The following is a 57671-nucleotide window of genomic DNA, read 5'->3' on the forward strand; positions in this document are numbered from 1 at the left end:
GGCGGCTGGTGGCAGCGGATCGCGGCGATCCTGGCGGTCCCGGCGGCGCTGCTTCATACGGGCGTGGTGCTCAACCAGTGGGTCGGCTATTACCCGACCGTCCAAGCGGCGTGGGACGCGCTCAACGCGGATCCGCTGCCGCATCAGGTCGACATCGACGCGCTGGGCGGGCTGAGGAACACCGATATGGGGACCGGTCGGATCGTCGAGGTGAACATTCCGGAGTCCGGCAGCGACTTCCGGCACCGGCGCGAGTACGTCTACCTGCCGCCCGCCTGGTTCGCGGGGGACAAACCGCCCACGCTGCCGACCATCATGATGATCGGCGGCGAGTTCAACACCCCGGCGGACTGGGTGCGCAGCGGGCAGATCATGCCCGTCGTGGACGATTTCGCGGCCAAGAACAACGGGCAGACGCCGGTGCTGGTGTTCGTCGACTCCGGTGGCAGCTTCAACAACGACACCGAGTGCGTGAACGGCCCGCGCGGCGACGCGGCCGACCACCTCACCAAGGACGTGCCCGACTACATGGAGTCCACTTTCGGCGTGGCGGGGGACGCATCCGCATGGGCCGTGGTGGGCTGGTCCATGGGCGGCACCTGCGCGGTGGATCTGGCCGTCATGCACCCCGACCAGTTCGGCACCTTCGTCGATATCGCCGGCGACCTGGGCCCGACCGCGGGCACCAAGGAGCAGACCATCACACGCCTCTACGGTGGAAACGCCGACGCCTGGGCACAATTCGACCCGCTGACGGTCATGCGCATGCACGGGCCCTACACCGATGTGGTCGGCCTCTTCGACGACCTGACCGCGCCCAAGCACAACAGTGGCCAGCAGAAGATGAACTTCCCCGGCATGCCCAAGGTGACCGAGGACCGGATCGGCAAGGGCGGCCGGGACGGCGTCATGGACACCAATGAGGAAGGCGCGGCCGAGACCCTCTGCGACGAGGGCCGCAAGGTCGGCATCGACTGCACGGTGCACACCACCGTCGGCGGCCACACCTGGCAGTTCGCCTCGTCGGCCTTCACCTCGTCATTCCCTTGGCTGACAGCACGATTGGGCATCCCGGTAGCGGGTCTGTCGTCCTAGCCGCGGGCGTCGAGGGCGGAAGCGGGCGCGCCGAGTCGAAGCGGGCGGGCACCGAAGGGGAAGCGGGCGTGCGGTCCAGGCCGCGCGCCCGCTCCGCGACAACGCGGGGGTCTCAGGGGCTCATCCCCTGAGAGCTATGCCTTCCACCAGGGGCGCAGCGGGACGGTCCAGGCCTGGTCGGCGCCGAGCTTCACGCCGACGATCTGGTGCAGCTGCACCACGTTGCGCTCGAACCCGAGCTGGCAGCCCGCCATGTACAGGCCCCACACCTTGGCGATGCCCTCGCCGACCTCGGCGACGGCGTCGTCCCAGTTCTTCACCAGGTTGTCGCACCATTCGGCCAGCGTCAGGGCGTAGTGCTGGCGCAGGTTCTCCTCGTGCAGCACCTCGAGGCCCACGTTCTGGATCTCGGAGATGATGCGGCCGGACCCGGCCAGCTCGCCATCGGGGAAGACGTAGCGGTCGATGAAGTCGCCGGCCTTGGTGATGCGGGTGTTGTCCGGCCGGGTGATGGAGTGGTTCAGGAACAGGCCGCCGACCTTCAGCTTCGACTTGATGTACTCGAAGTAGGCCGGGTAGTTGTGCACACCGATGTGCTCGGTGAGGCCGATGGAGGACACCGCGTCGAATCCGCCCTCACGCACGTCGCGGTAGTCGCTGTGGCGCACCTCGGCGAGGTCGGACAGGCCCTCCTCGGCGATCCTGGCCTGTGCCCATTCGGCCTGTTCGGCCGACAGCGTGGCGCCGATGACCTTGACCCCGCGCTTGGCGGCGTAGAGCGCCATGCCGCCCCAGCCGCAGCCGATGTCGAGCAGCCGGTCGCCGGGCTTCAGGTTCAGCTTTTCGAAGACCAGCCGGTACTTGTTCTCTTGCGCCTGTTCGAGCGTCCAGGTCGGGTCCTCGTAGGTCGCGCAGGTGTAGGTCATGGACGGGCCCAGCACGTACTCGTAGAACGTGTTGGAGACGTCGTAGTGGTGGTGGATGGCCTCGGCGTCGCGAGTCTTGCTGTGCCGCAGCCCTTCCAGGGCGATGCGCCGCCAGCGCGGCATGGCCTCCTGCGGCGGCGGGGGCACCGGCTTGAGCAGTTCCCAGCCCAGCGAGCGGGCGATGACCACCAGCTGCAGCGCGGTGGGGCGGCGGAACTTCATGCCCGCGATGGCCTTCAGCAGTTCGTATGGGTCACCGGGTTCGACGCCGTGGGCGATCAGGTCGCCGGAGATGTAGGCACGGGCCATGCCGAGGTCGCCGGGCGCGGTCGCGATGTAGTTGACGCCGCGCGGATTGACGATCTCCAGGCCGAATTCCGAGTCCTGCGGTCCGGCGCTGCTGCCGTCGTAACAGGTCAGGCGGATCGGCACCGGGCCCTCGACGAGGGTCTCGAAGATCTCGGCAATGCTGAGTTTGCTTCCGAGCTCGGCGAATACGTCGGAACGGTCCTTGTACGTTGTCATTTGCGTTGCACCGCCTTCGAATACAGATCGAGTAGACGAGAATCCGGGTCGTAGCGTTTCTTGAGCGAGGAGTAGGTATCGCCGCCGTAGTAGAGGGCCGCGAACTCATCCTCGTCGTAGAAGGCATCCGAATACAGGGATTTATGACCGTCCAGTTCGGATACCTTGCGCTCGATGGCACGGTTGGCCGCGCCCTCGGGCTGCCCCGGCACGGTCGGCACGGCCGACCAGAAACCGATATTGACATAGTTGCGGCCGGGCTCGAGCGGATAGAGCGGCCAGGGGCGTTCGGCTGCGTCCTGCACTTCCGCGCGGTTGGCGCGCAATCGCAACGGGCACAACCAGATCGGCTCGATGGGGATCTCGCGCAGGAACCACTCCATGAAGTCCGCGGTGCGCTCGATGGGCACCTCGATGTCCTGCACCACCCGCTCACGCGGCGGATTCCCGTGCCGCGCTTCGAGCTTGTCGCCGATCGCGTACCTGTGGTCCAGCGCGATGAGCTTCCAGTAGAAGCTGGAGCGCCGGTACCGCTCGGGCCACAAGCGCCGGATCTTCGGGTTCTGCGCCCCGAAGGCGCGCGAGCACCAGAACCAGTCGGTGTCCCAGCGCCACAGGTAGTCGTGGATGGTCAGCCGATCGCGCTTGGGCTGCTTCGAGTCGTGCTGGATGGACCGGTAGTAGATGTCCATGCCGGTGTAGTCGCTGACCGGGCCGGGCTCGTCGCTCTGGCGGCCCAGCACCAGGTAGCTCTCATCGGCGGTGAAGACCACACCGTCGAGGTAGTCGACCCGTTCGCCGTCCCAGGAGCGGTCTGCGATGATCTGTGCCATCGTCGCCTCCAGCTCCCGCAGATCGTGGAACCGGAGGTGCCGCAACGCCACGTAGGGCAGTACCGGTTCGAGTTCTATCTTCAGTCGGGTCGAGTACCCGAGCGTGCCGTAGGAATTCGGGAATCCGCGGAAAAGATCCGCGTGTTCGCCGTCCCGGGTGGCGGTGACGATCTCACCGGCGCCGGTGAGCACGTCGAGTTCCAGCAATGACTCGTGCGGGAGCCCGTTGCGGAACGAGGTGGACTCGATGCCCAATCCGGTGACCGCGCCGCCCAGGGTGATGGTCTTGAGCTGGGGCACCACGAACGGCGCCAGCCCGTAGGGCAGGGTGGTGGCGACCAGGTCCTCGTAGGTGGTCATCCCCGCCACGTCGGCCGTGCGGGCTTCGGCGTCGACCGCGATGACCTGTGTCAATCCGGATACGTCCAGACCGAGTGCGGTACTGCGGGCCCGGGCACGGAAGAGATTGGACGTCTTCTTGGCCAGCCGCACGTTCGCATCCGGGGGGATGGCGCGGTACGAGGCCAGGAGACGATCGACCCCGGCCCGATGCGCGGCGAAACCTGATTCCTGTGCGGCCGGTGCGCGGCCGGCCTTCCCCAACAGACTCACTGCCACCTCGAAAACCTAGCGTGCACCGACCGGTACGGCCAGCAGGAGAGCACCGGCGGGGCGGGTTTTCACGCACAGTTCGTATGCGTGTCGGCGGGTGCGACCAGCCGTGCAGCGAGGGTATTCCCATCCTCGCCGTGATGATTGTTACTTCAGCTAACAATTGGGTTACGGTGCGCGAGAGCCGTTTACAGCGGATCGTCGAGGTCCACCTGACGGATCTGCGGCAGGTACGGATCCAGCTCCCCCGCCTCGAAACGGCACATGCCGATCACGTGCCAGAACTGGCCCGCCGTCAAGCCCTCGGTCTTGTAGCGGCCGTCCGGGGTGAAGGCGGCCCAACCCTCCGGCAGACCCAGCAGCGTGGCCCGCAACTCCGGGATACCGGCCGGCTCGGTGAGCGACCACTGCATGATCGAACCGTCGTTGCCGCCGCTGGCCAGCAGGCGGCCGGACGGATCGAAAGCCAAGGAGCGCACCCGATTTCGATGGCCGTACAGGGTGTGCAGATGCGTGCCCGAGGTGATGTCCCACAGATTGATCACCAGGTCGTCGCCCGCCGTGGCCAGCGTGCCGGACACCGGATCCACCGCCAGGCACCACAGCCGCCCGCGGTGCAGGTCCAGCCGATGCAGCGGAGGACCGCCCGCCAGATTCCAGATCCGCACGGTGCCATCCCATGAGATGCTGGCCAGCCGATCGCCGTGGAAGACGACACCATAGACGCGATGTCCGTTCGCGCCGCCCCGGACCGGATCCGACAGCGTGCCCAGCAGCCGCCCGGATTCGACGTCCCAGAGCCGGATATGGCCGTCGTCGCAGCCGGTGGCCATGGTCACGCCCGCGGCGTCGAACGCGATCGAGCGCACCCGTCCCCGATGTTCGTCGCATACGGCGTGTTCACCGCCGGTCTCCCGGGTCCACAGGGTGACGGTGTCGTCGTCGTTGGCGGTGGCGATGAAGCGGGCGGACGGGTCGTAGGCGATGGCCCACACCGGGGCGGAATCGACGGTGATGTCGCGTTCCGCGATCGCGGCGTCGATGTCGATCACCCGCAGCCGCCCGGCATTGCCCACCGTCACCAGCTGGGTGGGCCGGACCGGGCTGAAGACGCCGGACTCCAGCGTGAACAGCCCGTCCGTGCTGCCCTGCAGGCGCTGGGTCAGCCGTCCGGTGGCGGCGTCCCAGAGCCGGACGCTGCCGTCGTTGCCGCAGCCCGCGAGCAGGGTGCCGTCGGCGTTGAAGGAGACCGCGCGCACGTGGCGGCCGTGCCCGGTGAGGGTGTGCAGGCGCTCGCCGGTGGCCGGGTCCCAGATGCGCAGCGCGAACTGGTCGTCGACGACGGCCAGCTGGGTGCCGTCGGGCCGGAACGCGAACGGCCAGATGGACCCGGTGTGGCCGGTCAATCGGTGTAGCGGCGCTCCGGTGCGGCCGTCGCGGACGTACACCGCGCCCGCGGTGTCGCCCGAGGCCAGCATGTCCCCGGCGGGATCGAAGCTGAGCCAGTGGATGCGCGCGCGGCCGTGCTCGGAACGGGTGTACAGCGTATCGCCGGTGCCGGTGTCCCACAGGCGGATTCCGCCCGCGGTGTCGCCGCTGGCCAGGATGGGCTCCACCGGATGGAAGGCGAGGGCGTAGACGATGTGCCGGTGCCCGGTGAGGTTGTGGATGAGCTCGCCGGTGGCTGGGTCCCACAGCCCGAGGGCGCCGTCCGCGCCGCCGGCGGCCAGCAGCATGCCCATCGGATCCCAGCCGATGCGGCGGATCGGCCCGTCCGCACCCCGGAAGCCGCCGACCTCGGCGCCGGTCGAGAGCTGCCAGATACGCACCGCGCCATCGTGATACGCGGCCGCGACCCGGTCACGGTGGAAGGCGATGCTGTAGATCCGCTGCGGCGCTCCGCCGGGCGGCGGGAATTCGTGCAGCTGTTCGCCGTCCGGCAGCAGACACACGCGCAGCACTCCGGCCGCGTCGCCGGTGGCGAGCAGCGTTCCGGCGGTGTCGGTTTCCAGCGGCCACGGCCAGTTCTCGTGGCCGGACAGGATCTTTCGCACCGTGCCGGTGGCGGCGTCCCAGATCCGGACGGTGCTGTCGGCCGACCCGGTGACCAGCACCTTCTCGGTGTAGGCGACGGCGAAGGCGCGGGCGCGATGCCCATGCAGGGTGCGCAACGTCCGCCCGGTGTCCGCGCCGTAGACGACGACGCTGCCGGAATCACAGCCTACGGCGACGGTGCCGCCGTCGGGACTGTAGGCCAGTGGTCGCGGCAGCCGTCCGCTCTGCGTGTCCACACCGTGCTTGACACCGATGGCGGCCGGGGCGAATTCGGTGAGCGGCGGGGTGCCGGGCACCCGGCCGGACCCGGCCAGGTCGGTGCCGACGGGGCTGCCGACCACGTCCAGCAGCGCGGCCCGGGTCCAGCGGCTGCCCTCGCCGCGCACCCCGGTGAGATCGGTGCGGGCCAGCCGTGCCCCGGTCAGGTCGGCCCGGCCCAGATTGGCGCGCACCAGTGAGGCCTGATCCAGTTGCGCCCGGTGCAGGCGGGCCCCACGCAGGTCGGCGTTCTGGAGGTTGGCGCTGGTCAGTTGGACCTCGGTCATATCCGCCCCGCGGAGATCGGTGCCGACCAGGGATGCCTGGTCGAGTTGGGCGCCCACCAGCCGCACACCGCGCAGAACCGCCTGGTCCAGCACCGCGCCGGTGAGCCTGGTCTCGGTCATGATCGCGCCGGTGAAGTCGAGCTGCTGGAGATTGCGGAAGGACAGGTCCTCCCGCGACAGGTCCAGGCCGCGCAGGTCCTTGTCCGGGGAGATGCGCAGTCGGGCGGCGAGGCGCGCGGCATTGGTCCGGGTGATCTCATGCTCGCCCGGATCGTCCTGGGTCCGTTCCACCCAGGCCTGCAGCAGCTCCACATCGGCCAGATCGCAGAGGAATTCGACAGCCAGCGGTTCCAACTGCGCCTGGGCCAGCGGGGCCGGGGCGGTGACGCCGTCGCGCAGCTGTCCGGCGACATGCTTGGCCACCAGCCAATCCCGCACCGAGGAGTGGATGAAGCCGAACCGATTGTCCTCCGCGCGCACGATGAGGCTGCGGGAGCCGAGGGTGTGCACGAACTGCGCCACATTGAGCCGACTCGCGTCGATCTGCTCGACGGCGGTGTGCGCGACCTCGGTCAGCTCGGCCAGGTCCAGGTACGGCCGCCCGGTCTCCCACACCCGCAGCGCGAAATACGTGACCGCGAGCCACAGTTCGTCGATGCGCACGGTGGGGTGCGAGCTGGCGCGCTCGGGGGAGCGGTCGATCTCGTAGCTCAGCCAGCTGGTCAGGATCTCCTCGTAGAGTCGGGTCGGCCCGATGATGCGGCGGGCCCCGGCCGCGGTGCGCAGCCGCTGTTCGTCCAGGTCGGCCATGAAGCTCAGCATGCGCGGGTTGCAGGCCAATTTGAGCAGCCCGGGAATGCCGCGCAGCAGCCGCATTCGGGAGTCGGCCGAGGGACCGGTGGCGCCGTAGCGGTTCACCAGGAAGGCGTGCACCTGCTCGTCGGTGAAGTTCTCCACGCTCAGGATGTAGCGGTCCGGGTGTGGATGCTCCTGGGTTTCCAGGGCGGCCGCGATCTGGTCGTAGGACTTGAAATGCTGTGTGCGCCCGGCCACCACGACCTTGGCCCGGCCCACCGCCGCCTGTAGCAGGGTGGCCATGTGCTCGGCGGCGCTGTCGTAGTTGAGCCGGGTGAGCAGTTCGTCGAAGCCGTCGAACAGCAGTACCACTCGGCCTTGTTCGAGCATGTAGCGCAGCGCGCGCAGATCGATGCGGGATTCGCCGTTGTCGGCCAGGTGCGCGGCCAGCAGGGTGTCGAGTGAGCTGGTGCGGTCCAGCTCGCGCAGTTCGATGAGGATGGGGACGAGCTGGGTGGCGGTGTCGGTGATGCGGCGGGTCAGCTCGCGCAGGGCGAAGGTCTTGCCGAGCCCGAAATCCCCGAGCAGCAGCACGAATCGGCCATCGTCGGCGGTCACCAGGCTCATGAGCTCGGCCACCAGGTCGTTCTGCACCTCGCGGCCACGCGGGGCGAGCATGCGGAAGCGTTGCGGCACATACAGATCGGGCGCATAGGCGGGGTCGTCGCGCAGGCGGGCCGACTGTTTGCGCAGATATTCGCCCAGATTCGCCATGCCCTGGAAGTCGGGGAAACTGCGGATCCGCACGCCCTCGGCGGCGGCGCGGTCGAGTAGTTCCCGCCTCGGCGCGGGGCCCAGATAGATGAGCTGGGAGCCGGGTTTCGGTTCCGGGCCGAGGAATTCGTCCAGTACCTGGCCGGTCACCTCGCCGACGTGCGCGCCGATGATGAGCTGTTCGATCACCGGCTCGGATTTGACGGTGACCAGCAGGTACGGCGGGTCGGAGGCGATGCGGCGGATGCGCGCGCCCGGATAGCGGACCTCGCACACCTCGGCGACCTGCTCCAGGAGCATGTCGTGCGGGCGGGCGGTCTCGTTCGCCCGGTGCTCGGGTCGGCGAGGTTCGGGCGGGGCCGCTGGAAGTTCCGGCCGCACGGCCCGGCTCTCCAGCGCGACAACGCAATTCGTCCAGGTTACCTGCTGCGGGACCGGAGTCTCGTGGGGATCGTCGCAGCGGTAGCGGGTCAGTCCGTCGGCGGTGATGTGGACGAGTTCGGCCTGCCCGGGGGCCGGGGCGGACAGTACGGGCAGGGTGCCGCCGGGGTGTGCGAGCGAGCGGCCCGCCCGGCCGGGTCCGCGCAGCAGCAGGTTCAGGCGCGGTCCGAGGCGGCGGAAGGTGCGCTCGGAATCCCGGAGTACGCCGGCGTCGTACGGTGAGGTGCCGGGGCCGGGGGCGGGGTCGTGGCGGACGACGCCGAGCCGGAACCAACCGTGCGCCTCGTGGGCGCGGAGTTGTTCGGAGAACCAGTCCTTCTGCTCGGTGCCGATGAAACCGTAGTCGTCCTCGGGGCGGTGGGTGGCGGCCATGGTCGAGTTCAAACCGGCGACCACGAGCCGCAATTCGGGCACGGGGAACAGCGTCCAGGGCTGGCCGACATCGAAGACCAGGTGGTCCAGGCCGCGGTAGAGGGTGTTGAACATCTGCTCGAACAGCCGCAGCTTCGCGAAGTAGGGCGGCCGGGGCAGGCGGTCGTTGGCCTCGCAGTCGAGGAAATGGGCCCGGCAGGCGAGCTTGGAGATGTCGTGATTGCCCGGGACTACGACCAACCGGTCGGGTTCTAGTTTGAGCAGGACGCGCAGGCCGGTGAGAAATGATGTGGCCTTGCGAAACTCGGTCGGATGGGCGGATTCGGTGAGATCGCCGCTGACCACGATCAGATCCGGCGGTGGGGCCTGCCGGTCGACGAGCTCGGTGACCGCGCCCCAGATATGCGACTGCAAACCCTCGGGATCGGTGGGGATATCGGCGGGCGGCAGGCCGCGGCCGAACCGCGGACCACCGACATGCAGGATCGACAGCCCGGCGTGCGGCCGGTTCGCCGCCATATCCGCCGGAAAGGCCGGCGGCGACAGCGGGCGCCGGCCGATGGCAGTGGATTCCGTTGCCGGAGACCAGATATCGTCCGCGCGAGAGTCGAGCTGCCACCGCGGCGTCCACCGCTCCGACAGCATCCGCTCGACCCGGTCCAGCACCTCCCGGCGCATCTCGGCCTCGCTGTCGACGCCGAGCAGATCGAGACAGCAGACCCCCGTGGGCAGCCACTCCAGCGAGCATTCGCTGACCCGGATCGCCAGCACCTTCCCCGGATCCACATCCAGCGCGGCCTGCCACTCCCGATTGGCGTGCCGCGAGGATACGTAGTCCCGCGTCAGCACCGCCACCACCAGATCGGACTCCCGCACCCCGCGCTGCACGAAGTCCCCGTAGTTCGTGGCCGGATCGAAGTCCCACGATGACACCATCGTTCGATAGCGTGCCTCGGCATGCTCCAACTGCCAGGCCAGCCAGATGGCCCACCGCTCATCGGCCGGAGAGTAACTCGTGAAGAGCATCCGCGACCGCCCGCCCCACAGCGTCACACCATCCAGTATCCCGCCGCTGAAAGAGTCCCGAGGTCAATCGAATCGACCTCTTTCCGAATTCTCAGCCCGTGCGACCACCCCGCCGGCCCTGCGATCATTGGCCAATGCCTGAACAGCTGGGTCGCAGTCGGAGAGCGCGGTCATGAACGCCATCCAGTTCGCGCTGATCGCGATCGCGTCCGCGCAGGCGACGATGACGCCGGCCACGTCCAGGGTCGGCGTGATCGCGTCGCATGGTGCGAGTAGTCCGGAGCGGCGCTCTGAAATCGTGGATGCGCCCGTCCTTCTCGTCGGTCCGCCTCGAAAGCGCGGGCGCTCACGTGGTTAGGCGCGCCATGCGAGACGAGGTGCCCTCGGTGTGGCGGCCGAGCGCACTGGACGTTGTGCGGATCAGTGTGCTGCTGGTCGGATTGCTGTGTGTGGCGACGGGACTGCTGCCGCAACACGAGGCGGCGCAGAACATGCGGCGGATCGCGCCATTGCTGTTGTTTCTGGGCAGTGTGATCGTGCTGGCGAATCTGGCGCGGCGGGCCAAGGTGTTCGATGTGATCGCACATCGACTGGCGATCGTCGCGGGTGGGAACTATGTCGGGTTGTTCCTGCTGTGCGTGCTGTTCGCGTCCACCACGACGACGGTCCTGAACCTGGACACCACGGCGGTGCTGCTCACGCCGGTCATGATCGCGTTGGCCGTGCCCGCGCGGATTCCGCCGTTGCCGTTGGCCATGACCACATTATGGCTGGCGAATACGGCGAGTCTGCTGCTGCCGGTGTCGAATCTGACGAACCTGCTGGCCGCGGATCGGGTGGCGCTGGACGCGACCGGGTTCGCGGCCAGAATGTGGCTGCCGCAACTGCTTTCGATCGCGGTGACCATGGTGTGCCTGTGGTGGTGGTACTGGCGGCGGTCGCAACGCGGGGCCGATCGGTACGTGGTGCCGGAGCCGATCCGACCCGTGGATATGCGCGAGCGGGTACTGCTGTACGCGTCCGGCGGCGCGTGCCTGCTATTCGTGCTGGCCATTCCGTTCGTGGGGGATCGGATCGCGATCGCGGCCACGGTGGCCGCGGCCATCGCGGTGCTGGCCTTCGCGATCTGCGATCGGTCGGCGCTGAGCCTGTCGCTGTTTCCCTGGCAGTTGCTGGTTTTCGTGTCCGGCCTGTTCCTGGTGGTGCCCACCCTGTCCGCGCACGGGCTTTCGACGGTGATGGATCATCTGATCGGGCAGGGCACGAGTGGACCCGGCGTGTTCCGGGCCGCGGGCGCGGGCGCGGCGTTGTCCAATGTCGTCAACAACCTGCCCGCCTACACCGCTGGCGAGGCGGTGATCTCCCCTGGTGCGCGGAATCAGTTGCTCGCCTTGCTGATCGGCACCAATATCGGCCCGGTGATCACCCCGTGGGCCTCCCTGGCCACGCTGCTGTGCCTGGAGTTCTGCCGCGCCCACGGGGTGCGCGTCCCGATGCGCCGGTTCGTGGTGACCGGCCTGGTGCTGGCGGTGGCCGCGGCCACCGCCGCCACCGTGGGGCTGCTGCTCACCGGTTAGAACGTATTCACCGGACGCAGTGCGTATTCCACGATCTCGATGACATCGTCATCGGTGTACACGGTGGGCAGGGGTAGCTCCAGGTGCTCCAGCAGCCTGCGCACCTGACCGATCGTCGGTTCGCTCGGCGGCCGCAGATCGGTGTCGCGACTGAGCAGCACCGGCTGCGCCTGTTTGAAACTCACCGCCAATTCCCGGGTGAAATCCGAATATTGGGACTTGCCGCGCTCGAACAGCAGCGCCGGGGTCTTCGAGCCGCGCTGGTTCATGATCACCACATTGTCCGACATGTCCCAGCGGTAGGTCGACAACGTCGACGACAGCCCGAGTTCGACGGTCAGGAACTCCGACTGCTGCCGGTACCAGGCGCAGGCCAGCACCGTGGCGTAGGACTGCTTGCGAATGCGGTCAACCGTCCAGGGTCGCCCATTGACATCGCCCTGCGGCTGGAGCGAATTGCGGTATTGCGCGTCCGCCAGACACAGCTGCTCATTGCCCGGGTCCAGGACCTCCACCCGCAGATTCAGCAGGCGGCTCTCATTACGCGCGCGCCCGAGGAAAGAGGGCAATGTCACCGCGCGCAGATAGGTTCCGGTGCCGCCCTTGTAGATCCAGTTGTCGGTGTCCCCGCAGGCCTGCGCGTGCGCCTGATCGATTTCCGCGCCGTGCAGCAACCGCACCGCCGCCAGTTCTCGAACCAACCGAGAGGTCCGATTCCGGTCGCGCAGCAGCGTGAGCGCGAGCAGGCTCAGCACCAGCAGCGTCGCCCCGCTCACCGCGTTCATATTGGCGAACTTGTCGAAGGCCTCGACCACAATGGCGATGGCCGCCACGACCAACGTCACGACACCGTCGATATTGAGCCGGACCCATGTCACGAATCGCGTCATCACCGCGTCCTCCCCCGCAGTAGTGCACCCAGGATAGGTGCCCGACCCGACGCGGCGCAGCGAACCGGCGCACCCGGATGCGGCGTAGCATGACCGAGCGGTAACAGGGCACAGTGCCGGTCGGCCCGCAATCACTAAGGAGCACATGGTGGGACAGGTCAGCGCCTCCAGTTCGATCGTCGTCGCGGCGGATCCGAAGCGGACCCTCGACGCGATCGCCGATTACGAGACAGTGCGGCCGAAGATCCTCTCCTCGCACTACCGCGACTACAAGGTGGTCGAGGGCGGCCAGGGCGCGGGCACGGTCGCGGAGTGGACGCTGCAGGCCACCGAGAAGCGGTCGCGCAATGTGCGCGCCGCCATCTCGGTCTCCGATTCCATGGTGACGGAACGGGATTCGAACTCCTCCATGGTCACCGCCTGGACCGTGACCCCCTCCGGCAGCGGCTCGCTGGTCACCGTGCGCACCACCTGGAAGGGCGCGGGCGGCATCGGCGGCATCTTCGAGGGCATCTTCGCGCCGATCGGCCTGAAGAAGATCCAGGCCGAAGTGCTCGAGAACCTGAAGCGCGAGCTCGCCTAGCGAGACTCAGCCCTCGCCGCCGATATCGAAGAGGTTGCCCTCCGGGTCTGCCAGCGTCGCCCACTTCACGCCGTATTCGTCGAAGTCCGCGAGGTGTTCGGCCCCGAGGGCGACCGCGCGCTCGACCTCGGCGCGCAGCGCGCTGCCCGCGCTCAGATCGACGTGCACGACGTTCTTGCCCGGGTTCTTGTCCGGCACCTGGACGAACATGAACGTCGGGGTGGCGGCGGCGTCGTCGATGGTCGCGAAGTGCTCGTTCGCGCCCTCGTCCACCGGGCGGTCCAGCAACTGCGCGTAGAAGCCCGCCAGCGCGGCGGCGTCGTGGCAGTCGAAGACGATATTGCCGAGGGACAGTGCCATGGGTGCTCTCCTTCTTCAGAGCCGGCCGATGGGCCAGCAGACTTCGGTGCGGTAGTCGGCGGGCTCGGCGTCACCGGGCCCGACCAGGTAGATTTCGCGCACGGGTTCGTCGAGCGCGGTGTCGTGTTCGGCCACATGGCTGCCCAGCGCGCCATAGGTGCGGTCGAATTCGGTGAACGGGCCCGCGTGGACGGCGATGGCGAACCGACGGGCGGGGAGGTCGAGGACTGCCTCGGCGTCGAAGCGGCCCCGATGCCGCTCGTCGATCGGTACGAAGGTGACGACTTCGCCGCGGTCGTATTCGAAGAACTCCGGCGCGTAGGTGGCGCCGTCCGGTCCGGCGGGTGCGAGGTTCGTGGCGGCCAGCCGCGCGTGCATGGTGCCGTAGCTGTGCTCACACCACGCGTCGCACTCCTCGCGCGCGACCTCCGATCTCATGGCCAGCACCGGATAGCGTGCGACGGAACGGTATTCGACGCTGATCTCGGTCGAGGGCAGCAGCAGCGCCCGCAGCGAGGCCACCACGTCGCGAGTGCGCACCAACTCGGCTTCCATGCGTTCGAGATGCGCCCGGATGGCCGCGTCCCGCGTCGCCTGATCCGGGGCCGCCATGACCGCCTTGATCTCCGGCAGCGGCATGTTCAGCTCGCGCAGCCGCTTGATCAGGTGAGCCTGGTCCACCTGCTCGGTCGAGTAGAACCGGTAGCCGGAGCTCGGGTCGATCGCGACCGGCTCCAGCAAATCGATCTCGTGGTAGTACCGCAGCGTCTTGATGGTCAGGTAGGTGAGCCGGGAGAACTCGCCGATCGGAACCGTTGCCGTCATGCCTACAGCGAACACTCTCCAGCCGCAGGAGAGTCAAGGCGCTGCGGGAGGTCGCCGGGAAAAGAGCAGCGCGGCCGGAAATTCGGGAGAGAAAACGGCCACGCACCGGCCATTCCGCTCGAGACAGACCGGTCCCCCCATCCCATGTGGCGAAGGTCGGAGGACGCTGGACGACTAGGCTGGGATCAATCGTCCCCGCAGAGAGGAAACGCCGTGCAGCCCGGTGAAGGATTCGATTTCCAGCAGTTGATGGCCCAGGCCCAGCAGATGCAGCAGGCCGTCATGGCCGCGCAGCAGGAAATCTCGGAATCGGAGGTCGAGGGTGAGGCGGGCGGTGGCCTGGTGCGCGCTCGGATCCGCGCCACCGGCGAGGTGCTGGCCCTGACCATCGACCCGAAGGTGGTCGATCCCGAGGATGTGGAGACGCTGCAGGATCTGATCATCGGCGCGCTCAATGACGCCATGGACACCGCGCAGAACCTGGCCGCCGAGCGGCTGGGCCCGCTGGCCGGCGGATTCGGTGGCGGCGGCGCGCTGCCCGGACTCTGATCGGGGATGGCGTAGGTGTACGAGGGTCCGGTTCAGGATCTCATCGACGAGCTGGGCAAACTGCCCGGAGTCGGCCCGAAGAGCGCGCAGCGCATAGCGTTTCATCTCCTCTCGGTGGAGCCGCCGGAGATCGACCGGCTCCAGGCGGCGCTCCAGAAGGTTCGCGACGGCGTGCGGTTCTGTGCCGTCTGCGGCACCGTCTCCGACGGTGAACTGTGCCGTATCTGCGCCGACCCGCGCCGCGACCGGACCATGATCTGCGTGGTCGAGGAACCCAAGGACGTGCAGGCGATCGAGCGCACCCGCGAATTCCGCGGCCGCTATCACGTACTCGGCGGCGCGCTCGATCCGCTCTCGGGCGTCGGCCCGGACCAGTTGCGGATCCGGGAACTGCTGACCCGCATCGGAAATCAGGACGACGGCGTGGACGTCACCGAGGTGATCATCGCCACCGATCCGAATACCGAGGGCGAGGCCACGGCCACCTATCTGGTCCGCATGCTGCGCGATTTCCCGGGTTTGAGCGTGACGCGCCTGGCCTCGGGTCTACCCATGGGCGGCGATCTGGAATTCGCCGACGAATTGACCCTGGGTCGCGCGCTTTCGGGGCGCCGAGCCCTGTAAGGGGTTTACCGGGGAGTGGGTTATGTCCACGTCGGCGGCGCGGGCAGCGCCGCCGGCTGTGGGCAGGGAATGTGCTGAATGTTCCTGGGGATATCCGCCCCCGCCCCGCTGGCGTGCAATGCCACGGCGATAGCGAAGGTAGCCGCCAGCCCGGCGATCACGGCCAAGCCCTTACGCAAAGTCCCCGCGCTCAGGGATGGGCGTAGCTTCATGTCTCGCTCCTCGCCTCGGTGAGTAATGCGATCAAACTCGGAAACACCGCGTGCAATTAGCGAAATGCTAGCTTTCCTGTGCGGGTGCGGGCTTCATTGTCGGGGGTCTGATCCGGAAATTGAAATCTGTCCGTTATTCGACGGTTAGAACGTGAGGCGTTGCCAATCGACGGCCGCGAATCCCGAACGATCTCCGGTGGCCCAGCCCCAGATGAGATCGGCCACAATTCGCGAGTCGTTTGCGGTGGCGGCGAAATGCTTGTCGGCGGACCCTTCTCGGTATTCGATGTCGTAATGGCCGTCCGGATGCCGATAGGTCTGGATGTAGACCTGATCGCCGGTCTCCGCGATCAGATACGGACCGGGTTGTCCCAGCTCCGGAATCCACAACTCCACCAGTTGCTTTGTCAGATAAGGGAATTCGCCCGCCCCGCCGTGTGTCACGGCGGCCGGCGTCGATCCGGCAGGATCCGCGAGCCAGGCCAGCTGCGGATCCCACACCGCGTAGCCGCGCGGGGTGCCCAGCTCGAACAGCAGCGAGCGCACGTGGCCGATTGCGTCGTAGGGGGTGGATACGAACAGCGCGTCGCCCAGCACGCCGTCGGCGGCGGGCGCCCCCAGGAAGCTGTCCGCCTCCGGCAGTTCGGCATTGCGCTCGTCCAGCTCGGCCGCGATCTCGGTGGCGGCGTCACCGGCCGGTCTGCCGTCCTGCGCGGTCAGGTACGCGTCCACTTCAGCAGGGGATGTGGCGGCACCGGAGGGCAGCAGAACGAGGTCGTAGCTCACCTGGCCAGGCTAGTGGCCGGCCGGCGCGCGTCCGCCGCCCGGTCTCCGCGCAGGCGCAGCCGCCGGACATGTCGGCGCAGTCGGCCACGAACAGATGCCGCGATCGATCGGCATCGAAACACTCGGATTCGGTGCATTCCACCGATCCGGCGACGTGCACGATCAGTGTGCCGTGACAGTGATCGAGGGCCGATTCGCACAGTTGGGACGCACCGCGACCTCCTTCACGCGTCATGACGGTGTTATCACCAGGGTGCGGCATCTGGCGGGAGGTCACCGCGTGTCGCCCGAACTGTCCGAAGACTCCATCGTGTCGGTGCTTCGCGTGGTGAGCTGGACTGATGGGGATCGAGGTTTCCCTCGAGCATCGCACCGTCATCCACACCGACGCGGGAATCCATCATCACGGCCTCGGTCGACGTGGTTCCGCCGGTCCGGGACGGTGAGTGACGCGCTCGGACTGTGGGCCTCGCCTCCCCGACTTCCAGGTGCCTATCGCGCCCCTGTAAACTCGTCGTCATCATGCAGCGGGCACTTCTCCTCAGCCGCCGCGACGGGGTCTGATACGGACCGGCTCCCGCCGCGGGGATCTGCCGCGCCGGTCTACCCCATTACCCGGGATCCAGCCACACCCTCGGAGATAAAACGCCATGTCACCCGCTGACACTTTCGTATCCGGCACGCGCACCATCATCGCGCCGTCCAAGCCCGCGCCTGCCGACCAGCCTGCCTGGAACACGCAGAAGAACTCGTCCATGCCGGTGTTCCGGTACCGGCCCTTCGCCGAGGAGGTCGAGCCGATCACGCTGCCCGACCGCACCTGGCCGGACAAGATCATCGATCGCGCGCCGGGCTGGTGCGCCGTGGACCTGCGCGACGGCAACCAGGCGCTGATCGATCCCATGAGCCCCGCCCGCAAGCGTCGCATGTTCGACCTGCTGGTGCGCATGGGCTACAAGGAGATCGAGGTCGGCTTCCCGTCCGCCTCGCAAACCGACTTCGACTTCGTCCGCGAGATCATCGAGGACGGCGCCATTCCGGACGACGTCACCATCCAGGTGCTGACCCAGTCCCGGCCCGAGCTGATCGAGCGCACCTTCGAGGCCTGCGCCGGCGCGGCCAATGTGATCGTGCACTTCTACAACTCGACCTCGATCCTGCAGCGCCGCGTGGTCTTCCGCGCCGACCGCGAGGCCGTCAAGAAGATCGCCACCGACGCCGCCGAGTTGTGCCTGGAGGTCGAGAAGCGCTACCCCGACACCAACTGGCGCTACGAGTACAGTCCGGAGTCCTACACCGGCACCGAGCTGGACTACGCCCGCGAGGTGTGCGACGCGGTCTCCGAGATCATCGCGCCGACTCCCGAGAAGCCGCTGATCATCAACTTGCCCGCGACCGTGGAGATGTCGACGCCCAACGTCTACGCCGACTCCATCGAGTGGATGCACCGCAACCTGGCCCGCCGCGACTCCATCGTGCTGTCGCTGCACCCGCACAATGACCGCGGCACCGCGGTCGCCGCGGCCGAGCTGGGCTACCAGGCCGGCGCCGACCGCATCGAGGGCTGCCTGTTCGGCAACGGTGAGCGCACCGGCAATGTCTGCCTGGTGACGCTGGGCATGAACATGTTCTCGCGCGGCGTCGACCCGCAGATCGACTTCAGCAACATCGATGAGATCCGCCGCACGGTCGAGTACTGCAACCAGTTGCCCGTCGCCGAGCGCCACCCCTACGGCGGCGATCTGGTGTACACCGCCTTCTCGGGCTCGCACCAGGACGCCATCAACAAGGGCCTGGACGCCATGAAGGTCGCCGCCGACGCGCAGGGCGCCGACGTGGGCGACATCGTGTGGGCGGTCCCGTACCTGCCCATCGACCCGAAGGATGTCGGCCGCACCTACGAGGCCGTCATCCGGGTGAACTCGCAGTCCGGCAAGGGCGGCGTGGCGTACATCATGAAGACCGATCACGGGTTGGTGCTGCCGCGCCGCCTGCAGATCGAGTTCTCGCAGGCCGTGCAGAAGGTCACCGACGGCGAGGGCGGCGAGGTCACCCCGAAGGAGATGTGGGACGTCTTCGCCGAGGAGTACCTGACTCCGATCCTGCCGTTGGAGCGCATGCGCCAGAAGGTCACCGCCTCCGAGACCGACGACGGCGTCGACCACATCGAGGCCGTGGTCAAGGTGGACGGCGTCGAGCACGCCATCTCGGGCGAGGGCAACGGCCCGCTCGCCGCCTTCGTCGACGCCTTGGCCACCATTCGCTACGACGTGCGCGTGCTGGACTACAGCGAGCACGCCATGTCCTCCGGCGACGACGCCCAGGCCGCCGCCTACGTCGAATGCGCGATCGGCGATCAGGTCACCTGGGGTGTGGGCATCGCCACCTCCATCACCACCGCCTCGCTGCGCGCGGTCGTCTCCGCGGTGAACCGCGCGGCCCGCAAGGCCTGAGGATTCTCGCCCGATCCTCGCGAACGTGACGACCGATTCCGCGAGGATCGGGATTGAACCCACCGGGTACGCCCGAATCGGGTCGGCGCTCGACGCAGCTGGCCGATAGCCGGCCATCCGCGGGCAAGCTGTTGCGCTCGCTGTGGCACCAACGCAGCCTGGTGGATCTCGTTCGCCCGGAACAGCAGCGAGATCCCTCAGCTCCGGAACCGGGCGGGATCGCTGACCGGTGACGTGACAACCGCACCGGTAGGCGGGTCCCAGCCCTCTTGTGTTCGAAGGCGTTTCGCCCTGTGCGCGGACGACGGACCAGGCCTTGGTCATTGCCGGTGGTGAGCGGCAGGCGCGTCGATCACATCCGGACGTGTCCGCCGCCTGCCTTGGGTACTATTCTGCCGCAACCGATTCAAGGGAGACTACGTGGATCCGCAGCAGGGGCATCAGGGTGCTACCGCCACCTCGAAGCCGCCGATAGAGGACAACGGTCGAATCCCAATCTACAGTCCAGAGTTCGCGGCCGATCCGCACGGACACTACCGTCAGATGCGTATCGACTACGGATCTGGCGATGCCGCTGCACCTGGACCGGGCCTGGTGCCAGTTGAGATATGGCCTGGAGTGCCCGCAACCCTGGTCATCAACTATGCGACTGCGGTGCGTATCCTCAACGACCCCAGTCATTTTCCGGCTGATCCGAGTGTCTGGCAGAGGACTGTGCCTGCCGATATCCCGATCATGCCGATGGTCGAGTATCGACCCAACGCGATCCGAACCAGCGGGGCCGAGCACGCTCGTTACCGCCGGGCGATCGCCGACGCCCTGGCCGGGATCGATCACAACACGGTGCGATCCATGGTGGAGCGTTCCGCCGTCCCGGTGGTCAACACGTTCTGCGAGGACGGCAGGGCTGACGTGTTGAGCCAGTACGCCTTTCCTCTGGTCTTCTCGGTCTTCTGCCAGACCCTCGGCTGTCCACCGGAAATCGGTGAGCGGGTCGCGGCGGCCATCGCCGGGATGTTCGACGGTGTGGATACGGCAACAGTGAACGCGCAAATGGGCGAAGCGTTGCTCGACCTCACCGCTCTGAAGCGAGCTCAACCGGGCGACGACGTCACCACGAGACTGGTCCAGCATCCCGCCGAACTGACCGACGAGGAGATGGTGCATCAGCTGGTTCTCCTCTTCGCGGCAGGTGTCGAACCACCGCTGAACCTCATCGCCAACACCCTGCTGCTGATGCTGACCGACAGCCGCTTCACCAGCACTGTTCAAGGAATTCCCCTCCCGACGAGCACCGCCATCGACGAGAGGCTGACAACCGACCCGCCAATGGCGAACTACTGCATCACCTATCCGCCCCAGCCCACCCTGATCGAGGGCGTGTGGCTGCCCGCGCATCAGCCGGTCATCATCAGCATGGCCGCATGCAACACCGATCCAGACCTGAGTTCACACACGGCGGGGGACAATCGATGGAACCTGGCGTTCAGCTCCGGCCCTCACGCTTGTCCTGCGCATGCCCGGCCATTCGGGACGCTGCTGGCGCGGGAAGTCATCGATCAGCTTCTCGACTACCTCCCGGAAACCAAGCTGGCGGTCCCCGCCAAGGATCTCGTGTGGCGCCCCGGCCCGTTCCATCGAGCGTTGACCGCCTTGCCCGTGGTGTTCCCACCTTCTCGCCCGTTCCCGATTCTGTAGGCGTAGCACCCCGGCACACCAGACCCACGGTGGTGGCCGGACCGCGTTGCGCGGCAATCCAGTACACGCGGTCCGGCTTCCCGCACTCCGTGGCTCGCTGGTGTCTGCCGTCGAGGATCACTCCCAGGCCGTGACGGACCAGGTCGGGCACGACTACGGCCGTGACCTGTGAATGTTCGCCGCGAGGCTCGAGACAATCTGTGCAACAATGTAATTCGTGATCAATCGGCCGAAGGCAACACTGCGGCAACGAATCACGCAGGTCGACGAGGCGATCTTCGTGGTTCAGCGGCGCTTTCGGACTGCTGCCCGGCCGACACGAACAGACCTCCCGCCCCGCCGTCAAGACCCGATCGGGCGTCCGTGGTCTCGGGAACCTTCTTCGGTGATTCCGCGGCTCCTCGAGAGCCACGGTCGGCACCGCGTCGGCTCCGCTGGCCGGAGCGCGGATCTCGGTGACCGAGGACCGAGCGGAATTCACATGAAGGTGTGTGGTGCGTCGAGCTTTTGACAGGTAATCGCCCGGCTCCCTCCTGCCGGTTCCCTGCGGTGTCCGCGTGAGCGGGCGGCAACGGCAGACACTGGTGCGCGGAAGTCCGGCGATGGCCTCGTATGCCCGCGGCGGATGAGTGGCCGCTGGGATCGTGAATGAGTAGGAGGCGGTTATGGATTCGCACGGGCACAAGGAAGATACATCGCTGGCCGAGGTGCTTCGGCACGGCAACCTGGAATTCGACCAGCATCTGCAGAGGGTTCTGAGCAACCCGGCCTACTTCGTCACCGAGAAGCAGAGCCAAGAGCAGCGTCGGCAGAACGCTTACGACCAGTTGCACAATCTGGTCCAGGAGATCGGTAGTACTCGCGATGTCGCCACCGACCTCCCGCGCCTGTTCGCGGTGTTCGACTGGTCGGCGGTGCTGGCGACGGACCTGATTCCGCTGATTTCCGGCCACTACAACCTGGCTTCGGGCAGCCTGTCCACCCTGACCGATACCGATTCGGCCGCACCGTATCTGGCGGACCTGGATGACGGGTCCAGCGTCGGTGTCATGCTGCTGACCGAGTACGGGTGCGGTTCCAACATCCAATTCATGCAGACCACCGCGACCTGGGACGGCGACGGGTTCGTGATCAACACCCCGAACCCGCGGGCGCGCAAATTCATGCCCAGCGTCGGTATCCCGGTGTCCCGGGTCTGTGTGGTCGGCGCCCGCTTCATCGACGCCGCGGGTGTCGATCAGGGAGTGCACCTTTTCGCGGCACGGCTGCGCGGCGCCGACGGTGCGGCCGCCCCCGGCGTGACGATCACCCAGCTCGACCACCAGCCGCTGGTCATCATGGACAACTCGGTCATCAGCTTCGACAATCTCCGGGTCGAGCGCAGCGCCTGGCTGAGCAACGACCTGGCCACCATCGACGACCAGGGTGTACTGACCTGGCGAGACGAGGACAGCCGAAAGAGGTCATTCGCTTCGGCGATCAGCCAGCTCACCGTGGGAAGGCTGGCGCTCGCGTCCTGCCTGAACGCCACCGCCCGCGCATCGCTGTACATCGCGCTGCGCTATGCCGCCAAGCGGGTGGTGCCGCTGACACCGTTCGACAGTCCGCTCATGGCCGAGCTCCCGCACGTGCGCGACACCCTGCTGACCGATCTGGCCGGCACCGTCGCCCGGACCATTTACGGGAACGCGATCAAGACATCGCTCGCGGTCAGCGATCTCACCAGCCGTGACACCGTTGTGTCGGTGATGCTGGCCAAGCACTACATCCAGCTGCACGCCTTGGATACGGTGACCCACTGCCGAATCAGAATGGGTGCGCAGGGCATGTTCAGCGCCAACCGCGTGGCCGACTATCTCGGGGTCTGCCACGCGGCCATCACCGGCGAAGGGGACTGCCACGTCCTCGGGTCCGTGGCCGGTCGGGTCCTGGCCAAGCACCTGGCCGGGAAGCTGCCCCCCGAAGCCGGTGTGCACGATCCCGCCGACCCCGGTGACCGCCTGAGTCTGTTCGCCGCTCGCACCCTGACGATCGTGGAGGAGACACAGCAGTACTTGGCGACGCCAGGGCTCGAGGGACGGTTGGCGGTCATTCCAGAGGCGCTCGAACTGGCCGAGGCATACTCGGCCGAAGAGACTCTGCAGTTGCTCCACCAGTATTCCGATCATGCCGAGATCACCGCCGTGCGTGACGTTTTCGCGCTGAGCTACCTCGATCAGCACGCCACGTGGTACCTCATGCGCGGCCTGCTCGACATCGCCGCCGTCGAGAAGACGAAGCAGCAGCTCCGCCGCGCTCTCGACAACCTGGCCGACAACCTACCCCGACTGCTGGACGCCTTCGGCTTCACTGATGAGATTCTCGGCGCACCAGTACTTTCCGAGGATCTGCCCGCCGCATGGGACTCCCGTTGCCAGGATTCACGGCGCTGATCCGCCAAGGCCGATGCGGATCGGGTGCCCGGCGTGGGCACCCGATCCGATAGGGCGCGGTCAGATGCTTCGTTGTCGCACCTGGCCGGGGGAGGCGGTTCTGCCTCGTCGCGTCCGGGCGGGTCAACAATGCTAGCGTTGGTTCGCATTAGCGCCGAGCTCTCTGTTCGAGCCGTCGAGCAGATGGGGGACACGTGACCACGAAAGATCAGAATTCGACCTCGAACCCGGCTTTGCCGGAGGACGCCGAAGACGCCCTCGAGGTGGCGGAGGCTACGGACGTGGCAGCGCAGGGCGAGCCCGCCGAAGTGAGGGAATCCGGAACCGACTCCGAGGAGCAGGTGGCCGGGTTCTTCCCGCCGGTGCCGGATTCGATCGACCAGACCGTGCTGCACGCGGCCGGGGGGCCGGGCGAGGGGCCCAACCCCTTCGCGGCGCCGAACGGTGCCTTCCCGGGGCCCTATGGACCGGGTGGGCCGGATGGTCACAATCCGTTCGCGCACGATGGCCACAATCCGTTCGCGCCGGGCGGTCCCTACGGCCCGCCGGGATTCCCGTCCACCGGCGCCTTCCCGCCGCCGCCGGACGCCGGACAGTTCGCGCCGCCGCCGAATCCCGGTGTGCCGGGCGGTTTTCCGCCGCCGGGTCCGCCTCTCGGCGAGGTGCGGGACCAGACTCCCTACGGCGAGATCCGGCAGGAGATCGGCAGCGACGGCATGGTGCGCCGGGTGTTCCCCGAGCAGCAGGGCGCGCCGGGGGCGGGCGAGAACCCCGGAGAGCCCGGGCATTTCGGCGGACCGGGACAGCCGGGGCAGTTCGCGCCGTCCAATGATCAGCCGGGCGGGCCGATCTACAGCTGGTCGCCGCCTCCGGCCGCGCCGCCGCAGCAGCCTCAACAATCCCAGCCGCAGGCGGGCTTCCAGCCGGGCTGGAATCCACAGCCGCAGCAGGGTTTTCCGCAGCAGCAGGGTGGTTTCGGTCAGCAGGGCTTCGGTCAGCAGCCGATGCCTCCGGCGCATGCGGTCAATGACTTGAACCTGTTGAAGCGGGCCAAGCGAGCGCCGCGCAGCGGGTGGCGGCGGGCCGTCCACAAGGCCTCGGGCGGCGCGATCAACCCGGGCGAGTCGGCCGCTGACGTGGTGTACCGGCAGCTCGTGGACCGGGTGAACCAGCCGGTGCGCGGGGACTACCGCATCGCCATCCTGTCGCTCAAGGGCGGCGTCGGAAAGACCACCACCACGGTCGGTCTCGGCTCCACCTTCGCCTCACTGCGCGGTGACCGGGTCATCGCCATCGACGCCAACCCGGACCTCGGGACGCTGGCGCACCGTGTGCCCAGGCAGACCCGCTCCACGGTGCGAAACCTGTTGGAGGACGGTCACATATCGCGCTACTCGGATGTGCGCGCGCACACCTCACAGGCGCCGAGTCGTCTGGAAGTGCTTGCCAGCGAACAGGATCCGGCGGTATCGGAGGCATTCTCCGAGGCGGACTACCGCAAGGCCATCGGCATCCTGCAGCAGTTCTACAACATCATCCTCACCGATTGCGGCACCGGCCTGATGCATTCGGCCATGTCCGGCGTGCTGGATATGGCCAGCTCGCTGGTGCTGGTGACCTCTCCGGCCATCGACGGCGCGCGCAGCGCCTCGGCCACACTGGACTGGCTCGACCACCACGGCTACCACAAGCTGGTGGAGCGGACCGTGGTGGTGGTCAACGCCTCTCGCAAGGGTTCCTCCACGGTGGACCTGGACCAGCTGCGCAAGCTGTTCCTGGACCGCACCCGCGCCGTGCAGGTCGTCCCCTTCGACGACCATCTGGCCGAGGGCGCGGAGATCGACCTGGAACTGGTCGGCAAGCCCACCCGACGGGCCCTGCTGGAACTGGCCGCCATGGTGGCCGACGACTTCGGCTATCAGGCCGCGCAGCAAGGGTTTCCGCCCCAGCAGGGCGGCTTCCAGCAGCCCCCGCACGGTGGTTTCGCGCCGCAGCAGGGCGGTGGTTACCCGCCGCAGCCGGGCGGCGGCTTCCCGGTCTAGCATCCTCGGACGAGGAACTGCCCCGCAGTTCAGGTGAACCGCGGGGCAGTTTTCAGTGTCGGGTCAGCCGTGGACCAGGGGCGCGAGGGTGCGTCCGGCGAGCTCGACGGTGCCCGCCTCGTGGCCGTTGGTGACCAGATTGACGATCACGCCGTCGATGCCGTGGTCGAGCACGCGAGACTGGATCTGCTCGGCGACCTCGTCCGGGGTGCCGACGAACTGCCGGTCGGCAGGGGTGTTGCGCAGGTTCTCGGCGGGCAGCGCGCCCAGATCGGTGATGCCGATGCGGGCCAGTATCTCGGCCTGGGTCTTGCGGGCCCGGTCGCCGTCCTCGTCCACGATGACGAAGGCCAGGAAGCTGGTTTCGAGGGTCTGCGGGTCACGGCCGGCCTCGTCCAGACGCTGATGCAGGGCCTCGAGCTTGCGCGGGATCTCCGAGGCATTGCAGATGATGTTGAGATGGTCGGCGAAGCGGGCGGCCAGCCCGAAGGTCTTCTTCTCGCCGCCGCCACCGAGCAGGATCGGCAGGTCGTCGCGTACGCGCGGCTCGTTCATGGCGTTATCGGTGCGGTACCACTTGCCATCGAAGGTAGAGCGCTGCCCGCGCAGCATCGGGGTGATGATCTCGAGAGCCTCCTCGAGCTTCTCGAAACGCTCGGTGAAGGTGCCGAAGTCGAAGCCGTAGGCCTGGTGCTCGAGCTCGAACCAGCCGGCGCCGATGCCCAGCACGGCCCGGCCGCGGCTCACCACGTCCAGAGTGGTGACGGTCTTGGCGGTGAGCGCGGGATTGCGGTAGGTGTTGCCGGTCACCAAGGCGGACAACTGGATTCGATCGGTCGAGGCGGCCAGGCCGGACAGCGCGCTATAGGCCTCCAACATGGGCTCCTCGGGCGCGCCGAGCAGCGGCAACTGATAGAAGTGGTCCATGACGAAGGCCGCGTCGAAGCCCGCCGCCTCGGCCTCGCGCGCCTGCGCCACCACCGCCGGGAACAGGTCCCGGGGCGCGACCCCGTAGCTGAAGTTCGGCATCTGATACCCGAGTCGAATGCTCATGCGGCATACGCTATGACTTGGAGTGCACTCCAAGTCAACCGCTGATTTCCGTCCCTGTCACGCGGTACGCCGCGGCTCGGAAGGCGGCGATGACCATGGCTACGGCCGGGCGCTTCTCGGCGTGCGGGCGGGTGGCCAGATCGTAGACGCGGGCCGCGCGGACCCCGGCCAGGCGGAGCATGACCAGATCCGGGTGGCGGACCGCGTAGCGGGGCATGAGGGCGACCCCGTAGCCGGTCGCGACCAGGGCCTCGATCACGCTGAACTCGTTGAGCCGCTGGGCGATCCGCGGCTGCACGCCGGTCACCGTGGCGATCGAGCGCAGCACGTCGTCGACCGGGAAGCCGGTGCGCACGCTGATCCAGGTCTCGTCGGAGAGTTCCGCCGGCACCACCGCGCCCTGCTGGGCCAGCCGGTGGTGCGCGGCGACCACCACGTCGATCGGCTCCCGCATCAGCACCCGCGAGGACACCCGCGGCCCGCCGAGTGAGGGGGCGCGCTCGTCCCGGTGGGTCAACACCAGGTCGTAATCGGCCAGCAAACGCGGGACCTCGCTCGGCGGCACGTCCTCGTCGCGAGCGACCATGTCCACACCGCTGTCCGCCAGCTCGGCCAGCACATGCGGCAGGAGCAGCGCCGCCCCCGACGGAAACAACGCCACCCGCACCCGCCCGCGCGGGGAACCGCGATACTCCGCCATCGCCGTGGCCGCGCGTTCCATGGCCTCGAGCACCTCGTCGGCCCGCACCACCAGCGCCCGCCCCGCATCGGTCAGGCGCACCCGCCGACCGTCCGGCTCCAGCAGCGCCACCCCCGCCTCCCGTGCCAGCACCTTCAGCTGCTGCGACACCGCGGACGGTGTCATCGACAGCGCCTCCGCCACAGCGGCAACTGTCCCGCGATCAGCGAATTCCCGCAGGACGCGCAACCTTTCGAGCGATATGAGCGGCCCATCGGACCGGATCGCACCGGTGCCCCGGGTCTGAGCCGGGCCGGTTCCCTCGGGCCGGACCAGCCCGGGCTCCGCGCTCGCGGTCGAGCCGGGCCGGTCGGCTTCGGTCCGTCGGGCTGATCCCGCCCGCCTCGTCCGTGCGGGCGCGGCCCGCCCGGCGCCGGCCGTCCGGGGCGCGGCGACGCTCCCGGGCGCAGTTGGTGTGGGTTCGGCCGGTCGGGTGTCGCCCATGCCCACCGCGGGGATCGCGACGTCGGTCATCGCCGGTGTCGCGGCTTGCGGTGTGAGTTCGGGCGGGGTGTCGCGGGGGATGCGGCGCGGGGAGGGGTCCGGCTGTGCCATAGTTAAGTTGTACTGCATTGTTATTGCAGAATTATTCGATTGTGCTTACTGATTAGCGTCAGCAAGATTTCCGCCATGACCACTCGCGATCGACTGCTCGGACTCACCGTCGTGGTGCTGTGGGGGCTGAACTTCTTGGCGATTCACGTCGGCCTCGAGCACTTCCCGCCGTTCTTCTTCGCGGGCCTGCGGTTCGCCGTGATCGCGATTCCGGTGCTGTTGTTCGTGCCGCGGCCGCGGGTCCCGTGGCGGTGGCTGCTGCTGTACGGGGTCGGCTTCGGGATTCTGCAGTTCGCCTTCCTGTTCACGGCCATGCGGACGGGGATGCCGACCGGGCTGTCCTCGCTGGTATTGCAGTCGTCCGCGCCGTTCACGGTGCTGCTGGGCGCGGTGTTCCTGCGGGAGCGGCTGCGTGGCGTCCAGCTGGCGGGTATCGCGGTGGCCATGGCGGGGATGGCGGTGATCGGCTGGGACCGGTCGCACCACGCCGCACTGCTGCCGCTGCTGCTGACCCTGCTGGGCGGATTGGGCTGGGCCTTCGGCAATATCGGCTCCCGGCTGGCCGCGGCGGCCTCCGCGGCGGTGAACCCGCTGCATCTCACCCTATGGATGGCGGTGGTGCCGCCGATCCCCATGTTCACCCTGTCCGCGCTCACCGAAGGGCCCACCACGGGCTGGAACGCTGTGATCGCGTCCTTCTCGGCGACCGGTCGGCCCGCCATCGCGGCCCTGGTCTACATCGTCGCGCTGGGTACCATCGCGGGCTCGGGCCTGTGGACCTATCTGATGAGCCGCTATCCGGCGGGCACGGTGGCTCCGTTGTCCCTGGCTGTGCCGGTGGTGGGAATCGCCGCCTCGTGGACGTTCCTGCACGAGACTCCGTCCGTGTTGTGCCTGTTCGGGGCCGTGATCGTGATCGTCGGCGCGTTCACCGCCACCTCGGCGGGCCGTCGGGCCCCGGCGGTCGAACTCGACACGCCCGGGCCGCTGCAACCCGCCGAAACGACACGCCGAGCCGAACTGAACCCGAAGCTCGCGGAGGTCTAGCTGAGCAGTCTGATTTGTTGTAGTTTGCCCATTTTCCGGGGCTTCAGAATGACAATTTTGACCCCAACCGACCATCTGTCTGCGACAGCTCCATAGGATGCGGACCAGGCGTGGGAGGTAACGGGTATGGCAGGACAGCATGTGTCCGTCACGCGGCGCACCGTGCTGCGTGGAGCGGTTGCGGCCGGGGCGATGGTGGGAGCGGTAGCGGCGGGGGCCGCCCGTCCGACCGCCGCCCGGGCCGACACCGGACGTCGCGTAGCGGTGCTGGGCGGCGGAGTCGCGGGTCTGACCGCGGCGCACGAACTGGCCGAGCGCGGCTTCGAGGTGACCGTCTACGAGCGGCGGGCCCTGGGCGGCAAGGCGCGCAGCATCGCGGTGCCGGGCAGCGGCAAGGACGGGCGGCCGGAGCTGTGGGGTGAACACGGATTCCGGTTCTTCCCCGGCTTCTACCGCCACATCCCCGACACCATGCGGCGAATCCCGTTCGCGGGCAATGCCAATGGCGTGTGGGACAATCTGATCGCGGCCCCCGAGGCGCGGTTCTCGCGCAAGGACGCCGACGACATCGTCATTCCGATGGGCAGGTTCGGCAAGATCTGGTCCAGCCCGGACGAATTCCGGGAGACCGTCGGGTCGGCCATCACGACCTCCACCAGCATGGGCACCTCGGACGCGCTGTACTTCGCGAACCGGCTGCTGGTCTTCAACACCAGCTGCGACGCCCGGCGTTTCGGGCAGTGGGACAACGTGCCCTGGCGTGATTACGTGGGCGCGGGCAGGCGCTCCAACGAATTCCGCACGCTGCTCTCGCGCACGCTGACCACGCTGCTGGTGGCCGCGAAGGAGGACAAGGCCAGTACCCTCACCATCGGCACCATGGGCGAGCAGTTCCTGGGCAATCCGCTCGAGGTCGGCAATGACGGCGCGCTGGACCGACTATTGAACGGGGCCACCACCGAGGCCTGGATCGATCCGTGGGTGAAGCGGCTCGAGGATCTCGGCGTCACCTTCGTCAACGCCGAGGTCAGAGGGCTGGAGCTGGACGGGGCGCGGATTTCCGGTGCCCGGGTGGTGGATTCGGCGGGAGCGGCCCAGACGGTCATCGCCGACCATTTCGTGAGCGCGCTGCCCGTGGAGGTGGCCCGCACACTGTGGACGCCCGAAATCCTCTCGCTGCGACCGGAACTGGCGGGCATGAGCCAGTTGACGGTGGATTGGATGTCCGGCATCCAGTTCTTCCTGCGCCGCCCCACCGACATCGCGCGCGGCCACACCGCCTACGTCGACTCCCCGTGGTCGCTGACTTCCATTGCGCAGGGCCAGTTCTGGAACCGCACCCCGATCACCGGCCTGGGCGACGGCACCGTGCAGGACTGCCTGTCGGTCGATATCTCCGACTGGAACACACCCGGCATGCTCTACGGCAAGACAGCCAAGGAGTGCACCCACGATGAGATCGCACGCGAGGCGTGGGCGCAGCTGAAAGCGCATCTCAACGATCGTGCCGAACTGCTGCGCGACGACGACCTGCACTCCTGGTTCCTCGACGCCGGTGTCGCCTGGGACGCCGCGCAGCAGCGCAACACCAATGCCGATCCGCTGCTGATCAATACCGCGGGCTCCTGGGCGCTGCGCCCGGAATCGCATTCCGACGCCCTCCAGAACCTGTATCTGGCAGGCGATTACGTGCGCACCAATGTGGACCTGGCCACCATGGAGGGCGCGTCCGAGGCGGCCCGCACCGCGGTGAACAAGCTGCTGGACGTGGCGGGTTCGGATGCCCCGCGCTGCACGTTGTTCACGCTCTACCGCGCCGAGGCGCTCGAGCCGTTCCGGCAGCTGGACATCCAGCGCTACGCGGCCGGGCAGCCGAACATGTTCGACGTCTAGGCGTGCTTGCCTCACATCGGCGTAAAAGGCTGGTGTGAGGCCATTCCCCCGCGTTGAATCGGGGCCATGAGCGAGATAACGGACCCGGTCGAACTACGTGAACTGCTGGGTGAAGTCGCACCGCGGCCGAGGAACAAGGACCGCTATTCCCTGCATCAGTGGGATCGCGAGTGGATCGCCCGCTCGCCGTTCGTGGTCCTCGCCACCAGTGACGCCGACGGCAATTGCGACGCCTCGCCGAAGGGCGATCCGGCGGGCTTCGTGCGGGTGCTGGACGACAAGACGATCGCCATTCCCGAGCGGCCCGGCAATCGGCGCGCGGACGGGTACTTCAATATCCTGAGCAACCCGCACGTCGGTGTGCTCTTCCTGATCCCGGGCCGCGGCGACACCCTCCGAATCAATGGTCGCGCCCGATTGGTCCGTGACGCAGCGTATTTCGACGACATGGTGGTCAAGGGCCATCGCCCGATCCTGGCCATCGAGGTCGCCATCGATCAGATCTTCTTCCACTGCTCGAAGGCGTTCATGCGCAGCGCGCTGTGGAAACCGGAGCAGTGGCCGGAGGACACCATGCCCAGCGTCGCGCGCCTGGTGAAGGATGTGCAGCCGACGACTCCCGAGACGTTCGAACAGCTCGAGGCGTATTACACCGGCGAGGGCTATCGGACGGCGCTCTACAACGGCTGAACGCACCAGGTTCGCCGGCGCAAGCGCGGGGAGGGCGGAGCGCTCGTTCTGGACTGCGGCTCGACAGACCTCCGCATCGGAGCGAGGAGCGGACCGCTCCATAGACCTGCGCCTTCGAGGAGCGGAGGAGGAAGAACGAGATCCTTCAGCCAGCCCGGGGCCCATTGCAGGGCGCGGGTTATCCGGAAGATGCTCCACAACGGCTGAACACACCAGGTTCGCGGCGCGTCTCGTTCTGGACGGAGTGGACCGGGGAGCGTAGCGGAGGGCAAAAAAGACACAACCCCGTCATCCCAATAAACTCGCGTCGTGGCAGACATCTCGATGCGCGGACAGCTGGCGCTGCGGGCGGCGACGGCGGCGTCGTGGGCCTCGCGGCGGGCCGGGCGGGGCAACGGCTCGATGATCGGCGGGCTGATCGCACTGCGGATCGACCCCTCGATCATGACCCAGCTGGGACGCGGCAAGCGCACGGTGCTGATCACCGGCACCAATGGCAAGTCCACCACCACCCGCATGACGACGGCCGCGCTGCAGACCCTCGGCCGGGTCGCCACCCAGGCCGACGGCGCCAATATGGACGCCGGGATCGTGGCCGCGCTCACCGCGCACCGCACCGCGCCGCTGGCGGCCATCGAAGTCGACGAACTGCATCTGCCGCACGTCTCCGACGCGCTGAACCCGTCCGTCGTGGTGCTGTTGAACCTCTCCCGCGACCAGCTGGACCGGGTCGGCGAGATCAATATGATCGAGCGCCGCCTGCGTGAGGGCATGGCCCGGCATCCTGCGGCCGTGCTGATCGCCAACTGCGACGATGTGCTGGTCACCTCCATCGCCTACGACCACCCGAATGTGGTATGGGTGTCGGCTGGCAGTGGCTGGTCGGTGGACGCCACCAGCTGCCCGCGCAGTGGCGAGCCCATCGTGTGGGAGGGCGAGCACTGGTACAGCACGGGCGCCGACTTCCAGCGTCCCGCACCGCAGTGGCGGGTGGACGAGCATGCGCTGTACGGGCCGGACGGTGTGGAAATCCCGCTCTCCCTTGCCCTTCCGGGCCGCGCCAACCGCGGCAACGCCGCCCAGGCGGTGGCCGCCGCGGTCGCGCTCGGCGCGGATCCGGCCGATGCCGCGGCCGCCGCGGGCACCGTGCGCGAGATCGCGGGCCGCTACCGCACCGTCGAGGTGGACGGCCGCAGCACCCGCATGCTGCTGGCCAAGAACCCCGCCGGCTGGCAGGAGGCGCTGTCCATGATCGACCCGGCCGCAACGGGTCTGGTGATCGCGGTGAACGGCCAGGTACCCGACGGCGAGGATCTGTCCTGGCTGTGGGATGTGCGCTTCGAGCACTTCGAGGGCACCCAGGTGGTGGCCGCCGGTGAGCGGGCCACCGACCTGGCGGTGCGACTCACCTACGCCGGCGTCGAGCACACCACCGTCGCGGATCCCCTGCGCGCTATCGCCTCCTGCCCGCCCGGCCGGGTCGAGGTGCTGGCCAATTACACCGCATTCCGCGACCTGAACCGCGATCTGGAGGCGGGGACCCGCGCATGAGTGAATCGACCGTCCGCATCGGCCTGGTCCTGCCCGACGTCATGGGTACCTACGGCGACGGCGGCAATGCCGTGATCCTGCGCCAACGGCTGCGCATGCGCGGTCACGACGCCGAGATCGTCGAAATCCCGCTCACCGAGCCGGTTCCCAACTCGCTGGACGTCTACACCCTCGGCGGCGCCGAGGACTCGGCCCAGCGCCTGGCCACCCGCCATCTGCAGCGCTACCCGGGCCTGCAGGAGGCCGCCGGGCGCGGCGCGCCGGTGCTGGCCATCTGCGCGGCCATCCAGGTCCTGGGCCACTGGTACGAGACCTCCTCGGGCGAACGCGTGGACGGCGTGGGCCTTTTCGACGTCACCACCTCTCCGCAGGACAAGCGCGCCATCGGCGAGGTGGCCACCCAGCCCCTCGTTCCCGGCCTCTCGCAGCCGCTCACCGGCTTCGAAAACCACCGTGGCGGAACCAAACTCGGAGGCGACGCCAAACCCCTGGGTCGGGTCACCAAGGGCGTCGGAAACGGTGTCGGCGACGGCCTCGAGGGTGTCGTCCAGGGCTCGGTCCTCGGCACCTACATGCACGGTCCGGCCCTGGCCCGCAATCCGGAGCTCGCCGACTACCTGCTGTGCCGGGCTCTGGGCGTGGATTCCCTTCCGCCCCTGGATCTCCCGGAGGTCGACCAGCTCCGCCGCGAACGCCTGCGGGCCTGACCGCGGCGTTTACCTCTCCTCACGCGGTGCCCGCAGGGTGTGGGACGCCCGGCGGGCACGCATGTCCGGGTGATCCCGATAGTGACCTCTCACGCACCGGTTGAGGCCTCGCGTAGCTGCCGGTAATCTCGCGCGCGGCCATGCGTGATGAGGGAGGTGGCCGGTTGCGTAGGCGTGCCGTGTTGAAGGCTGCCGCAATGGCGGCTCTGCTGGCCGGCGTCGGGACGGGTGCCGCCAGTCGCGGTGCCGGACCGGCGTCGGCCAATCCATTGTGGAACGCGCTGTTCCAGGCGTGGGTCCCGGAAATCTTTGCGCCGCTGCCGGATCCGCCGGAACACAGCGAGGCCATTGTCATCGGCTCCGGGTTCGGCGCCGCGGTGACCGCGCTGCGGCTGGCCGAGGCGGGCGTGCAGAACTCCGTGCTGGAACGGGGTTCGCGCTGGCCCAACGACCCGTGGCGTGAGATCTTCACCGGCGACGACCTGCCAGACGGCCGCGGCTTCTGGCATCGCACCAGCTTCACCGGGGTGACCAGGGTGCACATGCCGTGCGCGGATTTCGGTGGCGTGCTGGACGTCACGGAGTACCCGGGCATCGACGTGTGGCGCGCGGCCGCGGTGGGCGGCGGGTCCATCGTGTTCACCGGCGCCATGGTCGCGCCGCCGAAGCACCTGTTCGACCAGGTCTTCGGGGGCGTGGTGAACTACGACGAACTGGACTCGGTCTACTATCCGCGGGTCCGGCAGATGCTGCGGCTGTCCACCATGCCGCCGGACGTGTACGGCTCCGCGCCCTTCACCCATTCGCGGGTATGGGATCAGCAGGTGCGGGCCGCGGGTTATGAACCGCAGGCCAATGATTCGATCTTCAACTGGGACATCGTCCGCGCCGAGCTGGCGGGCGCCAGCCGTCCGTCGGCGACCGCATCGCGCAGCAATCTCGGCAACTCCAACGGCGCCAAGTTCGATCTGAACCAGAACTACCTGCGCTACGCCGAGGGCACCGGCAAGTCGGCCATCTACCCGGGCCACCGGGTGGACTCCATCGGCCAGGACGGCACCGGCAAGTACGTGGTCTCGGTGACCAAGCTGGCCCCGACCGGCCAGGTGCTCGGCACCCGCACCCTCACCTGCGACCGGCTGTTCCTGGGCGCGGGCTCCGTCGGCACCTCCGAACTGCTGGTGCGCGCGCAGGCCACCGGCACGCTGCCCAACCTCAACGAGCATGTGGGCGACGGCTGGGGAACCAATGGCGATGCGGTGCTGGCCCGCAGCGTCAGCTCCCTGACCCCGACCGGGGGCGGGGTGCCCAGCGCCAGCCGCATCTTCGACGACTCGGGCCTGCCGCTGCACCTCGAGAACTGGTTCGTCCCGGGCATTCCGGTGGACACCGGCGCCATCGCCTCGCTGGGCATGGTGCTGGATCCCACCCGGGCTCGCTTCGGCTACGACCGCGGCCGCAATGCCGTGGGCCTGAGCTGGCCCCGGTCCGCACAGGATCAGGTGGTGGCCGCGTGCCGCGCGGTGGACCACAGGGTGGCGCAGGCCGGCGGCTCGGTGGTGGACTACACGCCGATCGCCTATGACGCGCAGGGCTTCTTCACCGCGCACCCGCTGGGCGGGGCGGTGCTGGGTCAGGCCACCGACGGCTACGGCCGGGTGATCGGGCACCCGGGCCTGTACGTCATGGATGGTGCGGGCATACCGGGCAGCACCGCGACTGTGAACCCGTCGCTCACCATCACCGCTGTGGCAGAACGCAATATCGAGGCGATCATCCGCGACGGAAGGTAGTGCCCGCACCGCCATCCACAGTTCCCACAGGATCTGTGGATAAAGTTGCGGTGCGGAATTCTTGCGCCGGGAAAGCCGATCCGCACGGAAAGCCGCGGGCGCGGAACACCGCTCGGTCCGTAAAACACCGCCCGGCCCGTCATTCAGCACCGCTTCGCTGCTTCGCCCGTCACGCCACACCGCCTCGCCGCTCATGTGCGCCGACTACGCTGGCGGAACCGTTCGATGAGGAAGGGGACGTCGTGGCCGAGCTCGGCGCACCGGAGGCGGATGAGGAGTTCCCTCACAAGCCGCCCGCCCTGTGGACCGATTTCGTGATGCTGGCGCTCGCGGTGGTGTCCGTAGCCCTGGTCACATGGGTCACGTTCTTTCCGGTCTCGGACGACACCCACCGGCTCATCCGGATCACCGACTACAGCATCTGCGGCGTGTTCCTCGCCGAATTCCTGTGGCGCTGGCGGCGGGAGGGCTGGAGCTGGACCTTCCCCTTCATCTACTGGTACGAGGTCCTCGGCATGATCCCGGTGACCAGCCCGTTCTTCCGCGGTTTCCGCCTGCTGCGCATCGTGGTGATCACCGTCCGGGTGGGCCGGGTAGCCGACCGGGCCTTCGGCGACCGGGTCACCGCGGCCATCGTGAACCGGTCGATCGGCGCGATCGTGGAGGCCATCGAGCGCCCGATCACGGTGGCGGTGCTGGACGAGGTCGCGGAGGTGTTGCGCACCGGCCGGTACACGCGCAATATCGCGACCGCGCTGGAGGAGAACCGCTCTGAGATCGATCAGATGATCCTCGAGGTGATCCGCAACGATCCCCAGCTGGGCAGGGTTCGCTATGTCCCGTTCCACGAGGAGATGATTCGCGGTATCGCCGATGCCAGCTTCCGCGTCGTATTCCAGGTGCTGGCCGACCCGCGCACCGATGAACTGGTGGCCGATGCCCTGCGCGAGAACATCACTCAGATTCGTGAGGCCGTGCGCTCGGGGGAGCGGGTGCCGGAGGCGATCGACCACCGGTTCGCGCCGCGCGCGTCCTAGCGCCTGTCCTGTCAGTCCAGCCCGTGCCGGATCAGATCGCGCGGCTGAGCGTATCGCACCACTTCGAACACGATCAGCGCCAGCAGCACCGCGCACAGCATGCCCAGCGCGGCCAGCGCCGGCGCCATCGACGCCAGCGGCAGCAGCGCCAGCAGCACCGCCGCCGCTAGCAGCCGCGGAGCCAGCACCGTGCCGGTCGCGTAGTGCCGGAACCCGACCAGCGCGATCAGGTACGTCACCACGCCGCCGTACAGCGCGAACAACGGAATGCCGTGCAGCTGATCGCTGAGCGAATGCCCTTGCGCCCCACCGACATAGCTGAGCACCTTCTTCGAACCCAGTGCCATGGCGACGATTCCGGCGATCATCGGGAAGTGCCAGAAGGTGTAGCAGTTGCGGGCGATCTGGATGCGGCGCTCGCCCCCGGCGCGATGCATGGCGTGCTCCACCACCAGCGCGGCCACATCGAAGTAAGCCCACCACAGCAGCCCCGCTACCGCCAGGCCCAGCATCGACCCGACGGTGATGGCCCAGGAGATCGGCAGCCCGGCCACACCGACGCCGATGGATACGATGGATTCGCCCAGCGCGATGATGACGATCAGTCCGTACCGCTCGGCGAAGTGCGAGGCCGAGTAGAGCCGCCACTCGTTGCCCGCGAAGAACGTCCACCCCATATCCCACACCAGCGCCGCCAGCCACAGCACCAGTTGCGCGGTCCCGGTGGTGAGCGCGCCGACCACCAGCAATACGCTGGCCACGCTGAGTGAGCCTGCGGCCCAACGGATCACCTGTCGGCGTAGCTGGGCGTCCTCGGTGCTGGCCATCCAGAACACGGTCAGGTGGATCAGCCGCACGGCCAGATACGCGATGACGAACACCAGCGGCCCGTACCAGCCGCCCGGCAGATCGTGGAAGGACTCGGGAATGGTGAGCGCGATGATGAATGCCGCGCCCATGGCCACGAACATGGCCACCCGGGCGATGCCCTCGTCGGCCTTGACCACATTGCCGAGCCAGGAGTAACCGATCCAGCTCCACCACAGCATGGCCAGAATCAGCAGTGCGCGCAGCAGATTGACCGCGGTGGTCTCGTGCGCGGCGAAGTCGGTGACCATGGTGAAGGCGAAGACGATCACCAGGTCGAAGAACAGTTCCAGCTGCGTCACCGAGGCGTCCTCGGCGACGGGCATCATGCGGGTGCGTACGGGACCGGGCATGAGGGACATCCTGCCCAATGCGGGCCCCGAAAGGCAGCGTCAGCTGCGACTGTTCGCGATGGGCGTTACGCGGTGCCGAACCCGGGCTCGAAATTGCGGCCGTAGTCCAGGCGCTGCGCATAGCCAGGCTGCGCGTACCCGGGCTCGCCGAGACCGGGCTGCTCGTAGGCGGCAGGTTCGGCGTAGGACGCTTCCTCCACGTCGCCGAGACCTTGTAGGCCGGTGACAGATTCGACGAACGCGATGAAGTTGCTGATCATGGCGTCGCCCTCGCGGCGGGCGCTGCGCTTGAGCAGCATGCCGGGTGCGGGAATCGGCAGGTAGACCTCGGAGTGGTACCAGACCTCGGTGGCGCCGTCCTCGGTTTCGGCGAGGTCGAACCAGCCTTTGCCGCCGGCGCCGGCGCTGGACTCGGAGACTCGCCATTCGACGCGGTTCTCGGTGCAGGTGTATTCCACGACCTGCCGGTCGGGGCGGCCCATGAGATTGGCCGACACGTAAACGCGCTTGGGGCGCCCGTGCTTGTCCCGGGTGGCGACCCGGACGTCCTGATGGGAGGGGGACCAGTCGGGCATCTGCTCGATCATGAGCAACGCATCCATCACCTGTCCGGGATCGATGTCGATGACGAACCGGTGATCAGTCTTCGTGCGCATATCTACCCTTCCATTCGGGGACCGATTGTGACCAGGGTCGCTCGGAGAGTCAACTGTGCCGACCGCCGCTTCTTACCGACTGGTCGGTCTGGTAGGCCCCAATTTCCCTGCTCGGCAGGGTGATTCGTCCGTGCCGCGGTGCGGCCGGAAAATCTTGGAAGAGGTCATGCCGACAGGGCTCGAACCGGGGTTCGTCAGCCCGGTTTCACTACCGAGTCCGGACCCGGAAACACCAGGCTCGTCCGGCCGTCGGCGAAGCGCACCACGTAGGGCGGCTCCCCGTCCGTGCCGCGCACCTCGACGATTTCCGCGGTGTGATCCGGGAGTCCGACATTGCGTCCATGGATGACCAGATGGTCACCGACATTTGCATGCATGCCTTGCGATTATTCGCCCGAGGTGATGCTCGTCACAAGGTCGGGGTCGCGTGGTCGACCGTCATGCGCACCGGCGGGCCGCTTCCTCGTCGTCGAAAATGCCGGGCGGCGTGAGCCTCTCGACAATGAGGCGGTTCAGGGCCGGGTAGAGCTGCCGCCTTCGCGGGCCCGGGTCTCGATGGCCGCCTCGATCGCGGCATTTCGTCGTTCCGTATTCACCCGAATCATTGACATCACTCCATGTGTAGTACTACGTTCGTAATCACTACAGACATAGTGCAACGAATGAGGCGGTTAATCGTGCGAAACCTCGTCTACTACATGGCGGTCACCCTCGACGGCTTCATCGCGGGTCCGGAGGGTCAGTACGACTTCTATCCGCTGGCCGACGACATGACGGCCTGGATCGCCGAGCGCTACCCGGAGTCCGTCCCCACGCACATTCGCCCGCACGTCGGCCTGCCGGTCGACACCCCGAACAAGGAGTGGGACACGATCCTCATGGGCCGCGGTTCCTACGAGCCCGGTCTCGCGGCGGGGGCCGACAGCCCGTACGGCCACATGAAGCAGTACGTCTTCTCCCGAACCCTCGCCCAGGCCGACTACCCGCGGGTGGAGATCGTCGCGGGCGATCCCGTCGAGCTGGTGCGGCGATTGAAAAAGGAAGGCGGCAAGGACATCTGGCTCTGCGGCGGCGGGAACCTGGCAGGGCAGCTCATCGACGAGATCGACCGGCTGATCATCAAGAGTTACCCGGTGATCGCCGGCGCCGGCATCCCGATGTTCTCCGGCGTTTTCAGCCCCACCGGGTTCGCGGTCACCGATCGCCGGTCGTTCAGCAATGGCGCCCAGGTCACCTGGCTCGAGCGGGCCTGATCACCCGGCCAGGAACGACAGCCGCACCTGACGGTCCGGATTGTCGACATTGAGGTCGACGAAGGCCACGGATTGCCAGGTGCCCAGTGCCATCCGGCCGTTCAGCACCGGAACCGTCGCGTAGGGCGCGATCAGCGCGGGCATCACATGCGAGCGTCCGTGCCCGCGCGACCCGTGCGCGTGTCGCCACCGATCGTCGGCGGGCAGCAGGTCGCGCAGCGTCGCGAGCAGATCGTCGTCGCTGCGCGCGCCGAGCTCCATGATGGCGATCCCGGCGGTGGCGTGCGGCACGAAGACGTGCAGTAGCCCGTCGCCGCCCGCGGCCACCCGGTCCAGGAAGTCCGCGCACTGCTCGGTGAGGTCGCGCACGACCTCGGTGCGGCCGGTGGTGATATCTATCAGCTCGCTGCGCATGACCTGAATTGTCGTCGGTCGGCCGTCTCGGCGCCGTTCAACGGTGTTGTCACCGTGCGTGATCCGGCGTGTCCGAATAGCTGTCGGTTGGCTGGAATCGGGCGACAGGAGGTGGGACGAAATCTCGTGGACCTGGGCCGGTAGTCTTGTGGGTCGGTAGCAGCAGTTTGTCGATCTTGGAGGATTTCCGCCGTGGCTCTCGTCGTCCAGAAGTACGGAGGATCCTCGGTCGCCACCGCCGAGCGCATCCGGAGGGTCGCCGAGCGGATCGTCGAGACCAAGAAGCTGGGCCATGATGTGGTCGTCGTGTGCTCCGCCATGGGCGACACCACCGACGAACTGCTGGATCTGGCTCAGCAGGTCGCGCCGGCCGCCCCGGCCCGCGAGATGGACATGCTCCTCACCTCCGGTGAGCGCATCTCCAATGCCTTGGTCGCCATGGCCATTCACTCGCTGGGCGCCGAGGCCCGTTCGTTCACCGGCTCGCAGGCCGGTGTCATCACGACCGGCACGCACGGCAACGCCAAGATCATCGACGTGGCCCCGGGCCGGGTGCAGCAGGCGCTGGGTCAGGGCACCATCGTGCTGGTCGCGGGCTTCCAGGGCGTGAGCCAGGACAGCAAGGACGTGACCACGCTGGGCCGCGGTGGTTCCGACACCACCGCCGTCGCGCTGGCCGCCGCGCTCAATGCCGATGTCTGCGAGATCTACACCGATGTGGACGGCGTCTTCTCCGCCGACCCGCGCATCGTCTCCGACGCCCAGAAGCTGGACACCGTCTCCTACGAGGAAATGCTGGAGATGGCCGCCTGCGGCTCGAAAGTTCTCATGCTGCGTTGCGTCGAGTACGCGCGCCGCTACAACGTGCCCGTCCACGTGCGGTCCTCGTACACCGACAAGACGGGCACCATGATTACCGGATCGATGGAGGACATCCCCTTGGAGCAAGCAATCCTCACGGGCGTCGCGCACGACCGCAGCGAGGCCAAGGTGACCGTGGTCGGCATTCCGGACAAGCCGGGCTACGCCGCCAAGGTGTTCCGCGCGGTCGCCGATGCCGAGATCAATATCGACATGGTGCTGCAGAACATCTCCAAGGTGGAGACCGGTAAGACCGACATCACCTTCACCCTGCCCAAGCTCGAGGGCCCGCGCGCCGTCGAGCTGCTCACCAAGCAGCAGGGCGACATCGGCTTCTCCCAGGTTGTGTACGACGACCACATCGGCAAGGTGTCGCTGGTCGGTGCGGGCATGAAGTCGCACCCGGGCGTGACCGCCACCTTCTGCGAGTCGCTGGCCGAAGCCGGTATCAATATCGATCTCATCTCCACCTCCGAGATCCGGATCTCGGTGCTGGTCAAGGACACCGACCTGGACGAGGCCGTGAAGGTGCTGCACGCGGCGTTCGATCTGGGCGGCGACGAGGTCGCGGTCGTGCACGGCGGAACGGGACGGTAGAACCATGGGTGTGCGTGTGGGCGTAGTCGGCGCGACCGGTCAGGTCGGCGCCGTCATGCGAAAGCTGCTGGAGGAACGCAACTTCCCGGCCGACGAGGTGCGGTTCTTCGCATCCTCGCGCTCGGCCGGCAAGACGCTGCCCTTCCGCGGCCGCGACATCGTGGTCGAGGACACCGAGAGCGCCGACCCGAGTGGACTGGATATCGCGCTGTTCTCGGCCGGCGCCACCATGTCCCGGGTGCAGGCTCCGCGTTTCGCGGCTGCCGGTGTCACCGTCATCGACAACTCCTCGGCTTGGCGCAAGGATCCCGAGGTGCCGCTGGTCGTCTCGGAGGTGAACCCGGAGGCCACGCGCAACTTGGCCAAGGGCATCATCGCCAACCCGAACTGCACCACCATGGCCGCCATGCCGGTGCTCAAGGTGCTGCATGACGAGGCCGGGCTGCAGCGGCTGATCGTGTCCAGCTATCAGGCGGTTTCGGGCTCGGGCCTGGCGGGCGTCGAGGAGTTGGCCTCGCAGGTGCGCGCCGTCATCGGTGACGCCGAGAAGCTGGTGCACGACGGTTCCGCGGTGCGGTTCCCCGCCCCGAACAAGTACGTGGCCCCCATCGCCTTCGACGTCATCCCGCTCGCGGGTTCGCTGGTGGACGACGGCAGCGGCGAGACCGACGAGGACCAGAAGCTGCGCAACGAGTCCCGTAAGATCCTGGGCCTCCCGGAGCTGCTGGTGAGCGGCACATGTGTGCGGGTTCCGGTCTTCACCGGCCACTCGCTGTCGATCAATGCCGAGTTCGCCCAGCCGATTTCGGTGGAGCGCGCCGAGGAATTGCTGGCGAAGGCGCCCGGCGTGAAGCTCACCGACGTTCCCACCCCGCTGGCCGCCGCCGGCATCGACGAGTCGCTGGTCGGCCGCATCCGCCAGGATCCGGGTGTGCCGGACGGCCGCGGCCTGGCGCTGTTCATCTCGGGTGACAACCTGCGTAAGGGCGCCGCGCTCAACACCATTCAGATCGCCGAAGTTCTTTTGAACAACTGATCAGAACGATCCGTAACGGGCCGTGCACAACAAAGTGCACGGTCCGTTTTCGGATATTGGTCCGGTGTCAATGCGATCGCTCCCGATGTCGGTCAATCCGCCCAAAGTTCCGCGCACGGCAGTGGCGGTAGTCGGTCCGTCGGCATCCCGTCGATCGTGACTTCAATGCGATGCGGTCGCAAATGCGCTGCGAGACGTTCGGCAATTGCGCGCTCCGCGCGGTAATCCAAGATCATTCCACCGGGAAACCGCAGGCGCACACGGACTTCGCCGGTTTTCGGCGCGGCGGTCATCTGGCTGTTGCCCGGTGTGTGGGTGGTTGATCTTTCATCGAGCGCGAGTTCCGGATACCCTCGCGTTCGAGGCGCGCGGTGATGCTTTGCACCGTGGCTCCATCGTCAATGGAGGCATACTTGGTGGCCGCAACGGCGCACGCCGCGAACCACATTGACGCGCCGCCGATTCCGGCTCCGAGTAGGAAGAAGAGAAGTTCGCCGGGCATGACCACCTCTTGTCGTCCGTTTGGTTCGACGGGTCCTCTTCAAACGTTAAACACAGAAAAATTGTGGTGCAATAAGAAAAATCCATGTTCCATACTGTGCGCCGTAAGCTCGTCCGGTCTGGAATCCTTGTCGGCAGATCCCCCCTCTGGATGGAAAGGGCGGAAGGAGAAGGGCATGGTAGACATCGGCGAAACAAGCGGGCGGTGACGGCCGGGAAAGCCGATCAGGCAGAAGGAGTTTGACCCGGTGGCCGAAAGTACCCTTGGGGCACGGGTAGCGGAGTTGCGCCGGCGGCGGGGACTATCGCAGAAAGAGTTGGGAGCGGCGATTCGGCGCTCGGAAAGCTGGGTGTCGCAGGTCGAGCGAGATGTGCTGCCTGTTGAGCGACTGTCCGTTCTGCAAAGACTGGCGGACGTGCTCGGTGTGGCGGTGCGTGACCTGCGCCCGGAGGCTGCCGAACCGATGGCCGCGGACCGCGGCGACGGGCATCGGCCCGGCTCGGCGGTTTTCGAGCAGCTACGGCTGCTGCTCACCGGACATCCCGCACTGGAGCAGCTCTTCGGAGACGAGGCCGATCGCGAGTCGGCCGCGAAATTGCCGGAGCTGCGAGAGCGCGTGGACCTGGCCTGGCAGTTGGCGCACGAGTCCCGGCTGGTCGAGGTGGGCAGCACGCTGCTGGAACTGATTCCGGATCTCGAGCACGCCGCGCGCGCGAACGCCACGCGGCGGCCGGAGGTGCTGACCCTGCTCTCGCGCGCCTATCAGGTGGCCGCGACCGCGTTCACCCGCCAGGAAGAGGTCGATGCGGCGTGGGTGGCGGCCGATCGCGCGCTGTCCGCGGCCGAGGAGTCCGGTGACGCGCTCAGCGTGGTGGCCGGAACCTACCGCATGGCACAGGCATTCCTGCGCCTGCAGCGGCTGGAACAGGCCGAGCAGGCGGCGCGGGTGTCGGTGGCGGCGCTGGCCGCGCAGGTGGAGGCCGAGCAGCCGCGTCCGGAAGTGCTGTCGCTCTACGGATCTCTGCAGCTCATGCTGGCGGTGATCGCCGCGACGGATGGGAATCGCACGGCGGCCCGCGCCGGGCTGGCGGCGGCGCGCACCGCGGCCGACCAGCTTGGCGAGGGCCGCAACGATTTCGACACCGAGTTCGGACCGACCGGGGTCGCCGTGCACGCGGTGGCGGTGGCCGTCGAACTGGGTGACGCGGGCGAGGCGCTCGATACCGCGCGTACCGTCGATGCCTCGACCCTGTCTCCGGACCGGCAGGCCCGCTTCCTGGTCGACGTGGCCCGCGCGCACGCGCAGCGGCGGCAGGCGACCGAAGCCTTGGAGGCGTTGCTCCATGCCGAGCGACTAACCCCGGAACTGGTGCACACCGATCATCGAGCCCGTGCGGTGGTGCGGGATCTGCTGCAATTCGCCGGTCGCCGACCGGCCGACGAGTTACGGGAGTTGGCGGGCCGCGCCGCGGTCACCCCCTGAGCGCGGGCGGTCGCCGGTCAGCGAATACCCGGTGTGCGCGGGTCGGGTCCGACGCATGCCACCAGCAGGCAGCCCGGCGGGGCGTCGCTGAACGGCGGCGCGAGCGGAAGGTTCAGACAGGACGCCACGGTGCAGCCCGGATACGCGTCCGCACCGAGGCCGAAGACCGCCAGCGCGATATCGTTGTCGACGAAGGATCGGTAGTCGACCGATAGCGGCGCCTCCACATAAGGGCCCGGATCGGGAATCGGGTTGTCGTTCAACGCCGCCAGCAGACGGCGGAAGAACTCGTGCGACGGCTCGCCGACGTACTGGAGTTGGCCGCTGAGACCCTGCGTGGTGTGGACGCCGAAGACGCCGGTCCACACCACCATGAGATCCAGGCTGGGCACCACGAATACGTGCTGCAGGCCGAGCCCGGACATGGAATAGGTGTCGGCGGGCAGGAATTCGGGATTTTCCGCACAACCCGGGCCGGTCCAGAACAGGTATCCATAGCAGGGGTTGGCGTTCGACCCGGTGGCGGCGCGTTTCAGGTAGTCATCCGAAATTATGGTGCGCCCGTTCCATTTTCCGTGTTCGGCGACCAGCATCCCCAGCCGGGCAAGATCGGCGGGTGGGATGAACAGATGCGCATAGCCGTAGGTGTGGCCCGACCGGTCCCGTGCCCAATAGTAGTCGCCGCGCTGAATTCCGAGGGGGCCGAACAGTTCCCGCTGCGCGAATTGCTGCAGCGGCTCGCCGACGGCCAATTCGATCACATAGGACAGCAGGTCCACATTCCGCTGACTGTATTGGAAGGTGGTGCCCGGCGGATCCTCGAAGGGCACGCCAAGCGCCTGCACCGCACTGAACGGATCGATCGGGACGACGCCCGTAATGCCTTCGGTGACAGCGCCGACGCGCAGGCCGGAGGTCTCCTGGAGCAGATTCTCCACCGTGATGGCGCGATGCTCGGCATCGCCGATACCGGGCGGGAGAATGCGGTCGAGGGGTGCGTCGATATCGAGTTTCCCTTGATCCCAGGCAATTCCGGCGAGCAAGGAGACGATGCTCTTGGTGACACTCCAGACATTCCAAGGCACCGCATCGGTTTCGGTATTCGTCGGGCCGGTGCCGATCAGGCAGTTGTGCCGAAACACTTGCACGTTCAAGCGGTTTCGGGAGGCGGCGAAGTCCAGGGCGGCGGCCAGCAGACCGGAGTCGACGCCGGTGTCCTCGGGCGCGGCGCGCTGGAATTCCCGCCCGGCGGGTTCGGCGCAGCGCGGCCGATTCGGCATGGCCCCGGCGATACCGCCGCCGATGATCATGCTGCCTGCCGTCAGGACCGCCGCAATCGCGCCGGCCAACCCCCTGCGCATACGCCGCATGCGCTCAGACTAACCCGGAAAGTTGAAGCCGACGCCCAACAAGCGCCTCTCGGCGAGTGGTCGCTCGTAGCGACGAAGGGTGCGGCCCGGGGCTGTTCCGACGCCGGCAAGGGGATCAACCGGGGGCCTGCCGGATCTATTCCAGACCCGCCTCTGTGATCTGGGCAACGGTCCAGATTAGTGTCCGCGATCACCCGGCACGCGGCGTCGGCTCGGACCGCCTTCCGCAGTGCGGGGCCCTTTCGATGGATAGCTCTGCTATCTAAAATGGTTCTCGAAGCGCAAGCCGGGCGTGGGCACGAGGAGGTTCGATGCGAATCGGGGAGCTGAGCAAGGCCAGTGGCGTGTCCACCCCGACGATCAAGTTCTACCTGCGGGAAGGCCTGCTGCCCAAGGGCGAGGCGACCGGCCGTAACCAGGCGCGGTACGACGACGCGCACCTGCGCCGGCTCCGGCTCGTCCGGGCGCTCCTCGAGGTCGGCGGGCTCTCCATCGCATCGGCGCGCGATGTGATCGCGGCCCTGGATGATTCGGACCTCGGCGCGCACAAGATCCTCGGTGTCGCCCAGCACACCGCCGCCCGCAGCATCGCTTTCTGCGATGAGGAGTCGCGGACCGCCGCCGTCGCGGCGGTGCGGGCCATGCTCGACCGCCTGGGCTGGCGGGTCGGACGGGACGATCCAGCCGTGTTCGCGGCCGCCGAAGTGGTGGGCGCGATCCGGCAACTCGGCCACGGCGAACTCGTGGATCGGCTCGACGACTACGCGCGCACCCTGGAGCCGATCGCCGACCTCGATATGGCCGCGGTGACCTCGCGCGGCGATATCGACGGCATGGCCGAGGCCGTCGTGGTCGGAAACGTGCTCGGCGACGAGCTCATCGCGGCACTGCGGCATCTCGCGCAGGGCGATCGTTCGGCCGAATTGTTCGGTCGCCGCCCAGAATCGAATCGGTGAGCCGCTCGGCCAGCGCGTCGTCCAGCGGTGCGTGGCCGAGGATGAAGCGATACCAGAACACGCCGTAGAACTGGTCGACCATGAGGTCCAGGTCGGCATCGGCGGGCAATTCCCCGCGCTGCTGCCCGCGGGCCAGGACGGCGCGCACGGCCTCCCGGCGCTGGGCGGTGAAGGTCGCCAGCAATTCCGCCAGATGCGGATCGTGGGCCGCCTCGCGTACCAGGGTGCGCAGTGCGGGCGCGGTCGAACTGCTCTGCGCGCCACGGAAAGTCGCTTCGGCGATGGTGCGAAGATCGGCGCGCACCGAGCCGCTGTCGGGCGTCGGCACCTCGAGCGCCGACCGTTCGGTCAGCGCGTCCAGGAGAACCGCGCCCTTGGACGGCCACCACCGGTACACGGTCTGCTTCCCGACCCCGGCCGCCCGCGCGATGGCGTCGATGGTAACCGGCGCGCCCTCGGATTCGCCGAGCAGCCGCAGCGAGGCCTCCAGGATGGCCTGGCGGGTGGCCTCGTTGCGGCGTCGGCCGGTGTGCGGTCGCACCGGATTGGGCTGTGCCGCCGCGGCTTCCATGATCCACCTCCTGTGATGCAACTCACTCGCTTTGTCGAGACTAAACGTCTCGTCGGCAATGTTGTCGAGACTGTCAGTTCCGTAAGAATAGCCGGACAGCGACAGAGAGGGTTCCGACAATGACCACAACACCGCGCGTCGTCATCATGGGTGGCAGCTCCGGCATCGGCGAGGCCACCGCCGCGGCCTTCGCGGCAGACGGCGCCGAGGTAGTCATCACCGGCCGCGGCCGGGACAAGCTGGACGCGGCAATCGCCCGCATCGGCGGCAAGACCGCCGGCTACGCCCTGGACGCCACCAGCCAGACCGACATCGACGCCTTCTTCGCCCAGGCCGGGACCATCGACCACCTGGTCATCTCGGTGAGCGGCTCGGCCGGCAGCGGTCCCTTCGCCGAACTCGACCTGGACCAGCTGGCAGCCGGTTTCGACGGCAAGTTCTGGCCGCAGGTGCGCATCCTGAAAGCCGCGCTCCCGCACCTGGATACGCGGGGCTCTGTCACCCTGGTGACCGCCGGCTCGTCCCGATCGGCCTTTCCCGGCACCGCGGGCCTGGCCGCGATCAACGGCGCGCTCGACGCCATGGTGCCGCCGCTCGCCGTCGAACTCGCCCCGCTGCGCATCAATGCCATCTCACCGGGCGTCATCGACACCCCGTGGTGGGACCGGGTGCCCGAGGCCCAGCGCACCGCCCTGTTCGACGGCCTGGTGGCGACCACTCCGGTCGGCCGCGTCGGCCGCCCCGAGGACATCGCCCGCGCCATTCACATGCTGGCCACCAACGGGTTCATCACCGGCGTCGTGCTCGACGCCAATGGCGGCACCAGTCTCGCGACGGGTCGCTGACCGGTCAGTAGTTTGGTCGTCATGCTCGAAAGCTCCGCCGCCACACCGGAAACCACCACACCACGCCGGGCCACCTGGTTCGAATGCTTCGGGGATCTGGTGTTCGCGGCGGCGGTCGGGCAGATCACGCATCGGGTGGGCGCGCACCCCGATGCCGGATCGGTGGCCGCGGCGGCCGGACTGTTCGTGCCGCTGTGGTGGGCGTGGGTCCTGTACGCGGTGCACGCCAATCGGGCCGATCGGGATACACCCGCCCACCGCTTGCTCACCAGTTTCGGGCTGACGGGCATCGTCGGCATGGCGGTGTTCGCCGGCGCGGTCGGCCAGAGCCGGGGCGTGGACGCCGGATTCGTCCTCGCGTACCTGGTGGCGCGAGCCGGTGTCGCCCTGCTGTATGCCTGGGACTCCCAGCGCAATCCGGCACTGAAGGACGTATTCCGTTCTTTCACACTGGGTTCGGCCGTGAGTGCGGTGTGCTGGCTCGGCGGCCTCGCCTTCGACGCGCGCCCGCTGCGCTACGGCGCCTGGGCGCTCGCCATGCTCATGGAGCTGGCCCTGCCGCTGGTGGTGACCCGGCGGCTGGCCCGCGTCGAGCAGGAGACCGACCATCTGCGAGAACGCTTCGGGCTCTTTACCATTGTGATCCTGGGCGAGTCCGTGCTGGGTTTCACCAATGGTTTGGCGGTCGTGCACACCGCCGGCTGGGCGGCGGTGACCGCGGCCGCCGCCTTCGCGCTCACCGTGGGCCTGTGGTGGTCCTACTTCAATGGCAGCGGGATGCGCCCTGGGACGCACGCCGAATTGGCGCGCACCGGAAAACTCCTGCACCTCTACACCTTCGGGCACCTGCCGCTGCTGCTCGGTCTCGCCTTGACCGGGGCATCCATGGGCATCGCGGTGACCGGCGGCGGCTCGCATCCGAACGCCACCGCCGCGGACTGCATCGTCGGTGGCGTGATCGTCTACCTGGTCTCGGTAGCGCTGACCCGTGCTGCCTTCACCGGAATTCGCGAGCCCGTCGTGGTGATCCGGCTGCTCACCGCCGTGCTGGCGGCCGCGTTGCTGCCGTTCGCCACGCACATTCCGGTGGCCGGACTGCTGACCGTGCTGGCAGCGCTGGTCATCGGCTCGGTGATCGTGGAGACTCCGGCGCAGCGCCGTCGATTGGCGGGATCGGACTGAATCAGCGCGCGCCGCAGTCTATTTCCCCGCTCTGCGACTGCGCCGCAACTCGAGCCCATCCAGGATGAGCCCTAACTCCGCGTCGAAGAAATCATCTCGGGACTGTGCGGCGTCGGCGTCACGGTAGAAGTCATAGCGTTTGGCGACGTGCGGGTAGTTCTGCGCCGCCTGTTCGGCCATGGACATCATCGTGGTGAACCACTCCTGCTCGCTCATCCCGCTGCGGGCGACGGAGGTGAGCATGGCGGTCTCGGTGCTGGTGGAGCCGAGTACGTAGGCCCAGATGGCATTGGAGGCCCGGTCGGCGTCGAGGTCGTCGAATCCGGCGGCCTCGAGAATGGCGAGCATGGTGTCGGACATGCGCATGAGGTTCGGGCCGAGGTAGGCGAGTCCAGCTCCGGTCATGGCGGTGCTGATCCAGGGGTGGCGGAGCACCGTCGCGCGCAGGTCCTTGCCGAGGGCCAGCAGGTCGGTGCGCCAGTTCGCCGCCACGATGGTGGCGGGCAGGCCGACATCGCCGAACGCCGCGTCGATCACCAACTCGAGGATCTCGTCCTTGTTGGTGACGTGGGTGTACAGCGAGGTGGCTCCGACATTGAGGCGGCCGCCGAGCCGTCGCATGCTGAGGGCGTCATATCCCTCGGTGTCGAGGAGGGCGAGCGCCTCGGCCACGATCTGCTCCCGGCTCAGTGCGGGCTGATCCCGCCGCTGCCGTTCCGGGCGGGTCCATACCGACGAGAACTGGTGCGCTTTCGCCGCCATGGCTTTTCCTCCTTCGTCCGCGGACAAGCATAACCCCCAGCCAGAACGCCGTTCGTCTCGCCGTACACCGTTCCCTATTGCGAACAGTGTACGGAGGCCGTACGGTGTTCGATATCGCCGCACAGTGTGCGGAAGACCTTCTCGAGGGAACCGAAATGACTGCATCCGATTTGACCGAGGCGCTGACATCGCCTGCGGCGCAGCGCAATCCGAAGCGCTGGCTGATCCTGGTCGTGCTCTGCCTCGCCACGCTCGTGCTGGTGATCGACAATATGGTCCTCACCGTGGCGCTGCCGGAGATCGCGATCGACCTGCACGCCGGGTCCCAGGCCCTGCAGTGGGTGATCGACTCCTACATCCTGGTTTTCGCGGGCCTGCTGCTCACCACCGGCAGCCTGTCGGACCGCTTCGGCCGCAGGCTGGTGATGGTGCTCGGGCTCACGCTCTTCGGCGCGGCTTCACTCATCGCCGCCTACGCGACCACCGCGGGGATGCTCATCTCCGGCCGCGTGATCATGGCGGTGGGCGGCGCGCTCATCATGCCGAGCACGCTGTCCATCCTGATCACCGTGTTCGACGAGGACGAACGTCCCAAGGCGATCGCCGCATGGACCGGGGTATCCGTGCTGGGCATGGTCGGCGGCCCGGTGCTGGGCGGCGCGCTGCTGAATCACTTCTGGCGGGGTTCGGTCTTCCTGCTGAACGTGCCGATCGCGGCGCTGGCCATTGTGGCCGCCTTCGCCCTGATGCCGGAGTCCAAGGGGCCCGCCCGTCCGATCGATCTCCCGGGCATGGTGCTCTCGATCGTCGGCATGGTGTCGTTGGTGTGGTCCATCATCGAGTTCCCGGCCAAGGGCCTGGGCGGCACCTGGGTGACGCTGGTGCTGGCGGTTGTCGTGCTGGCGGCCTTCGTGATTCGGGAGCTGAAGGCCGAGCATCCGATGGTTCCGCTGCAGCTGTTCCGCAACCGGGTCTTCACCGGATCCAGCTTCTCGCTGGTGCTGGCCACCTTCGCCAATGCCGGCCTGACCCTGGTGCTGACCCAGTACCTGCAATTCGTGCTCGGCTACTCGCCCATCAAGACCGCCCTCGCCTTCACGCCGTTCGCGCTGACCGCGCTGGCGTTCAACGGCCTGGGTGCCGGGCTGGTGCGGAAGCTGGGCGTGCGTCCCGTCACCCTGGTCGGCATGCTGGTGCTGGTCGGCGGCTTCGGGGCCCTGGCCGCGCTCACCTCCGACTCCGGTTTCTGGCTGCCCGCCCTGGCCATGTCGCTGGTCGGCGCCGGTGCGGGCCTGGCGATGCCGGCCGCGGTCGGTGCGCTGATGGGTGCGATCCCGCCGGAGCAGGCGGGTGTGGGTTCGGCGCTCAACGACACCATCCAGCAGACCGGTGGTGCGCTCGGTGTCGCGGTGCTCGGCGCGGTGCTGGCCGGCACCTACACCAATGGCATGCCCGCCGACGCCCCGGCGGCGGCCCGGGAGGGCATCGCCGGCGCCTTCGCCACCGGTGACGGCAGTCTGGTGGCCGCGGCCCGCGACGCCTTCACCGACGCCATGTCGAACACCTTCCTGGCCGGTGGCGCGGCGGTGCTGGCCGCCACGGTGGTGGCCTTCTTCTTGATGAAGGGCGCGAAGTCGGCTGCGCCGGAGGGCGTTCCGTCCGAGTCGGAGGCCGAGGAACTGATCGAAACCCGCTAGTCGGCGACACCTGCAACAGACTCCGCCCCCGGCAGCACGCCGGGGGCGGAGTCGTTCACGATACGACGGCTGCTCGGCCTTGGTGCCGACAGTGTCAGTCGAGCGATTGCTCGATGCGGGGGGTGCGGAATCCGGTGATGTTCATTTCCGGCGGAGCTGTACCAGATGGGTCATGCGCAGTAAGGGGATCGACAGCAGCGCGGCCGAGAAGGTCTCCTGGTACTCGAGATTGCGGACCTCCCTTGCGGGTCTGCGCGGGTCCGCGGCGCCCGTTCGGTCCAGCGCAGATCGCCCTGCTGCACGTGGTCGAAGGTGGTGGCGAGCTGGTGGGTGAGCGGTTCGTCCTGGGGCGTCGACATCGACGGTTGCCCCCGTGGGGTGTGGCCCGGCCCACACCATATTAGAATACGCGCTGTAGCGTATTTAAAATGTCGCCGCGATGTAACCTGTTTCAGAATTTGCCCCCGACCCGAGCGAGAGGAAGTCCCGTGACCGCAGCAGGGACCGCCCGCACCGGCCCCGGCCGGCCACGCGACCCGCAGCTGGACGCCCTGGTGCTGACCGCGACCCAGGAACTCCTGGTCCGCGACGGCTACCAGGCCACCACCATCGCGGCCGTGGCCCGGCGCGCCGGCGTCGTCACCACCTCGATCTACCGCCGCTGGCCCGGCAAGCGCGCCCTGGTGGAGGATGCGATCTTCGCGCTGGATACTGAGAATCATCCGGTCCCCAGCGGCGATCTGCGCACCGACTTGCTGGCCTGGACGCGCCTGTTCCTCCATGCCGCCGCGCACCCCGCGGCCCGCTCGGCCATCCCCGGTCTGCTCTCGGAGTATCACGACGATCGGGAGAGCTACCGCCGCCTGCTCGACGGCGGCGAACGGCCCACCATTCAAGCGTTGCGCGAGCTGCTCACGGTCGCCGCCGAATCGGGGCAGGCGGCCGGTGATTGCGATGTCGAGGCGATATTCGAATTCCTGCGCGGCGCGACACTGATGCGCGCCCTCACGCACGGCACCGAGGATGCCGACCACTTCAGCCGCCGCATAGCGGACGCGCTGTACGCGGTCGCGCAGACTCCCACGTCAGACTAGGCCCCACCAGTAGATCAGGCAGGCCAACACGAAGACGATCAAGGTTTCCATCGTCAATCCCAATCTTCTTGGCGCACTTACCTACATGATGCCGTGTGCCGGGTACCGGCGGCCACAATCGGAGATAACAAGATCATTGACGGGCGTTTCCGAGCCTCGGCCCGGTGGTTCACAGCGCAAGCGTGGGAGGGGAACGCTCGTTCTGGACTGCGGTCCGACTCCCCACGCGCGGTGCGGGGAGTGAACGGCTCCATGACTTGCGCCTCGGAGGAAGCGCAGGAGGCAAGAACGGCAGTCTCAGCTCCGTGCGCCCGCGCGGAGCGAAGTGGAGGGTGAAAAGCCGAGAACCCGCCGTGTCCGACACCCCTCGTGGTCGGACTCGGCGGGTCCACTGCTGGCCCACCACCCCCTTCGCGGTAGGCCATGTCCCAATAGCGGTATCGGTTGGTTGGTTTACTGTGGGCCGACCCGCCACCCCTCGTAGACGGGTCGGCCCACAGCGTTCCCACCCCGGATGGTGGCTTGCTGGGCCCGCCGGTGTGTTCCGGCGTTGACACATACGATGCCGAGCCGCGCTTGGCACGGCCTTAACAAGATCTTGTAATAGTGAAAATTCCTGCTAATGAGGGGTTTTCGCGGTCTTGCTCGACAACGACGACCGCCAGTTTCCGGCCCACCGGGTCCGCGGTGCCGGTTCGTGCGAATCGAGAACGTTGCGACCGACCTTCAGGGCGGCCCGAGTCAGGAGTGCAGTGCGGCTACCAGCTCGGCGATGGCGGCATCGCTGACCTGGTAGCCCGGGAAATAGCAGCAGACCCGAGCGGCGCTGTCGCCGAAGCGCCGTCGGATCAGCGCGGCGCATTCGGCGGGTGTGCCGCTGACGGTCAGGGCATCCACCATCGGGTCGTCGATCAGCCCGGCCATCTCCCGCCATCGCCCCTGCTTGGACAGCAGGTTGAGTTCGGGTTGCAGATCCGCCCAGCCCTCGACCTCGAGTACCGGGCGGTAGGCGGGCGTGGATCCATAGAACGCCAGCAGATTTCGCACGGCCCGCCGCGCCTCGAACAGTTCCCGCTCCGAATCGCCCATGGCCACAATGGCTTCCACGATGACTTCGAACGGCCGGGTCGAGTCTCCACGCCCCTTCGCGACGGCGGCCAGTGTCCGCTCCCGGAAGTGTCGCTCGGTATTGAACGGCATCACCAGCAACCCGTCCGCCACCTCCGCCGCCATCGCGGTCATGCGCGGCCCCAGTGCGCCGACCAGAACCGGCGGCGCCCCATGGGGATTCGGCCCGGGATCGAACTGAGGTGGCATGAGCGTGTGCCGCCAGAACCGCCCGCGATAGTCCAGCCGGTCCCCGTGCTGCCAGGCCCGCAGGATGGCCTGCACCGCCAGCACGGTGTCGCGCATCCGCTCCACCGGCTCCGACCAGGCGCTGCCATAGCGCCGTTCGATGTGGGTCCGGATCTGACTCCCGAGCCCGAGCCGGAATCGCCCGCCCGACAGCGCCTGGAGATCCCACGCCGCGTGTGCCAGATGCATCGGGCTGCGCGGGAACGCCATCGCCACATTGGTCATGATGTCGACTCCGGACCCGGCGGCCAGCGTGAGCGGCATGAACACATCGTGCGCGCCTTCGAACGTGAACACGCCGTCTACCCCGAGCTCGAGCAATTGCTTTGCGCGAGCGGCTGATTCGGCGAGCGGCGCGCTCAGCCACACATCGACGGACAGGGACACCATGACTCCTCCGGATGAGAAGAACAACAGCCCCGGGCCGAGAGGTGGTAGGCCCGGGGCTGTCCGGGTCGGCGGTGGTCGTGATCCGCTGACCCGTGCGTCGGAGCTACCAGGGAAGTAGCAGCACTCCGCCGCGGTTCTGGGGTCTCAGGGGCGAGCCCTGAGAGTTTCGAGAGTGGGACTCACCCGATGAATTCGGCGGCCTTCTCGCCGATCATGTAGCTCGGCGCGTTGGTGTTGCCGCCGGTGATGCTCGGCATGATCGAGGCGTCGGCCACGCGCAGCCCCTCGATGCCATGCACCTTCAGCGTCGGGTCGACGACCGCGCGTTCGTCCACACCCATGCGGCAGGTGCCGACCGGGTGGTAGATGGAGTGCACCCGGTTGGGCAGCTCGCGCCGCAGCGCGGTCTCGTCCGCCCACTCCTGGCCAGGGAAGAAGTTCTCGGTGATGTCGCCCGCGATGCTCTTGTTGGACATGACCTCCCGGATCATCTTGATGCCCTCGACCAGGAACTCGGTGTCCCGGGGGTCGGTGAGGTAGGCCGGATCGATGAGCGGCGAGGCGAACGGGTCCGGCGAGGCCAGCTTCAGTTCGCCGCGGCTCTTCGGGTAGATGAGGCTGGGCATGACGGTGAGCGCCGGGCGGCGGTCCACCAGGTGCAGCTTGTCGAGATCCTGGTTGGGGGTCGGGTAGCTCCACGGCAGGGTGTGGATCTGCATGTCCGGGTGGTCGCCCTCGGCGAACTTGGTCTTGACGAAGCCGACGGCCTCGAAGACCGTGCGGCCCATGAAGGAGCTGCCCGGATTGCGCATCTCCTTGAGGATGCCGCGTGCGAAGTAGGTCGGAATGCCGCGGTGGATGGCCTTCTTGGATACGAAGGTCATGGGCACGAACAGGTGATCGTGCAGGTTCTGGCCGACGGGCAGGTCCGCATGCACCTCGATGCCGAGGTCGCGCAGGTGCCCGGCCGGGCCGATGCCCGAGAGCATGAGCAGCTGCGGCGAGCCGATGACGCCGCCGGAGACGATGACCTCCTTGGCGGCCCGCACCACGCGGCGGGAGCCGTTCTTCTCGGCGATCTCGACGCCGGTGGCGCGGCCGTTCTCGATCACTACGCGGGTGGCGTGCACGTGGGTGAGAACGGTCAAGTTCGCGTTCGGCATATTGGTGATGAACCCGCGCGACGAGCTGTAGCGCAGGCCGTCTTTGACGCTCTGCTGGAAGATCGAGATGCCTTCCTGCGACGCGCCGTTGTAGTCCTTGATGATCGGCGCGCCGAGGGTCTCGGACGCGGCGGTAATGAATTCCTCGGAGATCGGGGTGATCTCGCGCGGGCGGGTCACCTCGATCGGGCCGCCGGTGGCGCGGTAGTCGTCCGCGCCGTCGACCCAGTTCTCCAGGCGCTTGTAGGCGGGCAGGACCTCGTCGTAGCTCCAGCCCTTGTTGCCCTCGGCGGCCCAGGAGTCGAAGTTGGCGCGGTTGCCGCGCACGTAGAGCATGCCGTTGATGGAGCTGGATCCGCCCAGCACCTTGCCGCGGGTGAAGGGGATTTCACGGTCGTTGGCGTGCTTCTGCGGGACCGAGTACTGCTTCCACGCCACCAGCTTCTTCAGCTGCGGGACCGTGTGGACCATCGAGATCATGCCGGGGCGGGTGACCAGCTGGGTGTTGTCCTTGCGCCCGGCCTCCAACAGGATCACGCTCGCGCCGCGCTGGGCGAGTCGTCCGGCCACCACCGCACCGGCGCTACCCGCACCAACAACGACGTAATCGGCTTCGGACGTGGAGCCCGGGGAAGCGGTCATATCAGTTACCTCATCTTCGAGTGTGCCTGGCATCACTGTAGAACAAGTTCTAGTCTGCCGACACACTGGACATGATGTCCAGTCACAAGATCGACTTCAGGGTGGGTTCGGTGATCTTGCCGGGCTGGCGAGTCTTCGTTGAACATGTTTCAGAACCGCTGCTGCGGGGTAACTGCCCTCGCGGGGCGCGCGGGAGCCGGGAGCGAAGGCCGGAAACGCTGTCCGGCCGCAGGTCGGCATGATTCAATTCATGTGAAACACGTTCCAATTTCGTGATCATAGCGGCACCTTGCCCGAGGAGGAACAGTGTCTGTTCCGTCAATACCGGCCGGATTCGATTTCACCGATCCCGCACTCTGGGCCGACCGTAGTCCCGCTGAGGAGTTCGCCCTGCTGCGACGCACCGCGCCGGTCTGGTGGAATGCGCAGACACCCGAGCAGGCCGCACCCATGGACGACGACGGTTACTGGGTGATCACCCGCCATGAGGACGTCAAGGAGATATCCCGGAGACCGGAGCTCTGGTCCTCGAATCGCAAGGGCTCCATCATCAGAATGCCCTCCGACTCCGAACCCGAGCAGCTCGAGCTGGGGCGTGAAGCGCTGCTGGTGAATATGGATCCGCCCAAGCACACCAAGATCCGGCGCATCGTTTCCAAGGGGTTCACCCCGCGCGCCATCGAGGGATTGCGGACCGCGCTCACCGAACGCGCGCAAAAGATCGTCCGGGAGGCGAAAGCAAGCGGCGGCGGCGATTTCGTGCAACAGGTGGCGTGCGAGCTACCGCTGCAGGCCATCGCGGAACTGCTCGGCGTGCCGCAGGACGATCGGCACAAGCTGTTCACGTGGTCCAATCAGCTGCTCAACTATGACGATCCGGAATTCGCGGGCAACAATATGACCGCCAATGCCGAGCTGCTCGGCTACGCCTACAACATGGCCGAAGAGCGCCGGTCACGCCCGGTCGACGACATCGTCACCCAGCTGGTCACCGCCGATGTGGACGGCGAGGCCCTGGGATCGGACGAGTTCGGGTTCTTCGTCATCCTGCTGTCGGTGGCGGGCAACGAAACCACCCGCAATGCCATAGCGCACGGCATGAAAGCCTTTGTGGACCATCCTGATCAATGGGATCTCTACAAGCGGCGGCGGCCGCGCACCGCGCCCGACGAAATCGTGCGCTGGGCGACGCCGGTGACGGCATTCCAGCGGACCGCTGTGCGCGACACCGAAATCGGCGGGCAGAACGTTCTGGAGGGGCAGCGGGTCGGGCTCTTCTACAGCTCCGCCAACTTCGACGAGGAAGTCTTCGACCATCCCTTCGAATTCGATGTGGAGCGCGACCCCAATCCGCACGTCGGATTCGGCGGCACCGGAAACCACTTCTGTGTAGGCGCGAATCTGGCGCGGCTGGAGATCGATCTGATGTTCAATGCCATCGCCGACGCCATGCCGGAAATCACCGAGGTCGCACCACCGCAGCGGCTGCGATCGGGCTGGATCAATGGGATCAAGCACTGGCAGGT

Annotated in this window: 46 protein-coding genes (2 of these 46 only partly in view); 27 read left to right on the forward strand and 19 right to left on the reverse strand. The window is 67.6% G+C overall.

From position 1 onward, the window contains the following. A protein-coding gene (locus GLP40_RS05135) for an alpha/beta hydrolase (protein WP_328289705.1) crosses the window boundary here: on the forward strand, window positions 1-1095 show its 3' portion. 366 nt of this gene lie to the left of the window's left edge; only the last 1095 of its 1461 coding nucleotides appear in the window; its start codon lies beyond the left edge, outside the window; its stop codon occupies window positions 1093-1095. A gap of 134 nt (window positions 1096-1229) precedes the next feature. Here the strand turns inward: GLP40_RS05135 and GLP40_RS05140 are convergent, their stop codons facing one another. From GLP40_RS05140 to GLP40_RS05150, 3 genes are all read right to left on the reverse strand, one after another. After that, window positions 1230-2546: a class I SAM-dependent methyltransferase gene (locus GLP40_RS05140; protein ID WP_154786635.1), complete on the reverse strand. Its 1317-nt coding sequence runs from the start codon at window positions 2544-2546 to the stop codon at window positions 1230-1232. Beyond that, window positions 2543-3991 (reverse strand): FAD-binding oxidoreductase, encoded by a 1449-nt coding sequence (locus GLP40_RS05145; RefSeq protein ID WP_328289770.1) that lies wholly within the window; start codon window positions 3989-3991, stop codon window positions 2543-2545. Before GLP40_RS05145 ends, GLP40_RS05140 begins: the two co-directional genes overlap by 4 nt. 188 nt (window positions 3992-4179) lie before the next feature. Further along, window positions 4180-10026, reverse strand: a complete 5847-nt coding sequence (locus GLP40_RS05150) for a WD40 domain-containing protein (RefSeq protein WP_328289706.1) — start codon at window positions 10024-10026, stop codon at window positions 4180-4182. A gap of 145 nt (window positions 10027-10171) precedes the next feature. On the opposite strand from GLP40_RS05150, the gene GLP40_RS33150 reads away from it, so the two are divergent. Further along, window positions 10172-10357 (forward strand): hypothetical protein, encoded by a 186-nt coding sequence (locus GLP40_RS33150; RefSeq protein ID WP_196054528.1) that lies wholly within the window; start codon window positions 10172-10174, stop codon window positions 10355-10357. 7 nt (window positions 10358-10364) lie between these two features. Further along, complete coding sequence (locus GLP40_RS05160; protein ID WP_154786637.1) at window positions 10365-11576, forward strand: ArsB/NhaD family transporter; 1212 nt, start codon at window positions 10365-10367, stop codon at window positions 11574-11576. On the opposite strand, the gene GLP40_RS05165 is transcribed toward GLP40_RS05160, so the two are convergent. Next, on the reverse strand, window positions 11573-12466 hold the full coding sequence (locus GLP40_RS05165; protein WP_154786638.1) for a hypothetical protein: 894 nt from the start codon (window positions 12464-12466) through the stop codon (window positions 11573-11575). The two genes, GLP40_RS05160 and GLP40_RS05165, sit on opposite strands and share 4 nt — an antisense overlap. Window positions 12467-12614: 148 nt before the next feature. Between GLP40_RS05165 and GLP40_RS05170 the strand changes: the two genes are divergently transcribed. After that, window positions 12615-13049 (forward strand): SRPBCC family protein, encoded by a 435-nt coding sequence (locus tag GLP40_RS05170; RefSeq protein WP_328289707.1) that lies wholly within the window; start codon window positions 12615-12617, stop codon window positions 13047-13049. 6 nt (window positions 13050-13055) lie between these two features. Here GLP40_RS05170 and GLP40_RS05175 read toward each other — a convergent pair whose 3' ends face one another. Both GLP40_RS05175 and GLP40_RS05180 read right to left on the reverse strand, forming a co-directional pair. Next, on the reverse strand, window positions 13056-13409 hold the full coding sequence (locus GLP40_RS05175; protein ID WP_154786640.1) for a VOC family protein: 354 nt from the start codon (window positions 13407-13409) through the stop codon (window positions 13056-13058). Between the two features lie 15 nt (window positions 13410-13424). Continuing rightward, window positions 13425-14234: a MerR family transcriptional regulator gene (locus GLP40_RS05180; RefSeq protein WP_154786641.1), complete on the reverse strand. Its 810-nt coding sequence runs from the start codon at window positions 14232-14234 to the stop codon at window positions 13425-13427. 213 nt (window positions 14235-14447) lie between these two features. Here GLP40_RS05180 and GLP40_RS05185 point away from each other — a divergent pair, with 213 nt between their 5' ends. Continuing rightward, window positions 14448-14783 (forward strand): YbaB/EbfC family nucleoid-associated protein, encoded by a 336-nt coding sequence (locus GLP40_RS05185; RefSeq protein ID WP_328289708.1) that lies wholly within the window; start codon window positions 14448-14450, stop codon window positions 14781-14783. Window positions 14784-14798: 15 nt separating this feature from the next. Further along, on the forward strand, window positions 14799-15407 hold the full coding sequence (gene recR, locus GLP40_RS05190) for a recombination mediator RecR (RefSeq protein WP_328289709.1): 609 nt from the start codon (window positions 14799-14801) through the stop codon (window positions 15405-15407). Between the two features lie 20 nt (window positions 15408-15427). Here recR and GLP40_RS05195 read toward each other — a convergent pair whose 3' ends face one another. Then, window positions 15428-15619: a hypothetical protein gene (locus GLP40_RS05195; RefSeq protein ID WP_154786643.1), complete on the reverse strand. Its 192-nt coding sequence runs from the start codon at window positions 15617-15619 to the stop codon at window positions 15428-15430. A 144-nt stretch (window positions 15620-15763) separates the two neighbouring features. Further along, window positions 15764-16405 carry a hypothetical protein gene (locus tag GLP40_RS05200; protein WP_328289710.1) on the reverse strand — a complete coding sequence of 214 codons (642 nt, stop codon included), beginning with the start codon at window positions 16403-16405 and terminating at the stop codon, window positions 15764-15766. 650 nt (window positions 16406-17055) lie between these two features. On the opposite strand from GLP40_RS05200, the gene leuA reads away from it, so the two are divergent. The 4 genes from leuA to GLP40_RS33580 all read left to right on the forward strand — a co-directional run bounded on the left by leuA (window position 17056) and on the right by GLP40_RS33580 (window position 25030). Beyond that, entirely contained in the window at window positions 17056-18858 is a 1803-nt protein-coding gene (gene leuA / locus GLP40_RS05205; protein ID WP_154786644.1) for a 2-isopropylmalate synthase, read from the forward strand. Between the two features lie 420 nt (window positions 18859-19278). Continuing rightward, complete coding sequence (locus GLP40_RS05210) at window positions 19279-20556, forward strand: cytochrome P450 family protein (protein WP_328289711.1); 1278 nt, start codon at window positions 19279-19281, stop codon at window positions 20554-20556. A 665-nt stretch (window positions 20557-21221) separates the two neighbouring features. Then, window positions 21222-22988: an acyl-CoA dehydrogenase family protein gene (locus GLP40_RS05215; protein WP_154786645.1), complete on the forward strand. Its 1767-nt coding sequence runs from the start codon at window positions 21222-21224 to the stop codon at window positions 22986-22988. A gap of 194 nt (window positions 22989-23182) precedes the next feature. Beyond that, on the forward strand, window positions 23183-25030 hold the full coding sequence (locus GLP40_RS33580) for a MinD/ParA family ATP-binding protein (RefSeq protein ID WP_328289712.1): 1848 nt from the start codon (window positions 23183-23185) through the stop codon (window positions 25028-25030). A 63-nt stretch (window positions 25031-25093) separates the two neighbouring features. Here the strand turns inward: GLP40_RS33580 and GLP40_RS05225 are convergent, their stop codons facing one another. Together GLP40_RS05225 and GLP40_RS05230 are read right to left on the reverse strand one after the other, a co-directional pair. Then, window positions 25094-26083, reverse strand: a complete 990-nt coding sequence (locus tag GLP40_RS05225) for an LLM class F420-dependent oxidoreductase (RefSeq protein WP_154786646.1) — start codon at window positions 26081-26083, stop codon at window positions 25094-25096. Between the two features lie 34 nt (window positions 26084-26117). Further along, window positions 26118-27026: a LysR family transcriptional regulator gene (locus tag GLP40_RS05230; RefSeq protein WP_328289771.1), complete on the reverse strand. Its 909-nt coding sequence runs from the start codon at window positions 27024-27026 to the stop codon at window positions 26118-26120. Window positions 27027-27452: 426 nt separating this feature from the next. Between GLP40_RS05230 and GLP40_RS05235 the strand changes: the two genes are divergently transcribed. From GLP40_RS05235 to GLP40_RS05265, 7 genes are all read left to right on the forward strand, one after another. After that, window positions 27453-28424 carry an EamA family transporter gene (locus GLP40_RS05235; RefSeq protein ID WP_154786647.1) on the forward strand — a complete coding sequence of 324 codons (972 nt, stop codon included), beginning with the start codon at window positions 27453-27455 and terminating at the stop codon, window positions 28422-28424. 126 nt (window positions 28425-28550) lie between these two features. After that, on the forward strand, window positions 28551-30317 hold the full coding sequence (locus GLP40_RS05240; RefSeq protein WP_230329244.1) for a hydroxysqualene dehydroxylase: 1767 nt from the start codon (window positions 28551-28553) through the stop codon (window positions 30315-30317). Window positions 30318-30383: 66 nt separating this feature from the next. Further along, window positions 30384-31007, forward strand: coding sequence for a pyridoxamine 5'-phosphate oxidase family protein (locus GLP40_RS05245; protein WP_154786648.1), 624 nt, complete (start codon window positions 30384-30386; stop codon window positions 31005-31007). Between the two features lie 324 nt (window positions 31008-31331). After that, window positions 31332-32558, forward strand: coding sequence for a Mur ligase family protein (locus tag GLP40_RS05250; protein ID WP_154786867.1), 1227 nt, complete (start codon window positions 31332-31334; stop codon window positions 32556-32558). After that, entirely contained in the window at window positions 32555-33265 is a 711-nt protein-coding gene (locus GLP40_RS05255) for a type 1 glutamine amidotransferase (protein WP_154786649.1), read from the forward strand. Before GLP40_RS05250 ends, GLP40_RS05255 begins: the two co-directional genes overlap by 4 nt. A gap of 164 nt (window positions 33266-33429) precedes the next feature. After that, on the forward strand, window positions 33430-35058 hold the full coding sequence (locus GLP40_RS05260; protein WP_154786650.1) for a GMC oxidoreductase: 1629 nt from the start codon (window positions 33430-33432) through the stop codon (window positions 35056-35058). 242 nt (window positions 35059-35300) lie between these two features. Beyond that, window positions 35301-36095, forward strand: a complete 795-nt coding sequence (locus GLP40_RS05265; RefSeq protein ID WP_328289713.1) for an ion transporter — start codon at window positions 35301-35303, stop codon at window positions 36093-36095. Window positions 36096-36106: 11 nt separating this feature from the next. Here GLP40_RS05265 and GLP40_RS05270 read toward each other — a convergent pair whose 3' ends face one another. The 3 genes from GLP40_RS05270 to GLP40_RS05280 all read right to left on the reverse strand — a co-directional run bounded on the left by GLP40_RS05270 (window position 36107) and on the right by GLP40_RS05280 (window position 38348). Then, on the reverse strand, window positions 36107-37315 hold the full coding sequence (locus GLP40_RS05270) for a low temperature requirement protein A (protein ID WP_154786651.1): 1209 nt from the start codon (window positions 37313-37315) through the stop codon (window positions 36107-36109). A gap of 65 nt (window positions 37316-37380) precedes the next feature. After that, window positions 37381-37971 carry an SRPBCC family protein gene (locus GLP40_RS05275; RefSeq protein WP_154786652.1) on the reverse strand — a complete coding sequence of 197 codons (591 nt, stop codon included), beginning with the start codon at window positions 37969-37971 and terminating at the stop codon, window positions 37381-37383. A gap of 194 nt (window positions 37972-38165) precedes the next feature. Continuing rightward, a complete protein-coding gene (locus tag GLP40_RS05280) occupies window positions 38166-38348 on the reverse strand; it encodes a DUF1918 domain-containing protein (RefSeq protein ID WP_154786653.1) in 183 nt (60 codons plus the stop codon). Window positions 38349-38648: 300 nt separating this feature from the next. Between GLP40_RS05280 and GLP40_RS05285 the strand changes: the two genes are divergently transcribed. Continuing rightward, window positions 38649-39224, forward strand: a complete 576-nt coding sequence (locus GLP40_RS05285; RefSeq protein ID WP_328289772.1) for a dihydrofolate reductase family protein — start codon at window positions 38649-38651, stop codon at window positions 39222-39224. Here the strand turns inward: GLP40_RS05285 and GLP40_RS05290 are convergent, their stop codons facing one another. Then, a complete protein-coding gene (locus tag GLP40_RS05290) occupies window positions 39225-39638 on the reverse strand; it encodes a secondary thiamine-phosphate synthase enzyme YjbQ (protein WP_154786655.1) in 414 nt (137 codons plus the stop codon). A 192-nt stretch (window positions 39639-39830) separates the two neighbouring features. On the opposite strand from GLP40_RS05290, the gene GLP40_RS05295 reads away from it, so the two are divergent. The 3 genes from GLP40_RS05295 (at window position 39831) to GLP40_RS05305 (ending at window position 44117) form a co-directional block, all read left to right on the forward strand. Continuing rightward, window positions 39831-41096, forward strand: a complete 1266-nt coding sequence (locus GLP40_RS05295; RefSeq protein ID WP_328289714.1) for an aspartate kinase — start codon at window positions 39831-39833, stop codon at window positions 41094-41096. A 4-nt stretch (window positions 41097-41100) separates the two neighbouring features. After that, the gene (locus GLP40_RS05300; protein WP_154786656.1) at window positions 41101-42132 is read left to right on the forward strand and encodes an aspartate-semialdehyde dehydrogenase; all 1032 of its coding nucleotides are present in this window, start codon (window positions 41101-41103) and stop codon (window positions 42130-42132) included. A 749-nt stretch (window positions 42133-42881) separates the two neighbouring features. Beyond that, window positions 42882-44117, forward strand: coding sequence for a helix-turn-helix domain-containing protein (locus GLP40_RS05305; protein WP_328289715.1), 1236 nt, complete (start codon window positions 42882-42884; stop codon window positions 44115-44117). Between the two features lie 17 nt (window positions 44118-44134). Here the strand turns inward: GLP40_RS05305 and GLP40_RS05310 are convergent, their stop codons facing one another. Continuing rightward, complete coding sequence (locus tag GLP40_RS05310; protein ID WP_230329245.1) at window positions 44135-45487, reverse strand: serine hydrolase domain-containing protein; 1353 nt, start codon at window positions 45485-45487, stop codon at window positions 44135-44137. A 311-nt stretch (window positions 45488-45798) separates the two neighbouring features. Here GLP40_RS05310 and GLP40_RS05315 point away from each other — a divergent pair, with 311 nt between their 5' ends. Then, window positions 45799-46443, forward strand: a complete 645-nt coding sequence (locus GLP40_RS05315) for a MerR family transcriptional regulator (RefSeq protein WP_154786657.1) — start codon at window positions 45799-45801, stop codon at window positions 46441-46443. Here GLP40_RS05315 and GLP40_RS05320 read toward each other — a convergent pair. Continuing rightward, entirely contained in the window at window positions 46364-47014 is a 651-nt protein-coding gene (locus GLP40_RS05320; protein ID WP_154786658.1) for a TetR/AcrR family transcriptional regulator, read from the reverse strand. The genes GLP40_RS05315 and GLP40_RS05320 overlap by 80 nt on opposite strands. Window positions 47015-47133: 119 nt before the next feature. On the opposite strand from GLP40_RS05320, the gene GLP40_RS05325 reads away from it, so the two are divergent. Together GLP40_RS05325 and GLP40_RS05330 are read left to right on the forward strand one after the other, a co-directional pair. Beyond that, window positions 47134-47859: an SDR family oxidoreductase gene (locus tag GLP40_RS05325; RefSeq protein WP_230329246.1), complete on the forward strand. Its 726-nt coding sequence runs from the start codon at window positions 47134-47136 to the stop codon at window positions 47857-47859. A gap of 21 nt (window positions 47860-47880) precedes the next feature. Then, window positions 47881-49041 (forward strand): low temperature requirement protein A, encoded by a 1161-nt coding sequence (locus GLP40_RS05330; RefSeq protein ID WP_154786659.1) that lies wholly within the window; start codon window positions 47881-47883, stop codon window positions 49039-49041. Between the two features lie 18 nt (window positions 49042-49059). On the opposite strand, the gene GLP40_RS05335 is transcribed toward GLP40_RS05330, so the two are convergent. Then, window positions 49060-49803 carry a TetR/AcrR family transcriptional regulator gene (locus tag GLP40_RS05335; protein ID WP_154786660.1) on the reverse strand — a complete coding sequence of 248 codons (744 nt, stop codon included), beginning with the start codon at window positions 49801-49803 and terminating at the stop codon, window positions 49060-49062. 155 nt (window positions 49804-49958) lie between these two features. Between GLP40_RS05335 and GLP40_RS05340 the strand changes: the two genes are divergently transcribed. Together GLP40_RS05340 and GLP40_RS05350 are read left to right on the forward strand one after the other, a co-directional pair. Then, complete coding sequence (locus tag GLP40_RS05340) at window positions 49959-51500, forward strand: MFS transporter (protein ID WP_154786661.1); 1542 nt, start codon at window positions 49959-49961, stop codon at window positions 51498-51500. 488 nt (window positions 51501-51988) lie between these two features. Continuing rightward, window positions 51989-52594, forward strand: coding sequence for a TetR/AcrR family transcriptional regulator (locus GLP40_RS05350; RefSeq protein WP_328289716.1), 606 nt, complete (start codon window positions 51989-51991; stop codon window positions 52592-52594). Between the two features lie 741 nt (window positions 52595-53335). On the opposite strand, the gene GLP40_RS05355 is transcribed toward GLP40_RS05350, so the two are convergent. Both GLP40_RS05355 and GLP40_RS05360 read right to left on the reverse strand, forming a co-directional pair. Next, on the reverse strand, window positions 53336-54331 hold the full coding sequence (locus GLP40_RS05355) for a TIGR03617 family F420-dependent LLM class oxidoreductase (RefSeq protein ID WP_407671538.1): 996 nt from the start codon (window positions 54329-54331) through the stop codon (window positions 53336-53338). A 188-nt stretch (window positions 54332-54519) separates the two neighbouring features. Next, window positions 54520-56145: a GMC family oxidoreductase gene (locus tag GLP40_RS05360; RefSeq protein WP_154786665.1), complete on the reverse strand. Its 1626-nt coding sequence runs from the start codon at window positions 56143-56145 to the stop codon at window positions 54520-54522. 306 nt (window positions 56146-56451) lie between these two features. On the opposite strand from GLP40_RS05360, the gene GLP40_RS05365 reads away from it, so the two are divergent. Next, window positions 56452-57671: the 5' portion of a cytochrome P450 gene (locus tag GLP40_RS05365; protein WP_328289717.1), read on the forward strand. 13 nt of this gene lie beyond the right edge of the window; only the first 1220 of its 1233 coding nucleotides appear in the window; its start codon is at window positions 56452-56454; its stop codon lies beyond the right edge, outside the window.

It is taken from the genome of Nocardia aurantiaca, from assembly GCF_009708175.1.
GTDB lineage: Bacteria > Actinomycetota > Actinomycetes > Mycobacteriales > Mycobacteriaceae > Nocardia > Nocardia aurantiaca.

Coding starts and splice junctions, on each gene's coding strand:
- GLP40_RS05140 (WP_154786635.1), bottom strand. CDS start 2,546: ATGACAACGTACAAGGACCGTTCCGACGTATTCGCCGAGCTCGGAAGC.
- GLP40_RS33150 (WP_196054528.1), top strand. CDS start 10,172: ATGAACGCCATCCAGTTCGCGCTGATCGCGATCGCGTCCGCGCAGGCG.
- GLP40_RS05160 (WP_154786637.1), top strand. CDS start 10,365: ATGCGAGACGAGGTGCCCTCGGTGTGGCGGCCGAGCGCACTGGACGTT.
- GLP40_RS05165 (WP_154786638.1), bottom strand. CDS start 12,466: ATGACGCGATTCGTGACATGGGTCCGGCTCAATATCGACGGTGTCGTG.
- GLP40_RS05175 (WP_154786640.1), bottom strand. CDS start 13,409: ATGGCACTGTCCCTCGGCAATATCGTCTTCGACTGCCACGACGCCGCC.
- GLP40_RS05180 (WP_154786641.1), bottom strand. CDS start 14,234: ATGACGGCAACGGTTCCGATCGGCGAGTTCTCCCGGCTCACCTACCTG.
- GLP40_RS05195 (WP_154786643.1), bottom strand. CDS start 15,619: ATGAAGCTACGCCCATCCCTGAGCGCGGGGACTTTGCGTAAGGGCTTG.
- leuA (WP_154786644.1), top strand. CDS start 17,056: ATGTCACCCGCTGACACTTTCGTATCCGGCACGCGCACCATCATCGCG.
- GLP40_RS05215 (WP_154786645.1), top strand. CDS start 21,222: ATGGATTCGCACGGGCACAAGGAAGATACATCGCTGGCCGAGGTGCTT.
- GLP40_RS05225 (WP_154786646.1), bottom strand. CDS start 26,083: ATGAGCATTCGACTCGGGTATCAGATGCCGAACTTCAGCTACGGGGTC.
- GLP40_RS05235 (WP_154786647.1), top strand. CDS start 27,453: ATGACCACTCGCGATCGACTGCTCGGACTCACCGTCGTGGTGCTGTGG.
- GLP40_RS05240 (WP_230329244.1), top strand. CDS start 28,551: ATGGCAGGACAGCATGTGTCCGTCACGCGGCGCACCGTGCTGCGTGGA.
- GLP40_RS05245 (WP_154786648.1), top strand. CDS start 30,384: ATGAGCGAGATAACGGACCCGGTCGAACTACGTGAACTGCTGGGTGAA.
- GLP40_RS05250 (WP_154786867.1), top strand. CDS start 31,332: ATGCGCGGACAGCTGGCGCTGCGGGCGGCGACGGCGGCGTCGTGGGCC.
- GLP40_RS05255 (WP_154786649.1), top strand. CDS start 32,555: ATGAGTGAATCGACCGTCCGCATCGGCCTGGTCCTGCCCGACGTCATG.
- GLP40_RS05270 (WP_154786651.1), bottom strand. CDS start 37,315: ATGCCCGGTCCCGTACGCACCCGCATGATGCCCGTCGCCGAGGACGCC.
- GLP40_RS05275 (WP_154786652.1), bottom strand. CDS start 37,971: ATGCGCACGAAGACTGATCACCGGTTCGTCATCGACATCGATCCCGGA.
- GLP40_RS05280 (WP_154786653.1), bottom strand. CDS start 38,348: ATGCATGCAAATGTCGGTGACCATCTGGTCATCCATGGACGCAATGTC.
- GLP40_RS05290 (WP_154786655.1), bottom strand. CDS start 39,638: ATGCGCAGCGAGCTGATAGATATCACCACCGGCCGCACCGAGGTCGTG.
- GLP40_RS05300 (WP_154786656.1), top strand. CDS start 41,101: ATGGGTGTGCGTGTGGGCGTAGTCGGCGCGACCGGTCAGGTCGGCGCC.
- GLP40_RS05310 (WP_230329245.1), bottom strand. CDS start 45,487: ATGCGGCGTATGCGCAGGGGGTTGGCCGGCGCGATTGCGGCGGTCCTG.
- GLP40_RS05315 (WP_154786657.1), top strand. CDS start 45,799: ATGCGAATCGGGGAGCTGAGCAAGGCCAGTGGCGTGTCCACCCCGACG.
- GLP40_RS05320 (WP_154786658.1), bottom strand. CDS start 47,014: ATGGAAGCCGCGGCGGCACAGCCCAATCCGGTGCGACCGCACACCGGC.
- GLP40_RS05325 (WP_230329246.1), top strand. CDS start 47,134: ATGACCACAACACCGCGCGTCGTCATCATGGGTGGCAGCTCCGGCATC.
- GLP40_RS05330 (WP_154786659.1), top strand. CDS start 47,881: ATGCTCGAAAGCTCCGCCGCCACACCGGAAACCACCACACCACGCCGG.
- GLP40_RS05335 (WP_154786660.1), bottom strand. CDS start 49,803: ATGGCGGCGAAAGCGCACCAGTTCTCGTCGGTATGGACCCGCCCGGAA.
- GLP40_RS05340 (WP_154786661.1), top strand. CDS start 49,959: ATGACTGCATCCGATTTGACCGAGGCGCTGACATCGCCTGCGGCGCAG.
- GLP40_RS05360 (WP_154786665.1), bottom strand. CDS start 56,145: ATGACCGCTTCCCCGGGCTCCACGTCCGAAGCCGATTACGTCGTTGTT.